Origin of the sequence: Paenibacillus sp. Aloe-11, assembly GCF_000245715.1 — a bacterium.
Lineage (GTDB): Bacteria > Bacillota > Bacilli > Paenibacillales > Paenibacillaceae > Paenibacillus > Paenibacillus kribbensis.
In genome coordinates, this window is sequence record NZ_JH601047.1 from 133,065 (window position 1) to 179,862 (window position 46,798).

Consider the following 46,798-nt stretch of genomic DNA (forward strand, 5'->3'; position numbering starts at 1 on the left):
CCAGCCGTGCCGTCGACTGCGAAGCCGACGACTCCGCAGCAGCCATCGGCATCAGCACCAGCCGCCGCTGCGAGCGTGAAGCCAACGCAGCTGGACAAGCTGAACCACGAGAGTGCCATTCCGCTTGTGCTGGAGGCACAGTCACGTTATCTGTACGCGATCAGCGGTGGCAGCTCGGTGGGCGAGTCGTTCCAACGGAACGGCAAAAGCTACCGTTACCTGTCCGAGGACATCGGGACCAAGACCAAGTTGATCAACTATCTGACGCAGGCTTATACCAAGCAGGCGAGTGAACAATTTGTGGGCAAATTTTTTGTTGAAATCAACGGTAAACTGGTGCAACTGGATGCAGATGGCGGTAATTTGCTAGAGTTTAACCGGGCTACGGCGAAAATGGTAACGATGACTCCAGTGAAGCGCAGCTATCTGCTGACCGTGCCTTATCCGGCGGAAACGAAGAAGGCGAACGAAAAAATCACCGTGAACTTCGAAAAGGTTGGCAGCTACTGGAAAATCAGCTCCGCACCGCACGTTATTTTTTAGATCAGCCATTTTTTAGATTAGCTATTGTATAAATTAGGAATTTTCTAAAATTAAAATTTTGCAAGGCTGTTCACGAATACGGTAAAGTGATGTTAGACTTGTTTCGCAAGCTCTAATTCAACTCAGAGGAGTGCTGTGCAATGATGACACCCATTAAGGTAAAAAACGTTAAGGATATTGAGAAGATCAATCAAATTGTATCCAACTATACCTACGATATCTGGATTCATGGCAAAAGCGGCATGGCAGATGCCAAATCCATTCTGGGCATGTATGTGCTGAAGCTGGATGAGCCGCTAACTCTGGTTGTACCTGATAACGTTAATCCGAAGAAGCTGTTTAAGGAGCTGGAGGAATTTATTCATTTTCCTGCTCAAGAAGCATAAGAGGCAAGATACACCTGTAGACACTGCATACTCTATTTACACGCAAAGAAGCCTGGGAATGAGCTCCCAGGCTTCTTTTTTTAATGCTCTTCCTCGTCCAGAAACGGGAGATTCACCGAGTAGTACATAACCCCCATAAGCAGCACACCGCCGACCAGATTCCCGAGTGTAACCGGAACCAGATTATGAATCACGCCAGCAACGGAGACAGTGCCCGGATGGTCTAGCACGAGCGCAATAGCGAAGGTGCACATATTGGCTATGCTATGTTCATATCCTGAAATGAAAAAGCAGAATACAAACAGCATCATCGCAAACATTTTTGCCCCGTTTTCCTTCATAAACATCGGAACAAAAAAGGCAAGGCAGACCAGCCAATTACACAATATAGCCCGGAAGAACAATTGCATTGCAGGCGCTTCCATCTTGTGCTCAACCACGTTCAGCAAAAAGCTGTTTACGCTGGAGGAGTCAAACAGTCCGGTCAAATAAATAAGGAGCGCAAATACTCCGGCACCCAGCAAATTACCGCCATAGCTGGCAGCCCACAGGCGAAGTACCTGCCCCCAGCGCAGCTTTTTACGGAGTGCCGCATAGGTGTAATAGAAGGTGTTGCCTGTAAACAAATCCCCGCCGCCGTATGCGATCAAAATGATGGCTGCCCCGAACGTGACTGCCGCCATGGGATAAGTGAATGGAGAATGCTCCATGTAAAAAAAGTTGCCCGTCTTGAACGCTACAATAACGCCGAACCCGATGAACATACTCGCCAGCATGGAACGTGCCAAATACCGGAGCAGGCTTTGCTTGTAAATTTTGTACTTCTTCATGGCTAGCTGTTCGACATTGCGTAAGCCTTCCGTCTCCATTCCAAAGACAACCCCCTATTTTCTTAGATGCAAGTCTTAAATATACTCGTTTTTTCAAAAATATGCCTAGTTAGCCAGCAGGCTGTCAGCTTAATAAACCAAGTTTTTGCAGTCCATACAAAATGCCGTCTTCATCTGCGCGTTTGGTCACCATTTTCGCCGCGGCCTTGGCCTCATCACAACCGTTGCCCATCGCTACGCTATTATGTATAGTGGTCAACATTTCTACATCATTCAAACCATCGCCAAAAGCGTATTGATTCTCTTCGGCAATGCCCAGTCTGGATGTAATTTCACGAATGCCCTTCGCCTTGGAGCCGGCGTGAGGAACAACGTCCACAGAACTCGGATGCCAGCGTACAAAATCAAAAGCCTTGAATACCGATTCATAAAACGGTTCCTCTTCTGTCGTACACATCAGCAGCGTCTGATAGATATCTCTTCCATGGAAATAAAGCGGATCGTACCCAACCGAAATCTTGGCCTTAAGCGTTTGGACCGATTTCTGCACAAGCTCATCGTTAGGAATATTGGCTTTCATGTCCATATGATCCATATATACGAGAGCATGATTATGTGTGAGGGCTAGATCCGTCATCGTCTGCAAAGCTTCCCTGTTCAACGGATTGGTAGCAACGACTTCCCCGCGCAGTACCACATATTGCCCATTAAAGCTAACATAGGAATCAATTTCTAACTGCTCGCGAATTTCCTTGAACATGAAAGGCGCACGGCCTGTTGCAATCGCCACCTCATGTCCTTGCTCTTTCAAAGCAAAGACAGCCTTTTCTGCCGTTAGCGGCATTTTCTTGTCATCGTCCAGTAACGTACCGTCGATATCAAAAAAGATAATCTTTTTGTCTGACATGTCCCAACACCTGACTTTCAATAATGTTATTGTCGAAATTGACTCATATGGATTCATTATATCAAAGGAACTGCTTATGAATACACAAATACGCATAAATCCTCATGAATACCTGACTTTTATAGCTTACAATATGAAATAAGGATTATTGTAAAATAGAACGTCTATCTCCTATTTTCATAGATGGGATGTGATCAACATGACAAAAATCCAGGTCTCACCGGAGCAACTGGATAGCGTGGCCTCTCAATTTGCCGATGCCCACGGAACGCTGTATAACCAGCTGAACGGTCTGGATCGCATAATGAACAACCTTCACAGCCAGTGGGATGGTATGGAGAGAAATCGCTTTTATAACGACTATCGGACTGCTAAATATACACTTTCTTCTGCATTAAGCAAGGTTCAATCCATTGAAATTGAGCTAAAAAGCATCGCATCAAAGTTCAGAAATGCGGATGGCGAGCGCACACGTGGCTTCTGGACAGCTTTGGCAGCGGCGATGAGTTCTAGTGCAGCGCCGACGGATAACGAAGAAGATGAAAGTTTCACTGGCGACCCCGCCAAGCGGACAAACCATCCGGACGAATGAAAAGAGGGGCAGCAGCGGATCAATACCATCAATATGAGCATCTGCTTAAAGATGCTGAGGCGATCGGTGATAAGCAGGTAATGCAGAAAATTTACGACAGAGAACACGCTCTAGGTAAAACGGCCCATACCGTCACCGGATATGGTATAGGTCTTATTTTGCCGCGTGGGACAGGCGTTGGTGGCGCAGGATCATATACCATCTACAGTCTTTTTTCTGGTACAGATGAGTGGCAGTTGGAAACTGTAAAGCTCGCTAACCGGAGAAGTCTGTAGATTTTTTTGTTTACCAAATTTTCCTGAAAACCGATATTTAAAATGATAGGATTCTCAAGCGGATTTTTCCAAGTAGATTAGAGCGTCGGCGCTTCAAAGAACTGTTGAAAACCCAGATTGGATCAGAGAGATGGGATTATAACTTTATAGATAAATTGAACAAGTTAAATAGAAACTGAGCATAGGGAGGAATCATATGCATCTTCTATTTTGCAGCGATCCATTTTTCACCATGGATATTGCTCGTATACAAACTTGAAAAAAGCTGTGGTGAACCGCGGATTATGGTAGAAGGCGCAGTGCTTCCGTTGAATTGGAAGGCTGCGCCTTTTTGTATTTTTACATCCTTATTGAGCTTCCCCGTTCAAATAACGATAAAAGGGAGCATCCACCCAGAAGTGGTAGCTTTCCACTTCTACATCTGGCTTGATCTTACGTAAGCCATCCGCAATGGAGGAAGCTCTGTCGATGAGCGAGAAAGACTGGGCGTAATAGCGCCCTGCGCTAACCCGGTTGTTCGCAATCTCCGTGTAGGCTGACCCGGGGGAAGAAAGAGAATAATAGAGTGGTTGCCACCAGGACTGAGTGATCAGGCCGATTTGGTCTTTGCTGTTCTTTTTGGCGTATTGGTTGATGATGGTGTCAAAACGATTTTTTTGCCCGATGGTGTCGAATTCAAGGGCAAGGTCATACTCCTTGGAGTAGGCGATGTAATTACCGTTATTGATTTGTACGACTTTATAGTCTTCGGTTTGGACAGGCTGTCCCCATTCTTTCAAGTATATAAAAGCCGAAGTTTTCGGTTCCAGCTGTACATGGGCTTGAATACCCTCGCTGCGAAGCAGCCCGATCAGCTGAATTGCATGCTTGAGATCACTGTGCCCATAGGTGATGGACAACTTCGGATCAAAATGGGCATCATAGCGGCTGTCCTTGATATTGTAGCCTGTGAACAGATTTTGCTGGAGACCTGCGTCGAACAGGGCTTGGAGCTCCGGGGATTGGACAAGTATCTGTGTATCATAGGCCTGATGGATTTTAGCAAAAATATCGTCGTCCTGTACTTGACCGATGATATTTTTGTATTCGCCGTGGAATGCCAGTACACGGCTTATCACTTTGGCGATGAAGATCGGATCGGCTTGTCTGTCCGGCTGGAAGGTGGACAGCTCGCTTGATGGCAGCAGCCCCGTATCTACAGCGACCGCCAGAGCCTGCGAGGCGGACAGATTGGTATCGGCAGCCCCAGCTAACGTACGAACACCAGATTTAGTCAGCACGGCTTGCATTTTATTCGCAGGGTATGTAGCAGCCAGTTCGGTCAATCCGGCGGCTTTTACGGCTATATGAATCGCGTCGTTTTGTGTCAGGGGGAGCAACGGATTTACATCATTGTTATCCAGTGTACCTTCTGCATACAGCGCCGCAGCTTGAAGATACAACGGGTCATTTGACTTTAAGCCTGTAAAGGCTGTTTTTTTATCTGCAGAAGTTGTACTTGAACTGTTCAGGTTTAGCACGGTAGCAAGGGCAGCGATATATTCTCCTTTTGTGGGGGTCAAAGATAGCTGAATGTTAAAACGGTCTTGCAGATAGGCAAGCTGGTTGTCCGAATCAGCAACAGTGCCTGAAGCGTAGCTGTTTACTTGCTGGACAACCGGGATTGTCTTCTGTGCGGCATAGGAATGAACAGGGCTGGAAAAGGCAGCGATGAGCAGGGCGGCAGATAGGGGGAGCATTTTCCAAGAGGATGGTCTTAGGCTAGCAAAAGGTGTAGTCATGTGAAATTTCCTCCTCAATAGGCTATATCTATTTTATATTATTCCTAGCGAAATACTTTAAATTTGATAGAATGATATCTTGTTCCTCTCAAACTGTCAATCCATCTAGAACAATAGGCTGAATTTTAGCTGCATATCTACTTGACCATACCTGCGCGATCCTTATGAATTTGCAATTGGGATGTCGAGTGGTGGATAATGGAATTGACTCTTTCAGCAAAAAAATAGGACTAATGATAGGGATGATGCCTAAAAAAAGTAGATCAGATTTACCGTATTTCTGTATATTATTGTAGAAAAAGATCGTAATTCAGGTTATAGTGAAGGAAGAATTTAACTAGGATGAATTTTACCCAAATACGTAATTGTGGAGGGAAATATGAGTACATTCAAAAATTGGCTGAATACAACAAAAAAGGGACTTGGAGATCAAGTTAAGAAGTTTAAGAATAAAGATTTTATGGAAGCTGTGGTTGCGGGCTGTGCGTTGGTGGCATTTGCAGACGGTACGATTAGTCCGGAAGAGAAAACAAAAATGGCCGGATACATAAATATCAGTGAGGAATTGAAAGTGTTTGATATGGGAGAGGTCATCAGCCGTTTCAATCACTATGTGGCGAATTTTGAATTTTCGCCTGAAATCGGTAAACAGGAAGCATTAAAAGCGATTGGCAAATTGAAAGGCAAGCCCGAAGTAGGCCGACTCGTCGTTGGTGTGTGTAGCGCTATTGGCGCAGCCGATGGTGACTTTGATGCTAATGAACGACGAATTGTTGCTGAAATTTGCGGAGTACTTGGTTTGAATCCGTCTGAATTTAGTCTGTAAATTTTACGGAAGGAGGTGTGTTAATTAGTGGCTGTAATTAATCTGGTCAAGGGTCAGAAAATTGATTTGACTAAAGGAAATACAGGACTAACCAAGGTTATAGCAGGATTGGGATGGGACCCGGTACAGTCCAAGGGATTTTTTGGCTTTAAGAAGCAACCCAATATTGATTGTGATGCTTCTGCCATTTTGCTGGACGCAAACGGGAAACTGACCCAGTCGGACAACGTAGTGTGTTTCCACAATAAAAAAAGTCCATGCGGCTCTGTCGTGCATTCCGGTGATAATTTGACCGGACAAGGTGACGGCGATGATGAACAAATTGCGATTGACCTGGCACGTATTCCTGCCAATGTCGACAAAGTGCTTGTTGTTGTAAATATATATGATTGCGTCAACCGGAAACAGGATTTTGGCATGATCGAGAAAGCGTATATCCGCATTCTGGACGGTGCGAACTCCAAGGAACTGGTGACGTTCAATTTATCTGATAATTATGAAGGACTGACTGCGCTGGTCTGTGGAGAGCTCTATCGTCATAATAACGAATGGAAGTTTGCTGCAATCGGTGAAGGCACCCATGCCGAACATATTGATGTGCTGGCTCAGCGTTACATGTAATTTTAATTGCTCATACAAAACTAATCAGAAACGGGGTTCTTACTCATGGCAATTAACTTATCTAAAGGTCAAAAAATTGATTTGACGAAAACAAACCCAGGGTTGTCCAAAATTACGGTTGGTCTCGGCTGGGACACCAATAAGTACGATGGCGGTAAAGATTTTGACTTGGACGTATCCGTATTCTTGGCGAATGCGGACGGTAAAGTGGAAACGGAAAAGAACTTCGTCTTCTTTAATAATCCACAAAATGAGAACGGTTCTGTCGTTCATACCGGTGATAACCGTACAGGTGACGGTGACGGAGATGACGAGCAAATTAAAGTTGATCTGAGCAGCGTACCTGCTAACGTAGAAAAGATCGCATTTACGATTACCATCTATGAGGCACAAGAACGCAACCAAAACTTTGGACAAGTGTCACGTGCTTATGCGCGTATCGTAAATGAGGCCAATAATGAAGAATTGGTTCGCTTTGATCTGGGAGAAGATTTCTCGATCGAAACAGGCGTTGTGGTAGGCGAACTGTATCGTCATAGCGGTGAGTGGAAGTTCAATGCCATTGGCAGCGGCTACCAGGATGGTCTTGCAGGGCTGACGCGCGATTACGGTTTGGCTTAAAAAATCTATACGAAGAAGGCAGGTATGCGGTATGACCATTAGTCTTTCCAAAGGACAACGTATTGATCTGACCAAAACAAATCCAGGCTTGACTCGTGTCGTCGTTGGTCTTGGCTGGGATACCAATAAATATAGTGGCGGCGCGGAATTTGACCTGGATGCTTCGGCTTTCCTGCTGTATGAAGACGGTAAAGCGAAGGCAGCTGACGATTTTGTATTCTACAACAACCCGACCGGTGGAGCGGGGGCTGTCACCCATACGGGCGATAACCGTACAGGTGAGGGCGACGGGGATGACGAGCAAATTATTATTGATTTTGCAAAAGTTCCAGCGAACATCCACCGTATCGGGATCACGGTTACGATTTATGATTATGAGGCACGTGCGCAAAACTTTGGTCAAGTATCCAATGCTTTTGTACGGGTGGTAGATGCAGCTACGGATCGTGAAGTACTGCGCTACGATTTGGGTGAGGATTTCTCCACCGAAACGGCCGTGGTTTTCTGTGAATTTTACCGTCACAATGCAGATTGGAAATTCCAGGCGATCGGTAGCGGCTTTGCTGGTGGATTGGGTGCGCTTGCTAAAAACTATGGCTTGGACGCTCAGTAATATCCACTTGGGGTGGTGTCCATTGGGGCGCTACCCTTTCTTTTTAAGCCATTGAATGGCGTGCGCTGACACATGACAAAAGGACAGAAAGGTGACACAATCATGGCTGTTATCGTAGTAAAGGGACAGAAGGCGGATTTGACGAAAACCAATCCGGGTTTGACCCATGTCAACGTAGGAATCGGATGGGAGTCACCAGCCGCTCTGGAGTTGGATACTTCCGCATTTTTGCTGGGTCCCGGAGGAAAAGTATCGGGCGATGAGGATCTGATCTTTTACAATAATCCGACCACACCTTTTATCACATATTCAGATGGACAACAGTTTGGTGACAAGAAACAATTTTCCCTTGATCTAACCAGAATCCCTTCACATATTGAGAAGATTGCGTTTACGCTCACCATTTATGATGCGGATCAAAAACGGCAAAATTTTGGACAGGTTCAAGGCGGATTTATACGTTTTGCTCATCCGGTTAGCGGAGAGGTTTTGCGCTTTAATTTGGACAGTGGATTTACAGTCGAAACGGCCATTGTTATAGGTGAGCTGTACCGCCATAACGGTGAATGGAAATTTAACGCGATTGGCGCGGGTTTTTCCGGTGGATTGGATGCGTTGTGTGGAAATTTCGGAATTGAAGTGGAAAATAATCCGGCGCCAGTTCCTCAGCCAACACCGCCGCCGGCGCCTCCTGCTCCAAAACCAGAGCCACCTGCAACTCCGGTGAATCTGAATTTGCGGAAAATTGAACTGAAGAAAAAGGGCGACACCATTAATCTGAAAAAGAGCTCCAGTGGTGGATTAGGTGAAATCCTGATCAACCTGAACTGGAATCAGGTGCAGCAGAGCAAGGGCTTTTTCAGTCGTGGCTCCAAGGGTGTCGATCTGGATCTGGGCTGCTTGTATGAGATGAAGAACGGAGATAAAGGTGTCGTTCAGGCGCTCGGAGAAGTTTTCGGTTCTCTGAATCGCTTCCCGTACATTGCCCTGGATGGCGATGATCGTACAGGCTCTGTGAAAACAGGGGAAAATCTCCGCATTAATGGCGCTAAAATTTCTGAGATCAAGCGAATTTTGGTATTCACGTTCATTTATGAAGGAGTCACGAACTGGTCTCAAGCGGACGGGGTGGTCACGCTGTACCAGAAGGATGGTCCGGACATTATCGTTCATCTGAATGAACATGACAACCGCAAAGGAATGTGTGCAATTGCCATGATCCAAAATGTGAACGATGAAACGTTCAGTATTGAGAGACTCGTGCAGTTCTATGGCGGCCATCGTGAGTTGGACCGTGCACATAACTGGGGCATGCGCTGGTCGCAGGGTAGTAAATAAACTGAATTATCGGAGGCACTCTTTTCATGTTGAATGATTTATTTCGAAATATCAGCGAGAACTACGGTCACTTCTTTTCATGGAGTGATGTTGTAGCTACACTTACTGACCCGGTGAGCTGGGGGATTATTGGTACGCTCATTTTGCTGGAAGGTCTTTTGTCGGCGGATAATGCCTTGGTTCTCGCGGTTATGGTTAAGCATTTACCGAAGGAGCAACAGAAGAGAGCCTTATTTTACGGGATTTTGGGTGCCTATTTATTTAGGTTCCTGGCCATTGGCCTGGGTACATTCCTTATCAAGTTCACGTTAATCAAGGTGTTGGGTGCGGCCTATCTTCTCTATATTGCTTATAAAGGTTTATTCAAATCCGAAGCAGAAGGAGAAGTGAAAAATAAGCCTACTTCCTTCTGGAAAACGGTATTAATGGTCGAGCTGATGGATATTGCCTTCAGTATTGACAGCGTCATTGCCGCTTTTGGTGTGAGCGAGAAAGTATGGGTTTTGTTCCTGGGTGGTATTCTTGGCGTTCTGATGATGCGTGGTGTTGCACAAGTATTTCTCAAGCTCATTGATAAATTTCCGGAACTGGAACAGACAGCCTTTATATTGATCGCCATTATTGGAGGTAAAATGCTGGCTGCTGCTTTTGGCTTTCATATGCCGCAACTCTTGTTCTTCGGCATTTTGATCGCCGTCTTTGTAGGTACAATGGTTATGAGCTCGGCAAAAAGAAAGAAAAAGGCCGACAAAGAGGCTTAATGTAGTACAAAGTATAGTGAAATCCCTCCTGAACTAAAGGGGGGATTTCTTTTATACCCGAGGCACAGGGCTTCAGTCAGGCAAGAAACAGGAGGAGGAGGAGAAGGCCCTGAAATATTTTAATGATTTGACCTTTGAGGAAATGGAAGCGATCTTTTGTACGCCGCCGTCGGAGTTTCATAACCGATCTCCCAAAAGTATATTAGCATATGCGGTAGGAGCGGCTTTGTATATGCCCGCGACTCGCTCGGAGGTAGCGGAAGAGATCAAAAACGGAAAACACGAAGGATTAACGACGGTCATGCTAGATTTGGAGGATGCTATAGGAGATCAGCAGGTCGGACAGGCGGAACAGTCACTGGCGGAGCAGTTGCTTCAGCTCATGTCGTATGTACGGACAGGTGTGATGAGTGAACAGAGTATGCCGCTGCTGTTTGTACGTGTGCGCTCTGTGGAACAGCTGGAACGGCTGCTGAGCGGGTTAGGAGAATCGTTGACACTGCTGACCGGCTTTGTTTTGCCCAAGTTCTCTTCTGATAATGGACGGGCGTATTTTGCACTTCTTGCTGAATATAACCGGAGTAGGGGGACGGATGCCGACATTCCTGTATTGTATGGTTTACCAATTCTCGAAAGCTCCAAAATCATTTACCGGGAAACGCGCTGGAAAGAGCTACTGGAGATCAAAGAGATTTTGGACGAGTATCAGGAGTATGTACTGAATGTGCGCATTGGGGCAACCGATTTCTCCAGCCTGTTTGGCTTGAGACGTAGTCCGGATATTACAATCTATGAAATTGCCGTCATTCGGGATTGCATTGCGGACATTATTAACCTGTTTGGACGGGTGGGCTCGGATTATGTCATTTCCGGTCCTGTATGGGAATATTTTGCTCATCGGGAACGTGTATTTAAGCCTCAATTAAGAGTGTCGCCTTTCGAAGATGCATTTGGCAAACAGGGACGCAACGTGCGGATGGACTTTATTTCAGATGCGATGGACGGACTGATCCGGGAAGTCATGATGGACAAAGAGAACGGGATTATCGGCAAAACGATCATCCATCCCTCCCATATTAAGCCGGTACAGGCCATGTACGTGGTGACACATGAGGAGTATATGGATGCCCTCGCCATTATGGAGCGTAATGACGGTAGTCTGGGTGTGTTCAAAAGTACCTATGCCAACAAAATGAATGAAATTAAGCCGCATCTGAATTGGGCTCATCGTATTATTAATAGATCAAAAGTATACGGGGTGTTACATGAACAACAACATTTTGTCAGTCTCTTACCCAAACACGAAAACACATCTGCTTCCCATCTTGGAGCAGTTCAGCGTTAAAATTACCGAGACACATAATCCATTCCACCTTCCTGTGGACAAGCTGTTTGCAATGGCGGCGAGGGTGAACAAGAAGCGTGCGTTTTTGTTTGTCAGCAAGGTGCTGGGCAAGCATATTCCAGTGAACCCTTACACCTCTCTGCTCGGCGGTGCGGCGCTGGCGGTCCTGCTGTATAAGGAGCTTGTCCCACAGGCGGGACCACAGATGGATCAGCTCATCGGAGAAGCCGTAAAAGGGCTTCTGAACGTGGAATATGCGGAGGAAGCCTATCGAAAGCTGATGAATGAGCGTTTAACTTTTGCCGAGCCCATCAAGTTTGTTGGTTTTGCCGAGACGGCTACGGCACTGGGACACAGTATGTACCATGTGTTTGCAGACGGTGCTTCGTATATTCATACGACGCGTGAGGATATTCCGGACCTTCAGCCGATCATTCGGTTTGAAGAAGAGCATTCGCATGCTGTTGATCATCGCTGCTATGCGCTGGATGAGCATGCATTTGCCGGAGATGGCCCCATCGTATTAGTAGATGATGAAATGACGACAGGTAAAACAACCCTTAATATCATTCGGGATATTCAGGCACATTTCCCAAGGAAGCAATATGTGATTGCTTCGTTATTGGATTGGCGGACAGACAGCGATGAGCAAACTTTCACCGATCTGGAGACAGAGCTGGGGATTACGATTACGACTTTAAGCTTGCTCAAAGGTGAAATCCAATTACTGGGGGTGCCCATGCTGGATCACGCAGCATACGCTGGGCAGGTCAGACACACCGAACATGCTGCTGCTAGCTTGGTCGAGGATACGGCAGAGGCTTCTGGAATAATTGACCACTGTTTTGAAAAGGATGCTTTCAGTTTTGAGCGAATACTGCACAGCTCCATCTCAACAGACGGTTGCACCAATACAGCGCCTTATTTGAAATATACAGGCCGTTTTGGCCTGCAATCCGCTGATAATGCGGCGTTGAATGCAGAAATTACGCGTGCAGCTGAACATTTGAATAAGCTTCGTTCAGGGCAGCGCACGTTGGTGATGGGTACGGGTGAATTCATGTACATTCCCATGCGGATTGCAGCGGAGTTAGGCCCGAATGTATTTTATCAGTCCACGACACGCAGCCCGGTTTACCCCCATCGAGAAAAAGGGTATGGCGTTGCTTGTGGTGTGACCTATCCCTCGCCTGATGATAGTACAGTACGCAATTTTATTTATAATGTAGATCCCGGTCAGTATGATGAAATATTTGTCTTGCTGGAAAGGGAGTCGAGCCCAGAGCGAATGCAGCCTATGCTGGATGCTTTGATCGGCCTGGGCTGTGATAAAGTACATGTAGTTTATTTTAACCGTTTAACTAGCCAGGAGAGTAAAGGAGCGCGGATATGAAGCAAGCACTTATTGAGCAAATACAGCAGAAGAACATTCATCCGCCCGAACCGTTAGGCAGTTATCCTGCATCGGATGTCACTTTCTTATTGAAGGATTTGAGCCGTGTTGCGTTGGAAAAAGGGACGGAGGATCGTGAAGAGGCGATTCAGTCAGGCGTCCATTATTCCGAAATGCTTCCAGTGGAGTATGAGCCTACAGCAGAGTATATTGCTCTGTTTCACGAAACGCTTGCTCAATCTGCTGCAAAGGTTGCGCTAGCCGCAGCTTCTGTGGCAGAGATGATTGTAAGAAAAAGGGGGCTGAATACGGCAATTGTTTCGCTTGCCCGAGCGGGAACGCCCATCGGTATCTTGATCAAGCGTTATATTGACTGGAAGTATGGCGTTTCCTTGCCGCATTACAGCATTTCCATTATTCGCGGCAAAGGCATTGACCGGAATGCCATTTTGTATATTTTACAGCAGCATGGGCTGGATATTGAGCTTCAATTTGTAGATGGCTGGACGGGAAAAGGAGCAATTCGGCAGGTGCTGATCGAGGCTTGTCGTGAGATGAACGCGGACTACGGATTGCGCCTGAATGATGATCTGGCGGTGCTGGCCGACCCGGGGAGGTGCTCAGATACCTTCGGTACACGGGAGGATTATTTGATCCCGAGTGCTTGTCTGAATTCGACCGTATCGGGTCTGATGAGCCGGACGGTATTGCGCGACGATCTGATAGGCCCGGACGATTTTCATGGGGCCAAATTTTATAAATCCTGGCGGTCGGTGGATCAGTCCATTACGTTTGTAGATACGGTTTCGGGTTACTTTCAAGATGTGGCTGCAACTGCCGCTGCGTATGCGGAACAGATGACCTTGAATCCACCTACGGTGACATGGCAGGGCTTGCGGGATATCGAGTCCATTCAAAAGGCTTTTGGTATCCGGGATATCAATCTGGTCAAGCCCGGTGTGGGGGAGACGACCCGTGTGCTGCTGCGCAGAGTGCCGTGGAAAATCCTGATCAACCGTGAAGACAATCCGAATCTCCGTCATATCATGCTGCTGGCACAGGATCGTGGCGTACCTGTCGAGGTTTTTGAGGGATTGACGTATTCCTGCTGCGGGATTATCAAGCCACTCAAGGGGGGACAAGGATGATTTATGCAAGCGACCTGGATCAGACGCTGATATATTCCAAACGTTCGCTTGGCGTGCCGCTGGAGTCCGCGGGGCTGTTGCCTGCGGAACACATTGACGGCGCAACAGCGGCGTTTATTTCAGCACAGGCTCTCCAACTGCTGAAGACGCTGCCGGAAAATATCATGTTTATGCCTGTGACGACTCGCACGATGGCACAGTATTCGCGGATCACCGTATTTCAAACGGAGCTGGTTCCAGCTTATGCCGTGACGAGCAATGGCGGTAACATCATCGTCGGGGGCGAGGTGGATCGAGAGTGGAATCGGCGTATTCACGAACAAGTACGCCGAGAGGGTGCCCATGCGGAAGAAGCACGTCAAGTGTTCGGACAGGTGCTGCATGAGGACTGGGTTATAAGTGAGAGCTATTGTGACGAGTTATTTTATGCTTTCGTAATTGAACGGGATCGTATGCCGCTGGAGCAGGTGTTGGAGAAGGCACGAATCATGCGTGAAATGGGCTGGGAGGTATCCATTCAGGGACGAAAGGTGTATCTGGTGCCTGCTGCCGTGAATAAGCAGGCAGCCGTGGAGCATATTCGTCACCTTACAGACGGCGGGCCTGTTGTGGCGTCTGGCGATTCTTTGCTGGACTGCTGTCTGCTCGACTATGCCGACTATGCGATTGCTCCGCGCCATGGTGAGCTATACCGGGAACAACTGCGGGATGAGCTGGAGGTCAATTACCGCTTTACGGAGCTGTCGGGTGCTTATGCAGCGGACGAAATCATGGCGTATGTCTATGAAATACACCGGAGTGTGTATGCAGCTCGAGCTTCATTTTCAGAATAGATAGGGGACGAGGCTCTGTGAAGAAGGTAAGGGTGTATTTTAACCGCTGGTTTTCAGTGGCGTATCATTATATGAATGCTATTCGTAACAATGAGGACGGTATTCCGTTCGAAATCTATGCGACCCACTCAGATCCTGAGCATATGGCTCTGCAGGCCAGTGATGTAGCTGAAGTGGAGCCATGCACAAGTGGTGTGGAGTATGCACGTTTTTGCGCCGATTTTTGCAGACGCCACGAAATTGACGTATTTATTCCACGCTGGAATATGCTTGATATTAGCAAGCATATTCATTGGTTCGACGATATTGGAACCAAGGTGATTGTCTGCCGGGATACCGAACTGCTGGAGCAACTGATGGAAAAGGATTTATTTTATGAATCCATTCGTCAAAAAGATATTGTCGCGATCCCGGATTATGCCATTGCCAGCAATGCAGAGCAGTTTAAAGAGGCTTATGAATCGTTAGCGGCACGCGGGCATAAGGTATGCTTCAAGCCATGCAATGCAGAAGGCGGAATGGGCTTTCGTATTATCGACAACGAACGTAACCCGCTGGAAGAGCTGTTCGGCCATGCGCTGAACCATATTTCCTTCGAGGAGGCACATCATGTGTTGTCATCCACCGAATCGTTTCCCAACCTGATGGTGATGGAACTGCTGGAGGGATACGAATACAGTATTGATTGCCTGGCTGACCGGGAGGGGAAGCTGCTGGCAGCAGTTCCGCGCAGGAAGGCAGGGGGGCGATTACGGCTGCTGGAGCAGCATACCGAACTACTGGATGTAGCGCATAAGATCGCTGACGCGTATCACATACCGTACAATTATAACATTCAGGTAAAATATAACGGCGAGCGCCCCAAGCTGCTGGAAATCAATCCACGGATGTCCGGAGGACTCCATGTATCATGCTTGTCCGGCATCAATTTCCCTTATCTGGCAGTGAAATCGGCTTTGGGTAACGAGGTCGGTCCACTTTATCCGCAATACGACATTTTAGCCAGTCATATCGAGCAGCCGATCACCATACGTAAATCCTTACATTGACACATGTAGAGTGTATTTTCTACAATATGGTAAGGGTTTACGTCAGGAGGTACAAGCTATGACGTCAAAAATGTGGGGTACCACCATTGCTGTGGTCAGCTATCTGATTGCGCTTTTATTGAGTTATTGGTTGCCCTTGTTTGTATGTTTGGCAATTCCGGTCATTTCTCTAGGAGGATATAGCGTCATTATGTCTGTCCGCCATCCTCGTCCCAATTTGACCGGTTCCGTGATTCCGATAGTACAGGAGCAGGCCGCTGATCCAGGGCAGCCAGTTCAGGAAGCTTCTGCTCCATTGGAGTCTACAACAGGAAAACCACATATACCAGACCCGATTTCCAGTGAATTTGCTCAGGTGATGGAGTATCTGGAGGTACTGGAGGATATGGTGATTTCCGAGGGACAGAAGGATGCGCTTGATAACGAAATTGTCGAGAAGGCACTGGCTCTGTTTGCACGTTTGCAACGGGTGATTCCGCTTTTACATGAATTAAACAATAGCGAAGTGAACCACACGGTTCGGAGGCTGATTTTAAAGGATCTGAATGGGCTGATTAACCCGTTCCTTCGGCTCAGCGGCGAAGCCAAGCGGACCAACCGGAGGACATTATTAAACGGGTTGCGAGATGTGGATAGCAAAATATCAGTGATTGTATCCACGGTGGAGCATAAGGATCTGATGGAATTACAGAGCAAAGCCGAGCTGATTCACCAGCGGTATAGCGGTTCGGAATTGTAAGCTCATTTTTAGGAAAATAAAAAATCAGCAGCATAGCTGCTCTGAATAACAACGATTAGCCTCGGGTAACAGTTGTATTCAGAATAGGAGGTAGCATGATGGCGACCCCATGGGCTGAATTGAAAAAAGAAGATGAACAAAAGGTGACCGAGGAGGCTTCACAGCTGATTCAGAAGGTATCACGCAGCGATGTCATGAGCCTGGATACCTTAATGGATGACATCGGCAAGCTGGGAGTGAAAACGCAGGAGCGTGCTGGACAGACTCTTCGGATGCTGGATCGTCCGGTGAATGATCTCATGTCCGGTGATCGGGCCGAGGTATCGAACATGATCTTAAAGCTGCGGGACGAATGTGAAGCGCTCCAGCAGAGTAAAAATGTGAGCTTTTTTGGCAAGCTTATACGCAAGAGTCCGCTGAAAAACTACATTTACAAGTATCAGTCTGTTAAGACAAACATTGAGAAAATCATTACTGCCTTAAGAGATGGCAAGGACAATCTGGAAGAAAACATTGTCAGCATGAGGCAGTTGAAAAGGGCTTCCATTGAAGAAATCTACAATTTACAGACGAAGATTGCCTTTGGCAATCGCTTGAAAGAGCTGTTCGAGACGGAGATTGCCAAGCCGGAGAATGAAAACCGTAAGCCTCATCTGGAGCGGGGATTACGTAAGGTGGTTACACGCACGCAGTCGATGACTGAAATGATTTTGTTGTATAATCAGGCGATAGCGGCAACGGATATTATTAATGATAATAATGATAAGCTGATTGACTCTGTAAATAATGCGATTGATAAAACATCGAATCTGATTACCGTATCGGCTATGATCGCGATGGCACTGGCCGATCAGGACAAAATCATTTCAGCCGTCGATGCGACCAATCGCACCATTGAAGACCAATTCAAGGAAAATGCCAAGCTTCTCAAAACGACGACCGAGAGAACGACGGATTTACTTAGCAAGCCTTCGATGTCACTGGAGGCTGTGAATCAGGCGATTGGCGATTTGGTAGCTGCTTTGGATCTGTCGGAAAAATCCAACCGTCGAATTATTGAAAGCTGCCAGGATTATACAAGCAAAATGACGACAATCAACGCTAACCTTAGCCAACGTCTAGGGATCGAAGGGAAAGAACAGTCCACAACACTGAAGGATAACGATTCCTCCGATGGTCTAAGCTCGTTTCTGAACTGATTTTAACCAATTAAAATTATAAACCTAACCTATTGAAAAGACGCCAGGGCGACCCTGAAAGCGTCTTTTTTGGTTTGACAGTGGCCAATAAAGGACATGATGAACATACATAGCATTCTCGTGCATAAACTCTTAAAAAGCGAATTACAAAGGAGAGAACGAGCGTATGATGTCCTTTATTCTGGTGTGTGTGATTGTCTATTTACTCGTGGCTGCCAGCAGCGAAAAAGCCGATTCTATTATGGAATTAAATGATTCTGTGAAATAAAATTTTTTATTGAAAACCATGCATTTTCTGATAGGATAGAGTTAAATATTGGAATCTAAAAGGAGAATGCATGCTGGAATTTTCATTTGAAATCATCGACGAATCGAAAATCAACATTGTGTATCAGTATGGAAGCAGCAGCTTTAATTTCAATTTGTTTTTTAAATACGGTGTGTGGACGCTGCATCCTTTTGACGGAATTCTGCTGCAAAACAAGGAAATGTGCCGTCTGATCGTTGCCGAACTGTTTAAGAACAAGGATTTTCATGTCATGCTGGCGCGGGAAAATATTTTATTGTCGGCCCTGCGTACCTCCATTGATCTCAATCCGGAAACACGAGCAGAGCGATATCAAGAACAGGAGCCTGATGAGCTGTCTGAATTTGCGGAGACGCACAGCTTTGAAGAGGTGCTGCAAATCGAGCAGGATTTCATCCGCGAGCGTATGGATTTTTTCCAAAACATCATTCAAAAAATGTATATGGAAGGATTCGGTCCGGAAGACAGTGATTTTAACAAGGTACAAGCTATCATCCGAATTTACAAAGCTGCACATGACCAGCTCGGAGATTTGAGCGACTTCCCCTTGAGAGGCGACGAACGACGCAGATGGTAAAGTAGAGGAGACAAGGCAATAAAGTGACCCGCGAGAAGGTCACTTTTTTCAAAGTTTCCGTCTTACGGATCACAGTTCAAACCCACAGACTGTCTCTTTTTCGTTATCTTTCTCGTGTAAGCATAGTGAGGCATGGTGATTACTGTCCATTTAGTCATCAATACCCAAAAGATACTGGTATTTTTCTGGTTCATTGCGAATATCGACGGCAAGCTCTTCGTATTGGGTTGAAAGAACGATAGTACGAATACGTTGCGCTTCCGGATCTTTTGGTTCCAGGAAGCCTTCTTCAATCCACCTTTTAATTTTTTCTCTTACCGTCCGTTCACCAGCGTCCAATAGCCTACAAATTTCAGTTATAGAGGAGGTGTTTTGCTTAAATACCAATTGACGGAATAGCGAGCGTTGCTGTATGTCCAGTTTACGGATCAGTTCAGGTTCTACCCTGAGCATCTCGCTATTTTTTTGTCGAACAATTTCTGATGCTTCTGAGTATACTTCGGCTAATCCATTCAAAAAGTATTCTAACCAAAGGGTTATATCTGCATCATTTCGACCGAAATAATAATTATGGGAAAGCTTCATTTGCAATGCACGGTAATAATCATTTAGGTTTCGATCATAGAAATTTTCTAAGACAAACAATCCTTTCAGACCATAACCCCCTCTACGCAAAATGTATGTGGCGATCATACGAGCGGTTCGTCCGTTGCCATCCATGTACGGATGAATAGTTAGAAACTGCCACATTGCTATTCCTGCTTGAATCGGAACAGCTAAATTCACATTGTGTGGTGAATTGACCCATGCAATCAAGTCTTCCATCAGAGTAGGAACATCTTGAGACTCCGGTGGGAGATAAAAGCCTGTCTGATTGCGGTCGCCCACTTTGTTTTGTTCATTACGGTATTCGCTCAGCTTGGGTCTCCGCCCATGTACTACTTTGATGATAGCATGTAGTTTTTTAATCCATTCCTCGGTAATAGGCAGTTCACGCTGCTCCGACTCATCAAGAAATTCAATTGCCTTCATCAAGTTATAAATTTCTTGTTCCTCATCGTTTTTACTGGATTTATAAAGAACCCTACGCTTAGCTTCATTGTCCAGTGTATTACCTTCCATTTTGGTTGAAAGAAGGACAGTAACCTCTTGAGCTTCTTTTTTTAATTCCTCAAGAATCGTTGCCGGAAGCGGAAGCTGTTCTACAACTACGCTGGAGCGTTCTATTTTCAGTAAGTTATTAATCATTGACGACGTAATAGTAAATCTTGGTTTAAACATAATAAACCCTCCTTTTAATTATATTTTAACACATTTACCGCTAAATTACCGCAAATGAAATAATTATTAGTGATTTTAATGAAAAATCAATAAAAAAGAGCCCCACGAATAAACTTCGCAGAACTCTCTCTTTGCGTTATCTGGATTAGGACACACTGTAGCCAAGTGATTTAAACTTGGCCTACCTCTCTTCCCATCTATACACCCACTCTAAAACGTATAGAAGCATTACGGCGGTTGCCAGCGGAGCGGGCAGAATTGTTCTGGAGAAGCGGAGCGTTCGCTTTTGTCCTCGGATTTTAACCTTTACAGGTTTTATACAATAATAAAAATCCGGGGGCGGTGGCGATCGGAAGAACAATCTGCACGCGCAGCGCCTATCAACCGCAAGAAAGCTTCTCATACGCCCTAACTAACTTATTCCCATTAAAATCAGCGAGCACAACATAAGCCCCGCCCCGCACCCCGAGGTATACACCTTGAGGTGGCGAAGCATGGACATTTTCCAGGCCGATAGAGCTTCATCGGAACGTAAGCGTTCGTTTTCCGCCTGTAGTGCCTTGGATTGGCGGATGAACAGCTGTCTGATGTCGGCAAATCCCCGCAGGAAAAGGGTGAGAAAGCCGCTTTGCAGAACGTGGAAGATCGCACCGATCACCAAGCCGAGCAAGCCCAACAGGAATAGCAGGTTGGCAGTAGCCATCGCTTCACGACCATTCATGATCTGGGGTGAGGCGTACATAAAACCCAAGGTGCCGACGATCAGGGCAGTGATCCCAAAACGTAAAATCATTATTTTTCGACCCGTTTCGCAAAGCGCAGATCCGGGTTCGAACGAGCATCGAACACTATGCCTTGAATTTTAGGACTGATTAACGCTGTGTCCGCAGAGAACTGGATCGGAATAATCGGCAGATCCTCCATCAATACGTCTTCCGCCTGATGAAGCTGCTCGAAGCGTTTGGCCGGATCAAGCTCATAGGTTGAGGATTCAATCAGCTTGTCATATTCCGGGTTGCTCCAGTTGGTAAAGTTGTTCGAATTTTTGGAAGTATAGTGTCCCAACACGCCGAGCGGATCAAGGAAGTTTCCTTCCCAGCCCATACGGGCAATCTGGAAGTTCTTTTGCTTAAAGGTGTCAATGTACGTTTTCCATTCCTGATTTTCCAGTGCCACTTCAACGCCCAGGTTTGTTTTCAGCATTTCCTGAATCGCTTCGGCTACTTTTTTGTGCTTGTCCGACGTGTTGTACTTGAAGGTGATCGGTGGCAGCTTGGTTAAACCTTCTTCTTTCAGGCCTTCGGCCAGCAATTGTTTCGCTTTCGCAGCGTCGAATTCATAGTATTTCTTCGGAGCTTCATCACGGAAGTCCTTGCCGGATGGCGTTGTTGTTCCGTATGGAACGTATCCGTAAGCCGGAGTTTCGCCACCCTTGGTGACACTGGTCGCCAGTGCTTCGCGGTCAATCGCATAAGCGATGGCCTGTCTGATTTTTTTATTGTCAAACGGCTTTTGTTTTACGTTAAAAGAATACGTGTACACACTGAAAGACGGATGTGACAGGAATTCCTTATTGCCTTTTTCCTGATCCAAGGTATCCACTGGAAGGCTCAAAATCAGGTCCAGGTCACCTGTTTTGTACATTTGATAATAGGTTGTGGAGTCTTGAACCATTTTAAAGTTGATGGTTGCCATCGTAATGGCGTCTTTGTTCCAATATTGATCGTTTTTCGTCAGCGTAATTTGCTCGTTATGCTTCCATTCCTTAGCTACATACGCGCCGTTGCCGACAATTGTACCCGCTTCTGCTGCCCATTTGTCGCTTTTCTCAACCACGGCTTGGTTGACTGGCAGATAGGCATGACCCACGGCGATGGTTGGGAAGAAGCTCAGCGGTGATTTCAGCTCAACCACCAGGGTTTTGTCATCCTTGGCTGTAACACCTACGTCTTCGATTTTACCTTTGCCTGTGTTGTAGGCTTCGGCTCCTTTGATGTAGTACAGGGCGGAAGGATCGTAGGCAGCTGTTTTTGGATTCAGTACCCGCTTCCAGGAGTATTCAAAGTCCTTGGCCGTCAGCGGGTCACCGTTCGACCATTTGGCACCGTCGCGGATGGTGAAGGTGTATGTTTTGCCGTCAGGAGATACGTCTACTTTGCTGGCAGCACCTTCTACGATTTTGCCGGCTTTGTCGTATGTATACAGCCCTTCGTACAAGTTATCAATAACAAAATAGGACGTTGTATCGGACGCGAAAGCAGGGTCCAGCGTGTAAGGCTCGCCACCTGCCAGATTGGCTGTGATTTCTTGCGGGATATCTGCCTGAGGCGCAGCGGACGGATCGTTGCTGGCTGCTTTGTCCGCAGTACCGGAGCATCCGGCCAAAGCCGTTACGGCCAAAAGTAAGATGATAGTCATCCAATGTATTTTTTTCATCGTGGTTTTCCTCCATTACTATAATTAGTTATGCAAAAGGGGTAGTTATCCAAAAAATAAGATGTATTCTCTTGGGATTCATTCCTCCTCCCTTCCGGCAGGTATGCCGCGTGTGCGCACTTCCATAAAGGCACTGCCGTTTGTTCTGCGCTCAGGTGAGAAACAGCGGATCATGTTACATCCCTCCTTGTCCATTGGTATATCCCTGTTGCTAGTGCTGCGAACGCGGATCAAGCGCATCCTGAAGCCCGTCTCCAAGCGTATTGAACGCCAGCATGGTGAGCGAGATCATCAACCCCGGAAAGAACAGGCGCCACCATTGACCACTTAAAATAACGCCAAGTGAATCGTTAGCCATCGTCCCCCAGCTGGCGGATGGAGACTGAATCCCCAGACCAAGAAAACTTAGGAACGATTCGGCAAAAATAGCCGATGGGATGGTAAACGTCAGATTCACGATAATAATGGCCGCTGCATTCGGCAGCAAATGCCTGAAAATAATGCGCGAATGAGATGTCCCCAAGCTGCGGGCAGCCAGCACATATTCCTGCTGCTTGAGCTGCAAAATTTGTCCGCGAACCACACGCGCCATCCCGACCCATCCGGTAATGGACAAAGCAATAATCATCGTGAGCAGTCCCGGCTTCATAATGACGAGCAGCAAGATGATGATCAGCAGATAAGGGATGCTGTATAAAACTTCAATAATACGCATCAGAATGCTGTCGATCCGGTCGCCCGTTTTACCGTGTCCCGCACAATAGCCGGCAACACAGCCCACGAGAATGCCCAGCACCAAATCAATGGCGGCAGCGGCGAAGCCAATCATGAGTGATATTCTGGCCCCGGCCCATGTCCGTGCCCATACATCTCTGCCCAGATCATCCGTACCAAACCAGTGCTCCCCTGAGGGAGGAAGATTCGTCTTCAACAGGGATTGGTCGCTGGGCGCAAAAGGAACCATGGAAGGGCCGCAAATTGCTAACGCTATGATGATGATCAGCAAGGAAAGTCCCAGCAGGGAAAGCTTATTGTTGAGCAGTCTGCGAAGCCGATTCCGCCAAGGTGATTCTTTGGGTCTGGTCCACGTGGGGACAGGCTTCTGGCTGTGGTCTACGGGACTGAACAGGCTGTCCCTTTCGACGGTAGGTGCTGCTTTCATGTTAATCTCCTTTGCTGACTAATTTGATTCGTGGATCGACAAGACGATAGGATATATCAATTAGAAATAACGTAACGACCAGAATCACACTGTAGAAAATGGTCGTACCCATAATGACCGGGTAATCGCGGTTAAAGATGCTGTCTACAAAATATTTGCCGATGCCGGGAATGGCGAATATTTTTTCAACGACAAAGGTTCCTGTAATAACGGAAGCAAATAGCGGTCCGATAAAGGACAGCACCGGGATCAACGCATTGCGCAATCCGTGACGAATGACGATAACCCAAGAGGAAAGCCCTTTCGCTTTGGCGGTACGTATGTACTCCTGATGCATGACTTCCAGCATGCTCGTCCGCATAAAGCGGGCGATAACGGCAAGCGGTGAAACGGAGAGAGCCAGCGACGGAAGCACGGTATGCTGCCAGGTGCCCCATGAGGCGACCGGAAGCAGGTGCCATTTGACGGCGACATATTTGATTAACAGCGGCGCCAAAATGAAGCTGGGCACGGAAATACCGATAATCGCGATAAACATCGAGATATAATCCAGTGGTCGATTATGATGCAAGGCAGCCAGCGTTCCGAGCGAAATGCCCGCAATAATCGCAACCACGATGGATTGAATACCGAGGAGTGCAGAAGGTGGAAAACCTCTGGCAATGAGCATATTGACGTCCGTCGTTTTCGACTGAATAGACGGGCCCATATCCAGCACCAGCAGATTTTTGAGATACAGCACATACTGCACTGCGAGCGGCTTGTCCAGATTGTACCTGGCGCGCATATTTTGCAGCACTGCTTCCGGAATGGTTTTGGAATCGTTCGAGAACGGATCACCCGGAATGATGTGCATGATGATGAACGTTAAAGTGACGATAATCCACAACGTAACAAGCATCGTAAAAAGACGTTTTAAAATGTACATGGGGCTTTATTTCTCCTGTCTTTCTTGCTGATTTCCTTACTGAATTTTTTTATTGCGGATGCAGTATTTCGAAATAAACAAATGTATATAAGAATACTAGGAAATGATAAAACGGATAAGGTGACATGTCAAGGTAAGGTTTTACATTATAGAACATTGGTCAAATTTTCGTCACAAGTTTTCCATTTTTATAAGGCTAACATTCCGCTTATTCCTCTCGACGAGTATCCTGCGGTATGTTATGATGATACTCTGATAACGTGTTAACGAACTAAAGCGTTTGCCGCCTGTTTTTGGATACGGGGGTCACCATTGTTGGAGGGGAAAAAGATGAGAAAAGCAGCCATGTTTACGATGATGATTGGATTGATTATGATCGTGCTGGCCGGATGTTCCGGCGGTAAGGATAGCAGCAAGTTGATTATTGGAATTGACGATAAATTTGCGCCGATGGGCTTTAGAGATGAAAATAACGAATTGACCGGCTTTGATATAGACTACGCGAAGGCGGCTGGGGAACAGATGGGCAAACAGGTGGAATTTCAGCCGATTGACTGGTCTTCCAAAGAATCTGAGCTGAACAGCGGACGTATTGATCTGATCTGGAATGGATACACCATTACCGATGAGCGCAAGCAAAAAGTGCTGTTCACGAAGCCCTATCTGAAAAATAGTCAGGTCATTGTCGTTCCGGCTGCTTCCAGTATTACCAAACTAGCCGATCTGGCGGGCAAAACCGTAGGTCTTCAAACCTTGTCCTCGGCAGCCGATGCTCTGGACGCGAATCCGATCAAAAGCAAATTGAAGCAAGTATCCGAGTTCCCGGATAATGTTCTCGCTTTGACGGACTTGAAGACAGGACGTCTGGATGCGGTTGTCATTGATGAGGTTGTTGCCAAGTATTATATGTCCAAGGAACAAGGGACGTATAAGCTGCTGGATGAATCGCTGGCTCCTGAGGAGTACGGCATCGGTGTGAAAAAAGGGAATGAAGAGCTGTTGACGCAGCTGCAATCCGCTTTGGATGAGCTGCACAAGAACGGAAAAGCGGCTGAAATTTCGAAAAAATGGTTCGGTGAAGATAAAGTATTGAACTAATACGTCATGTATTGAACTAAGGGTTTAGGAGTCGAAGGTTATGAGTATGGAATATATTTTACGAATTATGAAGCCTATGCTTGAAGGGGCGCAGATGACGGTTATTTTATTTTTCATCACGCTCGTTCTGTCCATTCCGCTGGGTTTTATCGTTACATTGCTGGCAAAAAGCCGGATTAAGCCTATTGCCTGGCTGATGCATACGTACATTTATGTTATACGCGGCACGCCACTGTTGCTGCAGTTGTTGTTCTTTTGTTTTGGTCTGCCCATGCTGCCTGTCATCGGGGAATATCTGGTCCTGGATCGGACAACGGCTGCGGTGCTGGCATTTGTGTTGAATTATGCGGCTTATTTTGCCGAAATTTTCCGAGGCGGGATGCTGTCGATTGATAAAGGACAATATGAAGCTTCGCAGGTGCTGGGCCTGAGCAAGTCACAGACGTTGATCAGAGTCATTGTACCGCAAATGGTACGGATTGCTTTGCCTGCGGTCACCAATGAGGCGACAACGCTGGTGAAAGATACGGCGCTGCTGTATGCGGTGGCGGTACCGGAACTGCTGCATTTTGCCAATACGGCTGTGAACCGTGATTTTACGATTGTACCTTATGTTGTAGCGGCGGTTATTTATTTGTTGATGGCTTTGGTGCTGACGCTATTCTTCAGGGCACTGGAAAAACGCTTTAAATTCGAGTAAAAGGAATGTCGGGATATGAACACTAACGCAATTGAAGTAACCGATTTAAAAAAATCGTTCGGCAAGCTCGATGTTCTGAAAAGAGTGAGCTTTAACGTTAAGGCGGGTGAGGTTGTAGCCGTCATCGGTCCATCAGGTTCAGGCAAAAGTACCATGCTGCGCAGCCTGGTGCATCTGGAGGATGTGACGGGCGGGACGATCCGTATTCATGATAAAGCACTGGTGGAAAATGGTCAGTACGCCCCGGCAGGCGATATTAAGAGCATTACCACCGGGATGGGCATGGTGTTCCAGCATTTTAATCTGTTTCCTCATTTGACAGTGCAGGATAATCTGGAGCTCGCTCCGAAGCTGGTCAAAAAGATAAGCAAGGCCGAGCTGCGCCGCCAAAGCGCTGAACTGTTGGCTAAAGTCGGCTTGGCGGATAAAGCCGATGCGTATCCGTCACGATTGTCGGGGGGGCAGAAGCAACGGGTGGCAATTGCCCGGGCAATGATGATGAATCCCGACATTTTGCTGTTCGACGAGCCGACCTCGGCTCTTGATCCCGAGCTGACAGGCGAGGTGCTGCGGGTCATCAAAAAGCTGGCTGAGGAGCATATGACGATGGTCATCGTGACCCACGAGATGAATTTTGCGCGAGATGTGGCGGATCGCGTCATTTTTATGGACAACGGAGAAATTGCAGAATCTGGTACACCGGAGCAGATTTTTGGCAATCCGCAGCTGGAGCGGACAAAGATATTTTTGAATCGAGTGGAGGCTTAAAAACATAGTTGTTTGTTTGAGTGTGTGTCGGGGAGGCGCTACGCGTGCGGATTGTTCTTCCGATCGCTCCGCCCTTCCTACCATCCAGTTTCCCCAGCCGCGCTCAGGATGAAGACACGGTGAAGCTACCCAAGAGGGGTGACACTGTTGTCAGCAGAAAATAAAGTATTTTCTTAGTGCTTAGATTAAGATAGGCTTCCTTTTTAAGCATTACATGCTACATGCGTACGTTCTTTAATTTGTAATTGGAAATGGAATATAATGAGGAGGACGTAACCCAAGCGAAGGCTTGGGAGCGTCCTTTTGTTGAACTAACGGGGAGGTTAGTTTAATGAAGCTACTACAATTTAAGTGTGGAATGACAACAAACAACACTTCCAATATTATAACTATATTCAGGATGAATGTTTTCTCTTGAAAGTATAATTATTGAGGAATGGAATTCTATAAAACGTTGTTTCCTTTGAGTGATGCCCACTAAAAAAGAATGTCGTAGCCATTTTTTTAGGCTACGACTTATTCATATGATTACTAAAGTGGGCTCAGTTACTACAAAAAGGACCTTTTTATTAACTCAGAAGAAGAAAGCAAATTTACTTCTTTCCGCGAAGGACCGACAGAACAATACCTAACACATTGACTGCAAACAACACCATAAAAGCGATACGATAGCTATTTGCAATTTGGCTAAGGTCCTGTGTTGATAAACCGGTTGAAGAACCAACATATATTACATCTTTAAGTCGGTCAGGCAGAGATACCTTAACAATCATCAGACCAACAGCAGTACTGAGTACTTGTCCCATGCTGTTCAGCATCGATCGTAATCCGTTAGCAATGCCACGACGATTTTCCGGTACGCTAGCCATGATCGAAGCCGTATTCGGTGTCATAAACAAGCCACAACCAAGACCAGCTAGAAACATGCCAATACCCAAGACAGAATATGGAACGTCGGGGGATATAGCGATGGTTAGCACAAGAAGACCGATTGCGGATGTAATTAGCCCTGCCGTTGCTAAAAGGCGAGCTTCGATTCTTCTTATCATTGCACCGGCTATAGGTGAAATGATTAACATACCAATGGTAACAGGTAAAACTTTCAATCCTGCCTGAGTTGCAGTTTCTTGAAAGGTTGCTTGATAGTATAACGCAATGAGCAGCGTGAGAGCGGTAATGGAGAAAAAGTTAATGAGAGTAGCTGCATTAGCTAATGTATACTGTCGATTTCGAAACAAGGTTAAGTCAATCAAAGGTGACGAAACGTGTTTTTCGATAATGACAAATATGGGTGTCAGCACGATAAACAGTAGGAACCCAAGTAAAACGAGCCAATTTCCCCAACCCAACGTACTTCCTTCAGATAAAGCAATAATTAACCCACCAAGCGATAAGAAGACAATGGCTCCTCCCAACACATCCGGCTTCCCATTTGAATTTCTGCCTTTGGTTGAACGAAGTGTAAATATTCCCCAAATGAGACCGATAATTCCGAAAGGTACGTTAAACCAAAATACCCATCTCCAACCCAATGTAGAGGCCATCAATCCGCCTAAAACAGGACCGAAAAGTTGAGCTACTGCGGCAACCAAAACATTAATGCCGAGTCCTTTTCCTAATGAATGTTCAGGAAAGGAATCTGTAATCAATGCCGTTGTATTGGTGATAACTAAAGCTCCACCAGCAGCCTGAATACAACGAAAGATAATTAGGACCCAGACATTAGGTGAAAATCCAATGATGAGGCTAGCAATCGTGAACGTAGCCATACCAATCAAATACAGCTTTTTACGTCCATAAATATCTGATAGTTGTCCAAATACCAGTATCAGGATCGTATTCACAAGTAAATATGATAAAACGATCCAGTCTGCAAAATTTGCACCGACATTAAAATGCTGGCTTACTACAGGAAGTGCTACGTTGAGCGTCCCCACATTTAGAAGCACTAAGAGAACACCAAGGCTCGTTACGGAGAGAACGAACCAAGGATACAAATGGTTTGATTTTTGAGAAGGACGCATAAACCATCACTCCTTTCAAATCATTTTTCGGTTAAAGCTAATAGTTCATCGGTTGTGCGAATTCTACCAATTTTAGGGAAGATAAATGTTTTAACGTACTCATGCTCTTCTTCCGTAAAGCCAGCCATTGCGTCAATCGCGAAAATTTGATGGTAACCGTGTTGAAAAGCTTCTCGTGCAGTTGTATCAACACCATATGCCGTGGACACTCCGCACAAAATAAGTGTGTTAATCCCCCGTCGTCTAAGTTGCGCATCCAAATCTGTTCCGTAGAACGCTCCCCATTGCCGCTTTTGCACGATATGATGGCTATCGTACTTCTGAATTTCAGGGACGATTTCATCCCAATCTAAAGGGAAATCAGCAGGGGATGCACCATCAGAATCATCTAAAACAGGATTTAGGCTGCTGTCATCAGGCCGAGGAACGTGAACCACTGCGACGAATGATCCTTCTTTCTGAAATGCTTCCATAAGTTTTGCTGAATTTTCTACAACGGCCTGTGCGGAGTGTGGTACACATGGCATTGCAAGAACTCCCTTTTGTAGATCAATAACAATCAATGCGGTTTTTTTAAAATCTACGTTCATTAAAAATCTCTCCAATACAATATATTTTTTGAACCTTTGTGACTATTGAGTTCATTATTTAAACTCATTAGGTCAAGTCTCGGATTCTTATTATACTCCCAGTAAATCATTTGTCAAGCGAGCACAGTATTGACTAATGGGACGCGGAATGCCAATATGTTTCATGCAGACTTATCGTGTTTTGATTTCTAGCCACTAGACTATAATAAGTTCTTAAGGAAATTAATCAGCCGAATGAAGCTTTATGAAGAGGAGAAACTTTTAATGAATATAAAAGAACACATTATGAAAATAACGTTGGACCTCTTTTCTAAAAACGGATATAACGCTACCTCTATGCAAGAAATCGCTGATCAAAGTGGTATTGCAAAAGGGAGTCTTTATAAGTTATTTGTGTCAAAAGAGGATTTATTTATAGAGATATTTGATATGTGTCATCAGGAATTGTTTAACAAGGCGGAAGATTTCAACAGATATGATATCCTGTCACCAAATGAAAAGTTCATCCATATTGTGGAGTTTCAGATTCAGTATTTTATTGAGAATGAATTCGTCATGATGGACTTCTCAGAGAGAGAATTACCTATACAGAGGAGTGAAAAATTCGAGGCTGTTAGGAATAGAAATCGGATTCAGAAGATGAATTGGCATAAAGATATGCTTATTGCTGCATATGGCACGGAAATTGAGCGTTATTTATGGGATTTAATCGTGATTTTTCGGGGGTTTCTTAGACAGTATTTGTATTATATTATCTATGAAAAGAGATCGCTTTCAACCCAAAAAGTCTCCATCTTTATCGTCGAGCGTCTGAATGCCATTGTACATGATTTACTCCATTCTAAAGCTGACCCACTTTTAAATAATTCTATATTACATGCTCCTGACGATCTTTCTACAAAACCAGAGAACAATGAACAGTTTATACGAGAGACATTAAATGGGATCTCACTCTCGATAAAAGGACTTCAAACCTCAGAAAGCAATCGGCATGAACTTAATGAAACATTGAGTTTATTAAGTAATGAGATTTGGAGTAACGAACCTAGAGATTTCTTAATTCGTGCACTAATGGGACACTTAGAACGAAACAGTGAAATAGTAGGATATATCAAGCAATTAAAGTTACTTCTCGCTTAATCTGTTTGTTTTGCCATATTCACTTGATTGTTTCGAATAAGACCTTTTTTTGTTGTTTAATGATCTCACATGTCACATTAAGCTTTTAACTGAAATTCATTGCACTAACGGGAAACGATAGCTCAATAAAACCAAGGAGGCAGCCGATCAATGTGATTGGCTGTCTTAGTTCACCTATACCAGCTAATAGCTTGTCAAGATTACCAGTAAAGTGATTCTAAATCATGTGGTATATTAAAATGAGCATGCCAAATAACCCTCCAATTTCCGTTGTGTATTGGAAGCTTATGCCAATAATAATCTTTTAAATTGGACGAAATTCCTTTTTGTTTTTCAAGATTGCATAGAGCCAATGGACGAGCTTATTTGCACATGCGATTAGAGCTACTTTATGTGGTTTTCCTTCGGCTCTCTTGCGATCATAGAACGCTTTGATTCGTATATTTCGGGAGCGAATAAGCCCACACTGTACAGCCATCACCAGCGCGTAACGCAGCTGCCTGGAACCCCGTTTTGTGATTCGGTTTCGAGTTGCTGTAAACTTTCCGGAAGCAAAGACACTCGGGTCAATGCCTGCAAAGGCGACTAACTTTTTAGGATGGTCAAATCGGTCGATTTCACCAACTTCGGATAAAATTGTTGCAGCAATTTTATTCCCAATCCCGGGAATCGACTGCATTAATTCATACTCTTCAATTTCTTCAGCCAGAGCATCTATGTTCTGTTCCAGTTCAGCAAGATGCTCTTGGTATTGAAGAATAAGAGTAATAAGAACTTTCAAATTGATTAAGTGGCTTGCATACATAGTTTGCTGAAAAGGATTTTGTTTTGCCGCATCTACCAGTCGTTGAATCCGTAGGTTAATCCAGTCCTCTGAACGCCCCCGTTTCGAAGAAAGCAGTTCTTTCATTTTTGCTCTGAGCGATCTTCATCCGTCTGCAGAACTGAATATGAAGTTGGGAATTCGCTTAAAAACCGCAGTGAAACACCGGAATACATGGCTCCAATCACACCTTTATAACCCGGGAAACCTGATCTAAAACAGCTTGAAATTGCAGTTTAGTCTGTACACACATCTTTGAAAGAGACTCATATTGCCTTGTAAGATAGCGCAGATTGAGAAGTTGCACACCTCTTTTTTTAAAAGGCTCAAACTCTTCCCTGTAGTACAACTCACCCAATAGGAAAGCGTCAGCAGCATCTGTCTTTACTTTACGAAGCTGAGACTTTCTAAGCCGGTTAGGGATTAGTGGGTTAATGACAATGTAAATATAGTGATGCTCCTCTAGGGATTGAACAACAGAGCTCTGGTAATGTCCTGTTGCTTCTAGAATAAGCAAAGGACGTTGTTTGGATACCGATTCAATGTCCTTTAAAACTTGATGTAGATTTGCTAAGCCATCTCGAGTGTGCTCGAAGTGGAATGTCCCTTTAAAGGGCTTTCCGCACGCTAAAAAGGCTTGTCCATGGCTTTCTGCTTTTGAAATATCTAGACAGACAACTGAATTCATCTCATCTCTCCCTGTAAGTTTAAATTCACCGGTATCCCTATGGTTCTTCTTGTCGCTCCATAGCATCGCTTGTTATACGGGATCTTATGTCCCAACCAGCCTCAATCATGGTCATGACAAGTAGGGTGAACACTATAGCACTCGGGATCAAGTCCCACGGGCAGGTACGTTCGACCAGGCTACCTTAATCCTCTATGCAAATGAAAAAAGGATCAACCAGAAAGAACTGGTTGATCTCATAATACGATTGGGCAGGTTAACGTGGTGACGATACAGAATTCTGATCGTAGATGACCAGCGGCTCATGAGAGAGGGATTAGCCGCCTCATCGGGCTTGTACCGTCGGTTCGACCTTCGTCTTTACCGGAGAAGGGAGCATCAATGGGTAGACTCGCTTCGGCAAGACACCTTATGGTGTAGACTTATGGTGTAGACTTAGAGGAGGCTAGGCTGCCGCTGTTTTATTGAACTTACGTGCTCCGTTAGCACGGATTCATTCTGATGCTCTATACTGCAGTCACGATAATTGGCTGATTCTTTGTAATGATAATGGTGTGCTCATGTTGTGCCACAAAGCTATTGTCGGGTACACATAAAGTCCATCCGTCCGTTTGCTCAACGACATACCCTGCACCTGTAGATAAAAAGGGCTCAATTGTAATGACCAAACCCTCTTTCAGTACCCGTTTATCGTGCTTGTTATAAACCGGTAGAATATCTTGTGGGGTCTCGTGCAGAGATTTTCCAATACCGTGGCTACACAGATTCTTAATAACATTATAGCCGCCTTTTTTAGCCTCGATTTCAATAATCCTTCCAATTTCGTTCAATTTTACTCCATGCTTAAGTGAAGAGATTACTTTCATCATTGTATTGTGTGTATATTGACACAGACGCATTAATGATGGCTCGTATGGAGGTATCAGAAAAGAATGTCCCGCATCCGCATAATAGCCTCCTAATTCTGCCGAAACATCGATGTTTACTAAATCGCCTGGTTGAATGATTCGATTTCCCGGTATTCCGTGGGCAACGTCGTGGTTAACACTAATACAAGTGTTGCCAGGGAAATTGTAAGTTGTCTTAGGTGCTGGCACAGCCCCATGCCTTTTCAAAAACTGTCCACCAATATCATCCAATTCCTTTGTCGTAATTCCGACACGTGCGTGACGTTTCATTTCACTAATCGTCAATGCAACGATTTTGCCAATTTCCTTCAGACCATCAATATCGTTTTGTGATCCTATTGTCATAAAGGCTCCTCCATATTTCTAGATTGATTTATTATAACACAATATTGGATATTCCATTATTCTGCCCGTAGCAGCTCTTTGTGGAATCTAATCTATTGGGAAAGAACAAATAAGAATCATTAGTTAAATTTCTCCATCATCTTTCTTATGGTTTATTACCAGCAACCCATTCTTTTTCCCCGCTAAATACTTCAATTATCGTCATTACCCCCGTTCGGTACCCGTGGATGAACGCTGCTGCGGAATGCAAGGAAGTTGACTCGCTTAATAAATCAAACATGACTTCAATTTGCTCAAAGTCGGCTGCTGGTAATTTATTTTTCAGCATCTCCATATATTCGTTAATTTTTTGATTCACTTTTTGAGATTCAGGGTCGGTTGACTTTATTTGTTCACTGGGACGCCAATTCCCATAATACAGATCCTCCAAAATCATTTTTATCAAGCCCCCTATGAATACTGATTATTTATATAAGTTTGAGCTAAAGATGTACATACGGCGCCACTCCGCGGTCGGATGGTGCTTCCCATCGCTGTTGTGTCCAGATTTCTTAATCAAGCTAAGAAGGTTGAAATCCGGACACAAAGGCGAACGCTATCGCTTGTACAGCACCATTCCGCCCACTTCGTTCTTATTCTACTTGTTGTACTCTTTAAATAAATTTTATGCGAAAAACGCATAAAAATCAATATGCAGTTTTCGCATATCGTAAACTTTACTTGGGTGATAAGTAATGTATAAGAGAATTCGCGATCTACGTGAGGACAAAGACTTAACTCAACAGACCATGGCCGACTTCTTAAATATCTCACAAACGACCTACTCTCGATATGAAAATGGGAGCTTGGACATTCCAAGTGCTGTCTTAATCAAGTTAGCAGATTTCCACAAGGTGAGTATCGACTTTATTCTAGGTCAGACAGATAATTCTGAACGTTGCACAGGTAAAAAGAATAGCATGCAAAATAAAGCTCTTTGATGACTACAGGAGCTTTATTTCATATTTGTTATACGCTTTGTTGGAAAATATTTAACTTTAATAAAATGAATTTAGGAGAATCTGTCTGTTCCAATTGAGAGTTTTTGCATATGAATTGATTTATTGGGTGAATCAATCTTCCTGCACTCCGCAACAACGTTCGCCAACGGGTATTTGGGATTCCATTTAACATATTACATATTTTTCATCACGCTTCTCTATGGAAACTGATTTGTTTATATGAGTTAAAGACAAATAAATAATTTTATGCGAAAAACGCATAAAAATCAATATGCAGTTTTCGCATGTTGTAAACTTTGTTTGGGTGATGAGTAGTGTATAAGAGAATTCGTAGTTTACGTGAGGACAAAGACTTAACACAACAAAGTATGGCGGACTTCTTACAAATCTCACAAACAACCTATTCCCGATATGAAAATGGGAACCTGGACGTGCCAAGCGTTGTTTTGATCAAATTGGCGGATTTCCACAAGGTGAGTATCGACTTTATTCTTGGTCAGACAGATAATCCTAAACGTTACAGGTAAAAAAGCCATAACGTACACAATAAAGCTCCCGTGATGATTCACAGGAGCTTTATTGCTGGAATTATTCATAATACGAACAGGCAGATTAGCTTAACAAATGATATGCTTTAAAAAAGCAAACCATTCGACCAAGAGGAGAGGTACATTAATGCGGTTCCATGAATTTTATATCGGACAACTATTCAAAACCAAGTCTTTAACATTAACAAAAGAGGATATTACCAGATTTGCAACGGACTTTGACCCACAATATATGCATTTGGATGAAGATAAAGCAACGCAGGGAAGATTTAATGGAATCATAGCATCAGGAATTCAAACGCTGGCAGTTTCATTCAAGCTTTGGGTTGAAACGGGTAGTTATGGTGATGATGTCATTGCTGGAACTGCTATGAACAATATTAGATTTATAAAACCCGTGTATCCGGGAGATGAATTACATACAATGGTGGAGGTAACTGCACTTAGAGAGAAACTGAACGAAACAGGAATCGTTACAGTTATGCTGACGACTTTCAATGACAAGGATGAGAAAGTATTTGAAGGTGAATTGTCCGTTTTAGTTCATAAATAAGGTGTTTTCGGACAGTGAATATAGAATCTGCAGAAAGGAGCCTCCTAATATTAAGTTGATTAGAGAACACTTGTTCTTTATAATGGTTTTAAGGTGAGGACTACCTGCTGGCGGTAAACTAAATGTTTGATCTATAGTTCCACTCACGATGTGCTTTGAGCGCTAAAGGTTGCTTTTGAAAATGGATTTATGGAGGAAGTTAGATGACTAAAGAGGAAATAATTAATTATTGTCTCACTTATCCCGACGTTTATAAAGACTATCCCTTTGACGAAAAATGGACTGTAATACGCCATAAAGATAATAAAAAAATATTTGCGATGATTTACAAGCATGATGGCCACCTTTGCATCAACCTCAAATGTGAGCCGAACCGAGCCGATTTCCTGCGCAGCATATTTGAAGAAGTTAAGCCGGGATATCATATGAATAAAGTGCATTGGAATACCGTTATTTTAGATGGTAACATGCAAGAGGATGATCTTTTTGATATGGTGCAACATAGCTTTCAACTGACGAAACCGAAGAAGAAGAAAGAAAGGACATAATTCCCCCATTTTCTTATCGTATATGTGTGAAAAACTACGTGTTTCAATACCATAATTACCCAATGTTATCCTTAATTAGTTGATGTAAGTACGCTCTACAAATGTTCAAACATCTTTTAAACCCCCTCAAAATGGCCATAAATTTCTCGGTTTCACAGCGTCCGTTTGTATGATCTGTTCGAACCCCGATGTATCTATTGCCGCCCACTGCTCTCTATCTAAATTTTCTGTCTCCATCAATCTGAATCTTAATTCAGATCAATCTGCCGCATCTTTGTTGATTGCCGATCAACCCCCGTAAAGGAAAACCATCTTATCGCCTTATCATTAATTTGACAGTTTAGTTGGATCAACCCCTAGAGGGAATGTTTCTTCAAAGCGATTCTTTCTTTCGTAAAAGTCATACCAAACTTCTACAATGTGATCAGGATTACCTGCAGTACCCGGCTGTATAAAGGTTTTATGTACCGATTTATGCCAATATCATCCTTGAGGCTGGTTACTTATGGGCTTCTGGGAAAGTATCATTTGACAAAGAGACAATAGCCAAGAAAGTCTCATTATTAGTATTAGGAGGACAACAGCCTTCCGAGAAATTAGTTTCGCTAACGAGGAACGATAGTTAAATATAAAGGATTCAATATATTAGTCATGACTAATATGTTGAACCCTTTATTTTATCAGACTTTCCTGAATTTAGGTATTGGTAATCTAGTGAAATAAAGTATAAAGTTGGCAAGATGTTTATCCCATGTTTTTCGATATGACGATTTTTCCCCGTTTCGGAAGCTCTTCGCTTTTGCGGTACGCCTGAAACAGGCCTTGAGCAGTAAAGGGATAGGTCTTATCAATGTGGATATTCAGCTTGTTCTTTTGTATTTGGCGAACAATGGCTTCAAAATCGGTACGGTTGGGTTTTGCCTGAAAGAAACGTGCGTCAATGCCCCGGACCTTTGGATATTGATTGATCGCAAATGCTACTACTGAAATATAGGTGCCGGCATCCTTGATAACCGAGTAGTTTTTCTCTCCGATATCTCCCGGTAGCCCGGTACCGAAGGTGGATGGGTCCATAGCGGAATCCAATACGATACCGACAGGCTCGGTTATTTTGGCGGCAAAGTCGACTTTCGTGTAGTCGAGCACCTCGTCCGCGCCGAGTCCTTTGACGAAATCATGATTATAGTCCCTCGCAGTTGCGATAACATATGCTCCATGTTGCTTGGCCAACTGGATCGCCGCATGTCCCACGCCTCCGGCCCCGGCATGAATCAGAATGTGCTCTCCCGGTTGCAGACGGCCATGCTCGAACAGCGCTTGCCAAGCTGTCAGGGCAACTGTAGGCACGGCGCCTGCCTCTTCGAAGGAAAGACTCTCCGAAATAACGGCAAGATGATCTTCCTCCACCGCAACATAGTCCATGTAGGAACCCATCGGAACCATACCCATGACACGATCCCCCGGCTTGAAATGACGCACTTTTTCACCAACCTCTTTTACGATGCCAGCTACATCAATACCAAGAACAAGCGGCAATTGAGCCGGAAATTTATCGGCCATCGGGCTCTGAAGAATCGCACCGCTGCGCAATTGAATATCTGCGGGATTGATGGAAGAGGCGCGCATTTCGATGAGAACCTGTGTGTCGGTGAGTGCAGGAACTGGTATCTCCAGTTCCTCCAGCGCTTCGGGGACTCCAAAGCTTGTCAAAGCAATAGCTTTCATGATTCTGCCTCCTTGTAAATTGAACATACGTTGAATTTTCGACATATGTTTTATATAGTGAATGTATCAGGCTGGCAGATGGTGTTCAATGGTTAAAACAAGCTCGGTTGTTGATTTTTCAACAGAGGGGCTCGATATGTTCATTTTGTATGGGATAAAGGAGAGAACGATATGGACAGGCGTATTCAAAAATCGAGGCAAGCAATTATGAATGCTTTTATGACGCTGATGTTGGAAAAGGACTTCGAGAGCATAACGATCAACCAAATTGCGGAGGAAGCGAATGTCAATCGAGGAACAGTGTATTTGCATTTCGCTGACAAGTACGATCTGCGCGATCAATGCATGGAAGCTCAAATAAACCAGTTGCTGCGCAGTTGTATGTCTGAAGAGGGCTTGGTTCATCTCACTTCCAAAACCGCGTTGCAGCGCACGTTTGAATATTTGGAGCAGCATGCTTCTTTCTATTCTAAAATGCTGACGAGCAAGGGAAGCGCGGTTTTCCGAACCCAAATGGAGACAATGTTGCGGCAAAGTCTGAGCGAGCATCTGGATTCGATCAATCTCGATCGGGAGTTGAACAGGGACATTACGGTGCAATTTTTAATTTCAGCGGGTGTGGGTTTATTGGAATGGTGGATTACCCGTTCGATGCCGTATCCGGTATCGGTCATGGTTGAACAATTTTGGAATTTGCTAAATCGAATTCAATTGCAATTGTTCGAAGAAAATAGCGTTTTAAAATTAGAAAAATAAAGTAATAGACAGTGGAAACTAAAGCTCTAAATTGGTAACGCCATTAAGCTATGGTTCAGTCTAACACCATATTTTCTCAAGACAGATGGGGCTGTCCCAAAAGTCAATTTGGGATTTAAGCTGGCCTACTTCATCTTTGAATTTGGTTACAAATAAGGACCTCTTTTTCCTCTTGATTGTGGAATTTGAGGTTCTTTTGCTGATATTTTGGGTTGTTCCTATATCATAAGAACACTTTTGGAACAGCCCCATCCCAATTGTTTTAAGTTTACCGCCCCAATTCCCTAAAAAGGGGTGATGACTTTACGGCGGTTGGTCAGCGCAGCGCTCACTACCTCCGCCGTAACTCATCCCACGATTAGGTTGAAATCCTATATAAATCGGTTGAAAATGTTGATTTTACCAATGGACAAGGCTTTGTACAATAGAGTTGTAGCGCTTACATTTCCAAGGAGGTTGCGGCGAAATGAAGAGACTTCAGGTGATTGGCAAGCAAATGAGAACTCCAAAATCCAAAAGGAGGCCGTGTTGATGAAGCTTAAGGGAATATTAGCTGCATTTTTGTTTTTAACCGTAGCGTCTGTGCTATTGGGGGCGCATAAGGCAGAGGCCTATGAGCTATCCAATGACAAGCTGACGATTCAGACAGGCGAGCATGGGGAAATTTCATCCATTCGTATCAAAGGAGATGCTTTCCCGACTGAATATGTCATGAATGCAACGGTAACACCTGAGCAGAACACCGCAGATCATCAATGGCTGGGTGAACTGATGTTCACGTACCGACTGGACAATGGCAGCTGGACAAAGGCTTGGACGAACAAGTCGGCAGATGCACGCAAGATCACGACCAGTGGCAATCGTGTTACCGTCACGTACGAGAATTCCAGCAACGCTGAGGGTATACGCAATTTTAAAGTCATCGAAACATATTCAGCGGAAGCGAACGGTTCGGTGTTGTGGAATATACAGGTCCAGAATACGAGTGGCAAAAAATTGGAGATTGGCGATTTCGGTTTGCCTTTGCCTTTTAATGAGCAGTGGACCAACGGTGATGCGATTTACGAAACCAGAGTCGTGACGCATTCCTTTGTTGGCAATAACAGCTCCTATATTACAGCTGGACGTCCCAGCGGCATTGGTTCTTCCCTGCTGTTGATCCCTGATTCCTCAACAGGTGCAGGCTTCGAGTATCAGGACCGTTGGCGGGATGAGGAGCATCCGGGCAGCAAATGGGCGTGGAATCCGGCAAATGAAGGAAAATGGGTGGAAGGACTGAATGTATTTTATATTCATTCCAATGTCATCAAGTCCACTAACCGTGGATATTTGCCTAACACAAGCCTGGTCCTGAATCCTGGCCAAAGCAAAAGCTATGGCTTCAAGTTTCTGGCGGTGAAGGACGAGCATGATGTAAAGGATACGTTGTATCAAGAAAACCTGGTGGACACTACGGTCGTACCGGGCATGATCGTGCCTACGAATCAAAAGGCGAAGGTGGATCTGCGCACCAAGCAAACGATCAACAAGGTGACCTATCCAGACGGAACCGTTATTCCGCAGACGGATAGCAAGGCCGGAGGACACCACATTTATGAACTGAAATTGACCAAGCTGGGCCCGAACTTTATAACCGTGGAATATGGAAATGGCAGCAAAACGGTTTTACAGTTCTATGCCATCGAGCCGATTGATCAGGCGTTGCAACGGCACGCTACCTTTATGGTGGACAAAACTCAGTGGAATGTGCCGGGAGATCTGCGTGACAAGGTGTTTGACGATTGGATGATGCATACCAAATCCAAGCGCAATATTTTTAACGGCTATTGGGGCTGGGGGGATGATTGGGGTCTGACCCACGGACAGTTCCTGGCTGAGAAAAATGCACTGTCTCCAGTCGCCAAAGAGGTGCGGGCCGTAGACGATTATTTGGAAACGGCGATCTGGACGAATCTGATGAACGGACATCATGAGGATTATTTAATTCATGATTTCTTGATGCCGGAGCCGAACGATACACCGACCTATCGGGGCTATGCGTACCCGCACGTATACAACACCTATTTCAGCATGTACAAGATTGCCAAGGAATACCCGGATCTTGTCACTTACAAGCATCCCAAGGAAACCTATTTGCTGCGGGCTTATAACATTTTCAAAGCATTATATGAAGGACCAGTCGCGTACAACTGGGAAACAGGCTTGATGGGCGAGCTGACCACACCGGATATTATTCAGGCACTTCAAGATGAAGGCTATGATGATGAAGCGAACGATCTCAAGGATAAAATGGCTCGCAAATATAACAATTTTAAAAATACAAAGTATCCTTACGGCTCCGAATACAGCTATGACAATACCGGAGAAGAGGCTGTATATACGTTAGCCAAACAGAATATAGATACAGAAGGCGAGCAAAGCAAAGCCCTGGAAATGATGAGTAAAATCAACGCCAAAACGCGCGCGGCACGCGGTCATATGCCGGTATGGTACTACTACACCGATCCGGTGACGATTACCGGGGAGAACTGGTTCAACTTCCAGTACACGACCTCGCTCGCAGGCTATGCGATGGATGACTGGATTCGGTATCATGAGGACAATCAGCGTGAGGAGCAACAACGGCTGTCCTATGCGGCTAAAATTGCCAATGTCGGAGCGATTAATTCCGGGCAAATCAGCTCGGACCCTGAGAACATCGGGGCGGTAGCATGGACGTATCAAGCGGAAAAAGGCAATAACGGAACGAACGGCACTGGCGGCGGTAAAAATGTTCCGCTCCTGAACGGCTGGCGCGGCATGAGCGGCGAGGCTGACCTCGGATTATTCGGTGCGCTCAAAACGTTAAGCGCCGATATTGCGATGGACCCGATTTTCGGATTGACGGGTTATGGTGCAGAGGTGAGCAAAAGCGGCAACGTGTATACGATCAAGCCGCTGGACGGTTTGTTCAAGCGGATCAATCTGATTACGGAAAAGCTGTATATCGAGCTGGATAAGGACCAATATACAGAAGCCAAGCTGGCCACATCCAAGGATTATGTATGGTTCCAACTGAAAAACCAAACGCCGGGCCAAGCCCATTCCACATACGTTACATTTGACGGTTTGAAGAAAGGAACGTATCTGGTTAAAGTGGGCGGTCAATCGCAAGGCAAATTTAATGCGTACGCGCCTTCCAACAAGCTTAAACTGGAAATTGGCACAGCATCCTCCTATACGGTGGAGCTGACACCAACCACACCTGACCCGAACAAGGCTCCTGTCGTCGATGCTGGCAAAGCTTCCAAGGTGAAGCTGCCGGATCAGATCATTTTGAAAGGCACAGCTACAGATGATGGGCTTCCGCAAGGAAAGGTGACAAGCGAGTGGAGCCTGGTCGAAGGACCACAGAACGCCAAGGTCACATTCAGCAGCAAAACATCGCTGCGTACGAAGGTGGACGTTTCCGAGCCGGGAACGTATATATTCAAGCTGACAGCGAGTGATTCCCAGTTGTCGGCGGAGGCTAAAGTCACTGTGGTGGCTGAACCGGCGGCTCCACTGCTTGAACAGCTTGCGGTATACAAGTTTGACGAAACCAGCGGGTCTCTGGCAAAGGATTCATCAGACAGCGGCAATGATGCTACCGTAAAAGGTACCGTGGCATGGGCAGCGGGTAAAACAGGCAATGCCGTCAGCCTCAATGGCAAGGACAGCTATGTACAGCTTCCAGCGGGCATTGTGAGCCGGACACAGCAACTGACCGTATCCGGCTGGGTCAAAGCGAACAGCCTGAGCGATTATGTACGGATTTTTGACTTCGGCTCCGGGACGAATGAATACATGTTCCTGACCCCTAAAGCCGGGGACCGGATGCTATTTGCCATTACGAACCAGGGTAACGGGCAAGGACAGGAGCAGACGATTGATGCCCCTGTACTGCCGACAGGTGTATGGAAGCACGTTGCGGTCACGCTTTCGGGCTCCACAGGTATTTTGTATGTGGATGGGAAAGAAGTGGGACGCAACACCAGCCTGACCTTGAATCCGACCAGCCTGGGTCAGACCAAAAATAATTTTATCGGCAAGTCCCAGTACCCTGATCCGTATTTCAACGGTTTGGTGGATGAATTCCGTATCTACAGCCGCGCTTTGAATGCAACCGAGGTGGCAGGTCTGGCCTCTGGTACAGCACAGAGTCTGACAGCAGCCGAGAAGATCACCGCGCTTAAAGAAGTAAGTGTAACGACTCACGCGGGTGAAAAACCTGAACTGCCAAGCGTAGTGGAAGCTACGTATGGAGAAGGCTCGACCCAATGGGTGGCTGTGGAATGGGAGGATATAGATCCTGCACAATATGCTGCTCTGGGTTCATTTGAATTACAGGGCAAAGTAGAAGGGACAGAGCTGAAGGCGATTGCGAAGGTAACCGTCATCGAGGCAGGGAGCGCGGCACCATCGGCAACTCCGGTTAACCCGGGGGCTCCAGCAGTCTCAGCAACTCCAGCAACCCCAGCAACCCCGCCAACTACGACACCCCCAGTCACATCTGCCGTACCGGCTCGGTCTGTTAGCTTCGCTAAATCAGTAGGGGGATTCTGATTGGGAGGCAACAACGCATAGTCATGGCTAACCTTTCCCACCGTCACCTTCTTCCGCAAAGAGGGTGGCGGTGGGTATCCTTACATTTGGAGTGCGCAGTTGCGAATACAATGTGAATGGAGGAACGGGCATGAGCAAGATTGCATTTTTGGGTGCAGGCAGTACGGTATTTGCGAAAAATGTGCTTGGCGATTGTATGCTGACACCTGCCTTGCAGGGCTTCGAGCTGGCATTGTTCGATATTGATCCCGAAAGGCTGAAGGATTCGGAAAATATTTTATTGAATTTGAAAAAAACGACAGGGAGCACCTGTGTGATCCGCTCTTACACCGACCGCAAGGAAGCGTTGCGTGGAGCTGCCTATGTGGTAAATGCCATTCAGGTGGGTGGCTATGATCCGTGTACGATTACGGATTTTGAAATCCCCAAAAAATACGGTCTGCGCCAAACGATTGCCGATACGGTTGGTATTGGCGGTATTTTTCGCAATTTGCGGACGATTCCGGTGATGCTCGACTTTGCAGCAGATGTGCGTGAGGTATGCCCGGATGCATGGTTTCTCAATTACACGAATCCGATGGCTGTGCTGACGAATGTGATGAACGTATACGGCGGTGTCCGTACGGTAGGGCTGTGTCATAGCGTACAGGCATGTATACCGGAGCTGTTCAAAAGCCTCGGGCTGGAGCAGGAAGGTGTAAAGGCCAAAATTGCAGGCATCAATCATATGGCGTGGCTGCTCGAAGTGAGCAAGGACGGGGTAGATTTATATCCCGAAATTAAAAAACGGGCCGCCGCCAAGCAGCAGGAAAAGCATCATGATATGGTGCGTTTTGAAATGATGCTGAAATTCGGCTATTACATTACAGAATCGTCTGAGCATAATGCGGAATATCATCCGTATTTTATCAAACGGGCGTACCCTGAGCTGATCGAGCGCTTCAATATTCCTTTGGATGAATATCCACGCCGCTGTGTGAGCCAGATTGAACGATGGCAAACGATGCGCGAAGAGCTTTTAGGCAATCAGGATCTGCGTCATGAACGGTCGAACGAATATGCTTCGTATATTTTGGAGGCCATCGAAACGGATCGGCCTTTTGCCATTGGCGGGAACGTGATGAATACAGGCTTAATTACAAATCTGCCGAAGGAAGCATGTGTGGAGGTGCCTTGTCTGGTCAATCGGGGCGGGGTTACGCCGACCTTTGTCGGAGATTTGCCGCCCCAATGCGCTGCGCTGAACCGGACGAATATTAATACACAGCTGTTGACGATTGAAGCAGCGATCACCGGAAAAAAAGAGCATATTTATCATGCTGCCATGCTGGACCCGCACACATCAGCCGAGCTGTCCATGGATGATATTGTTTCTCTGTGCGATGACCTGATTGCGGCACATGGAAAATGGCTTCCAGCCTATGTGTAAGGGAGGCGGCTGAATGGGAGGCCGGGGTCGTCAAAAGTTCGCAGGAATTCCTACGATCCGTGGGAAATTCATTGTACTGACGCTGGTGCTCACCGTCTTTCCGATGGTGGTGCAGACCTTTACCTTTTACCGGATCGCGGCCCACTCCCTTGGTGAAAAGTCAGAAGCACTGGCTATGCAGTCCCGGCAAATGAGTGAAAATTACGTCAACGCTACGCTCTCCGATTTGAACGATCTGACCAATGCCATTCTCAGCAATCCCGATGTGCAGGCCACGCTGGAGACCAAGCCGGGAGACGATTATGAATACCTACGGAACGATGAAACACTCAGCATGGTCGTTCGAACGCAAACCCAGACCAAGCCGTATATCATGTCCTCTTTCATATATGCCGCCAATGGCGGGCTCAAGCATTCTCTCTATCAGGGGAATGCTTCGGTCCGCTTTGGCGGCCTTCCTACATTAGAGGAAGCACGTGTGTACTATCGCCGCCTGCTCACCGAGCGGCCCATGATGTGGATGGTTCATTCGCCGTTTGCATCAGCACACGGGATGGCGGAGGATCGCATATATGTCGGGAAGCTGCTGCGAAAAACGACTGGGGATTATGCGCCGCTTGGATTTTTGCTGCTGGAAATTGACAAGGCCAGTCTGTTCAGGGGACTTGCTTTCCATGAAACAGACGGCAATACCCAGATGTGGGTGCTGGATCAGGAGGGCGAGCCTGTGTACCGATTGCCGGAAGAGGGCGTTGCGGACCCCTCGCTGCTACGGCAGATTGCCAAATCTGCTATAGACAGACCCGTGCTTACGAAGGACTGGAGAGCATGGAACGGGCGACAGACGATGATCTCCTATGGCCCGTTAAATGAAGGGCAATGGACGCTGCTGCAAAAAGTCGATCAATCCGTGCTGTTCGAGGATGCGCGCAATATTGGAGCCTGGACCATCTGGACTTTTTTGATTGCACTGGTGCTGGGCTGGATGCTGTCTTATCGGCTGAGTGATACGATTCGTCGTCCGCTGCTTCAGTTGAGCCGATTAATGGCGGTGGATGGGAGTGTGGAAGAAACAGGATCAGCCAATGGTCCGGAAGCTCCTGCCCCCGTTGTGTTTAACCCCAAGGATGAGGTGGGACAGATCGGCGAGCGTTTTCTTCATATGATGCAAAAAAATCATGAGCTGTATGGGCAGGTGTACGAAGCATTGCTATCGCGCAAGCAGGCGGAGTTTCGCGCGCTTCAGGCGCAGATTAATCCGCATTTTTTGTACAACACGCTGGAGTCGCTCAAGGGAATGGCACTGGCGAATGGACAACGGGATATGGCAGAGGTGATTGGGGCGTTTGGCAAATGTTTTCGCATCTCGCTAAGTTACGGTCGGGAGCAAATAAGCCTGGGACAGGAGGTCGAGCATGTAAGCGCCTATGTGAAGGTGCAGCAATTCAGGTTTCGGAATTCGTTCGAGTGGATTTGCGAGGTGGAGGAGGATATTTGCGAATTTTACGTACCCAAGCTTATCCTCCAGCCCCTTGTTGAAAATGCCATTTACCACGGGTTAAAAGGTCGTACCGACCGTGGATATATCATGTTATCCGGTACACGGGAAGGCAATATGCTGCGCTTGACGGTGAGTGATGACGGGGACGGTATCGGAGCCGAGCGGCTGGACGATATTCGGAAATCGCTGGAGGCCGAGCGCGGGAGTGCGATTGGCTTTGGGCTGCGCAATGTACATAAGCGTCTTCGGCATTATGGTCCGGAATATGGGCTGTCCGTGGCAAGCGAGCCGGGACGTTACACCTCGGTTACTTTGCTGGCACCGATTCGAACCGAATAAGGAAGGGGGGAAATGCATGTACCGGCTGCTGATTGTGGACGACGAATACCATATTCGGGAAGGACTCCAGCTGATGGTGGCAGAAAGCGGCCTGTCTGTGGAAGTCAGTGATGTGGCAAGTGACGGCGAGACGGCATTGCGTTTGTATGCGGAGCGGCGACCGGACATGATTTTACTGGATATTAATTTGCCAGACATGAGCGGGCTGGACATAGCCAAAACCATTCGGGAAAAGGATC

44 protein-coding genes and 1 pseudogene are annotated in these 46,798 nt (G+C 45.8%); 31 read left to right on the forward strand and 14 right to left on the reverse strand.

The window, feature by feature from the left end:
- Positions 1 to 543, forward strand: a 543-nt coding sequence (locus tag WG8_RS27980) for a DL-endopeptidase inhibitor IseA family protein (protein ID WP_007428971.1), incomplete at its 5' end; no start/stop codon positions are given.
- A 140-nt stretch (positions 544 to 683) separates the two neighbouring features.
- The gene (locus WG8_RS04790) at positions 684 to 929 is read left to right on the forward strand and encodes an HPr family phosphocarrier protein (protein WP_007428972.1); all 246 of its coding nucleotides are present in this window, start codon (positions 684 to 686) and stop codon (positions 927 to 929) included.
- Between the two features lie 80 nt (positions 930 to 1,009).
- Here the strand turns inward: WG8_RS04790 and WG8_RS04795 are convergent, their stop codons facing one another.
- Together WG8_RS04795 and WG8_RS04800 are read right to left on the reverse strand one after the other, a co-directional pair.
- Positions 1,010 to 1,798, reverse strand: coding sequence for a formate/nitrite transporter family protein (locus tag WG8_RS04795; RefSeq protein ID WP_007428973.1), 789 nt, complete (start codon positions 1,796 to 1,798; stop codon positions 1,010 to 1,012).
- A gap of 85 nt (positions 1,799 to 1,883) precedes the next feature.
- Positions 1,884 to 2,666 carry a Cof-type HAD-IIB family hydrolase gene (locus WG8_RS04800; protein WP_007428974.1) on the reverse strand — a complete coding sequence of 261 codons (783 nt, stop codon included), beginning with the start codon at positions 2,664 to 2,666 and terminating at the stop codon, positions 1,884 to 1,886.
- A gap of 199 nt (positions 2,667 to 2,865) precedes the next feature.
- Between WG8_RS04800 and WG8_RS27985 the strand changes: the two genes are divergently transcribed.
- A complete protein-coding gene (locus WG8_RS27985; RefSeq protein WP_007428975.1) occupies positions 2,866 to 3,258 on the forward strand; it encodes a WXG100 family type VII secretion target in 393 nt (130 codons plus the stop codon).
- Positions 3,255 to 3,533, forward strand: coding sequence for a hypothetical protein (locus tag WG8_RS27990; RefSeq protein ID WP_007428976.1), 279 nt, complete (start codon positions 3,255 to 3,257; stop codon positions 3,531 to 3,533). The genes WG8_RS27985 and WG8_RS27990 overlap by 4 nt, the downstream gene beginning before the upstream one ends.
- Positions 3,534 to 3,880: 347 nt before the next feature.
- On the opposite strand, the gene WG8_RS04810 is transcribed toward WG8_RS27990, so the two are convergent.
- Positions 3,881 to 5,314: a hypothetical protein gene (locus tag WG8_RS04810; RefSeq protein ID WP_007428977.1), complete on the reverse strand. Its 1,434-nt coding sequence runs from the start codon at positions 5,312 to 5,314 to the stop codon at positions 3,881 to 3,883.
- Between the two features lie 379 nt (positions 5,315 to 5,693).
- Between WG8_RS04810 and WG8_RS04815 the strand changes: the two genes are divergently transcribed.
- From WG8_RS04815 to WG8_RS04880, 14 genes are all read left to right on the forward strand, one after another.
- Positions 5,694 to 6,140, forward strand: coding sequence for a tellurite resistance TerB family protein (locus WG8_RS04815; protein WP_007428978.1), 447 nt, complete (start codon positions 5,694 to 5,696; stop codon positions 6,138 to 6,140).
- Positions 6,141 to 6,167: 27 nt separating this feature from the next.
- A complete protein-coding gene (locus WG8_RS04820; protein ID WP_007428979.1) occupies positions 6,168 to 6,761 on the forward strand; it encodes a TerD family protein in 594 nt (197 codons plus the stop codon).
- A 45-nt stretch (positions 6,762 to 6,806) separates the two neighbouring features.
- Positions 6,807 to 7,382: a TerD family protein gene (locus WG8_RS04825; RefSeq protein ID WP_007428980.1), complete on the forward strand. Its 576-nt coding sequence runs from the start codon at positions 6,807 to 6,809 to the stop codon at positions 7,380 to 7,382.
- Positions 7,383 to 7,413: 31 nt separating this feature from the next.
- A complete protein-coding gene (locus WG8_RS04830; RefSeq protein ID WP_007428981.1) occupies positions 7,414 to 7,995 on the forward strand; it encodes a TerD family protein in 582 nt (193 codons plus the stop codon).
- Between the two features lie 102 nt (positions 7,996 to 8,097).
- The gene (locus WG8_RS04835; RefSeq protein WP_007428982.1) at positions 8,098 to 9,333 is read left to right on the forward strand and encodes a TerD family protein; all 1,236 of its coding nucleotides are present in this window, start codon (positions 8,098 to 8,100) and stop codon (positions 9,331 to 9,333) included.
- A gap of 26 nt (positions 9,334 to 9,359) precedes the next feature.
- Positions 9,360 to 10,094, forward strand: a complete 735-nt coding sequence (locus tag WG8_RS04840; RefSeq protein ID WP_007428983.1) for a TerC family protein — start codon at positions 9,360 to 9,362, stop codon at positions 10,092 to 10,094.
- Between the two features lie 142 nt (positions 10,095 to 10,236).
- Positions 10,237 to 11,439, forward strand: coding sequence for an HpcH/HpaI aldolase/citrate lyase family protein (locus tag WG8_RS04845; RefSeq protein ID WP_083837544.1), 1,203 nt, complete (start codon positions 10,237 to 10,239; stop codon positions 11,437 to 11,439).
- A 52-nt stretch (positions 11,440 to 11,491) separates the two neighbouring features.
- Positions 11,492 to 12,832: a phosphoribosyltransferase family protein gene (locus WG8_RS04850; RefSeq protein WP_007428985.1), complete on the forward strand. Its 1,341-nt coding sequence runs from the start codon at positions 11,492 to 11,494 to the stop codon at positions 12,830 to 12,832.
- On the forward strand, positions 12,829 to 13,980 hold the full coding sequence (locus WG8_RS04855; RefSeq protein WP_007428986.1) for a cysteine protease StiP family protein: 1,152 nt from the start codon (positions 12,829 to 12,831) through the stop codon (positions 13,978 to 13,980). Before WG8_RS04850 ends, WG8_RS04855 begins: the two co-directional genes overlap by 4 nt.
- Positions 13,977 to 14,813 (forward strand): HAD family hydrolase, encoded by an 837-nt coding sequence (locus WG8_RS04860; RefSeq protein WP_007428987.1) that lies wholly within the window; start codon positions 13,977 to 13,979, stop codon positions 14,811 to 14,813. The genes WG8_RS04855 and WG8_RS04860 overlap by 4 nt, the downstream gene beginning before the upstream one ends.
- A 17-nt stretch (positions 14,814 to 14,830) precedes the next feature.
- A complete protein-coding gene (locus WG8_RS04865) occupies positions 14,831 to 15,862 on the forward strand; it encodes an ATP-grasp domain-containing protein (RefSeq protein WP_007428988.1) in 1,032 nt (343 codons plus the stop codon).
- A gap of 58 nt (positions 15,863 to 15,920) precedes the next feature.
- On the forward strand, positions 15,921 to 16,601 hold the full coding sequence (locus tag WG8_RS04870) for a hypothetical protein (RefSeq protein WP_007428989.1): 681 nt from the start codon (positions 15,921 to 15,923) through the stop codon (positions 16,599 to 16,601).
- Between the two features lie 98 nt (positions 16,602 to 16,699).
- Positions 16,700 to 17,800, forward strand: coding sequence for a toxic anion resistance protein (locus WG8_RS04875; protein WP_007428990.1), 1,101 nt, complete (start codon positions 16,700 to 16,702; stop codon positions 17,798 to 17,800).
- Positions 17,801 to 18,138: 338 nt separating this feature from the next.
- On the forward strand, positions 18,139 to 18,684 hold the full coding sequence (locus tag WG8_RS04880; protein WP_007428992.1) for a hypothetical protein: 546 nt from the start codon (positions 18,139 to 18,141) through the stop codon (positions 18,682 to 18,684).
- 150 nt (positions 18,685 to 18,834) lie between these two features.
- Here WG8_RS04880 and WG8_RS04885 read toward each other — a convergent pair whose 3' ends face one another.
- The 5 genes from WG8_RS04885 to WG8_RS04905 all read right to left on the reverse strand — a co-directional run bounded on the left by WG8_RS04885 (position 18,835) and on the right by WG8_RS04905 (position 24,491).
- Positions 18,835 to 19,965 (reverse strand): Fic family protein, encoded by a 1,131-nt coding sequence (locus WG8_RS04885; protein ID WP_007428993.1) that lies wholly within the window; start codon positions 19,963 to 19,965, stop codon positions 18,835 to 18,837.
- Positions 19,966 to 20,377: 412 nt separating this feature from the next.
- Entirely contained in the window at positions 20,378 to 20,758 is a 381-nt protein-coding gene (locus WG8_RS04890; protein WP_007428994.1) for a DUF3899 domain-containing protein, read from the reverse strand.
- The gene (locus WG8_RS04895; RefSeq protein WP_007428995.1) at positions 20,758 to 22,401 is read right to left on the reverse strand and encodes a peptide ABC transporter substrate-binding protein; all 1,644 of its coding nucleotides are present in this window, start codon (positions 22,399 to 22,401) and stop codon (positions 20,758 to 20,760) included. Before WG8_RS04895 ends, WG8_RS04890 begins: the two co-directional genes overlap by 1 nt.
- Positions 22,402 to 22,612: 211 nt before the next feature.
- A complete protein-coding gene (locus tag WG8_RS04900; protein ID WP_007428997.1) occupies positions 22,613 to 23,563 on the reverse strand; it encodes an ABC transporter permease in 951 nt (316 codons plus the stop codon).
- A 1-nt stretch (position 23,564) separates the two neighbouring features.
- The gene (locus WG8_RS04905; protein WP_007428998.1) at positions 23,565 to 24,491 is read right to left on the reverse strand and encodes an ABC transporter permease; all 927 of its coding nucleotides are present in this window, start codon (positions 24,489 to 24,491) and stop codon (positions 23,565 to 23,567) included.
- A 330-nt stretch (positions 24,492 to 24,821) separates the two neighbouring features.
- Between WG8_RS04905 and WG8_RS04910 the strand changes: the two genes are divergently transcribed.
- Genes WG8_RS04910 through WG8_RS04920 form a run of 3 tightly spaced genes read left to right on the forward strand, consistent with a single transcriptional unit; the run spans position 24,822 to position 27,057 of the window.
- A complete protein-coding gene (locus tag WG8_RS04910) occupies positions 24,822 to 25,589 on the forward strand; it encodes an amino acid ABC transporter substrate-binding protein (protein ID WP_007428999.1) in 768 nt (255 codons plus the stop codon).
- A 40-nt stretch (positions 25,590 to 25,629) separates the two neighbouring features.
- Entirely contained in the window at positions 25,630 to 26,289 is a 660-nt protein-coding gene (locus WG8_RS04915; RefSeq protein ID WP_007429000.1) for an amino acid ABC transporter permease, read from the forward strand.
- 15 nt (positions 26,290 to 26,304) lie between these two features.
- A complete protein-coding gene (locus tag WG8_RS04920; protein WP_007429001.1) occupies positions 26,305 to 27,057 on the forward strand; it encodes an amino acid ABC transporter ATP-binding protein in 753 nt (250 codons plus the stop codon).
- A 593-nt stretch (positions 27,058 to 27,650) separates the two neighbouring features.
- Here WG8_RS04920 and WG8_RS04925 read toward each other — a convergent pair.
- Complete coding sequence (locus WG8_RS04925; RefSeq protein ID WP_007429002.1) at positions 27,651 to 29,081, reverse strand: MFS transporter; 1,431 nt, start codon at positions 29,079 to 29,081, stop codon at positions 27,651 to 27,653.
- 20 nt (positions 29,082 to 29,101) lie between these two features.
- A complete protein-coding gene (locus tag WG8_RS04930; protein ID WP_007429003.1) occupies positions 29,102 to 29,671 on the reverse strand; it encodes an isochorismatase family protein in 570 nt (189 codons plus the stop codon).
- 264 nt (positions 29,672 to 29,935) lie between these two features.
- On the opposite strand from WG8_RS04930, the gene WG8_RS04935 reads away from it, so the two are divergent.
- Entirely contained in the window at positions 29,936 to 30,811 is an 876-nt protein-coding gene (locus WG8_RS04935; RefSeq protein WP_043890791.1) for a TetR/AcrR family transcriptional regulator, read from the forward strand.
- A 304-nt stretch (positions 30,812 to 31,115) separates the two neighbouring features.
- On the opposite strand, the pseudogene WG8_RS04940 reads toward WG8_RS04935, so the two are convergent.
- The 3 genes and pseudogenes from WG8_RS04940 to WG8_RS04950 form a co-directional block, all read right to left on the reverse strand.
- Positions 31,116 to 32,322, reverse strand: a pseudogene (locus WG8_RS04940) (IS110 family transposase).
- A gap of 506 nt (positions 32,323 to 32,828) precedes the next feature.
- Entirely contained in the window at positions 32,829 to 33,575 is a 747-nt protein-coding gene (gene map / locus WG8_RS04945; RefSeq protein WP_007429005.1) for a type I methionyl aminopeptidase, read from the reverse strand.
- 145 nt (positions 33,576 to 33,720) lie between these two features.
- Positions 33,721 to 34,011 carry a DUF6809 family protein gene (locus WG8_RS04950; protein ID WP_007429006.1) on the reverse strand — a complete coding sequence of 97 codons (291 nt, stop codon included), beginning with the start codon at positions 34,009 to 34,011 and terminating at the stop codon, positions 33,721 to 33,723.
- A 298-nt stretch (positions 34,012 to 34,309) separates the two neighbouring features.
- Between WG8_RS04950 and WG8_RS04955 the strand changes: the two genes are divergently transcribed.
- The 4 genes from WG8_RS04955 to WG8_RS04970 all read left to right on the forward strand — a co-directional run bounded on the left by WG8_RS04955 (position 34,310) and on the right by WG8_RS04970 (position 36,225).
- On the forward strand, positions 34,310 to 34,555 hold the full coding sequence (locus tag WG8_RS04955) for a helix-turn-helix domain-containing protein (protein ID WP_043890792.1): 246 nt from the start codon (positions 34,310 to 34,312) through the stop codon (positions 34,553 to 34,555).
- 335 nt (positions 34,556 to 34,890) lie between these two features.
- The gene (locus WG8_RS26260; RefSeq protein ID WP_014280031.1) at positions 34,891 to 35,103 is read left to right on the forward strand and encodes a helix-turn-helix domain-containing protein; all 213 of its coding nucleotides are present in this window, start codon (positions 34,891 to 34,893) and stop codon (positions 35,101 to 35,103) included.
- A gap of 148 nt (positions 35,104 to 35,251) precedes the next feature.
- The gene (locus WG8_RS04965; RefSeq protein ID WP_007429007.1) at positions 35,252 to 35,677 is read left to right on the forward strand and encodes a MaoC family dehydratase; all 426 of its coding nucleotides are present in this window, start codon (positions 35,252 to 35,254) and stop codon (positions 35,675 to 35,677) included.
- 203 nt (positions 35,678 to 35,880) lie between these two features.
- Positions 35,881 to 36,225, forward strand: a complete 345-nt coding sequence (locus WG8_RS04970) for an MmcQ/YjbR family DNA-binding protein (protein ID WP_007429008.1) — start codon at positions 35,881 to 35,883, stop codon at positions 36,223 to 36,225.
- Between the two features lie 744 nt (positions 36,226 to 36,969).
- On the opposite strand, the gene WG8_RS04975 is transcribed toward WG8_RS04970, so the two are convergent.
- Positions 36,970 to 37,950 carry an NADP-dependent oxidoreductase gene (locus WG8_RS04975; protein WP_007429009.1) on the reverse strand — a complete coding sequence of 327 codons (981 nt, stop codon included), beginning with the start codon at positions 37,948 to 37,950 and terminating at the stop codon, positions 36,970 to 36,972.
- A gap of 171 nt (positions 37,951 to 38,121) precedes the next feature.
- Here WG8_RS04975 and WG8_RS04980 point away from each other — a divergent pair, with 171 nt between their 5' ends.
- From WG8_RS04980 to WG8_RS05000, 5 genes are all read left to right on the forward strand, one after another.
- Positions 38,122 to 38,706 carry a TetR/AcrR family transcriptional regulator gene (locus WG8_RS04980; RefSeq protein WP_007429010.1) on the forward strand — a complete coding sequence of 195 codons (585 nt, stop codon included), beginning with the start codon at positions 38,122 to 38,124 and terminating at the stop codon, positions 38,704 to 38,706.
- A gap of 531 nt (positions 38,707 to 39,237) precedes the next feature.
- A complete protein-coding gene (locus tag WG8_RS04985; protein ID WP_007429011.1) occupies positions 39,238 to 43,290 on the forward strand; it encodes a DUF5695 domain-containing protein in 4,053 nt (1,350 codons plus the stop codon).
- A gap of 130 nt (positions 43,291 to 43,420) precedes the next feature.
- A complete protein-coding gene (locus tag WG8_RS04990) occupies positions 43,421 to 44,719 on the forward strand; it encodes an alpha-glucosidase/alpha-galactosidase (protein WP_007429012.1) in 1,299 nt (432 codons plus the stop codon).
- Between the two features lie 13 nt (positions 44,720 to 44,732).
- A complete protein-coding gene (locus tag WG8_RS04995; RefSeq protein ID WP_007429013.1) occupies positions 44,733 to 46,559 on the forward strand; it encodes a cache domain-containing sensor histidine kinase in 1,827 nt (608 codons plus the stop codon).
- Between the two features lie 16 nt (positions 46,560 to 46,575).
- Positions 46,576 to 46,798 (forward strand): response regulator (locus WG8_RS05000; RefSeq protein ID WP_007429014.1); only part of this gene is annotated, 223 nt, incomplete at its 3' end.

Coding starts and splice junctions, on each gene's coding strand:
- WG8_RS04790 (WP_007428972.1), top strand. CDS start 684: ATGATGACACCCATTAAGGTAAAAAACGTTAAGGATATTGAGAAGATC.
- WG8_RS04795 (WP_007428973.1), bottom strand. CDS start 1,798: ATGGAGACGGAAGGCTTACGCAATGTCGAACAGCTAGCCATGAAGAAG.
- WG8_RS04800 (WP_007428974.1), bottom strand. CDS start 2,666: ATGTCAGACAAAAAGATTATCTTTTTTGATATCGACGGTACGTTACTG.
- WG8_RS27985 (WP_007428975.1), top strand. CDS start 2,866: ATGACAAAAATCCAGGTCTCACCGGAGCAACTGGATAGCGTGGCCTCT.
- WG8_RS27990 (WP_007428976.1), top strand. CDS start 3,255: ATGAAAAGAGGGGCAGCAGCGGATCAATACCATCAATATGAGCATCTG.
- WG8_RS04810 (WP_007428977.1), bottom strand. CDS start 5,314: ATGACTACACCTTTTGCTAGCCTAAGACCATCCTCTTGGAAAATGCTC.
- WG8_RS04815 (WP_007428978.1), top strand. CDS start 5,694: ATGAGTACATTCAAAAATTGGCTGAATACAACAAAAAAGGGACTTGGA.
- WG8_RS04825 (WP_007428980.1), top strand. CDS start 6,807: ATGGCAATTAACTTATCTAAAGGTCAAAAAATTGATTTGACGAAAACA.
- WG8_RS04830 (WP_007428981.1), top strand. CDS start 7,414: ATGACCATTAGTCTTTCCAAAGGACAACGTATTGATCTGACCAAAACA.
- WG8_RS04835 (WP_007428982.1), top strand. CDS start 8,098: ATGGCTGTTATCGTAGTAAAGGGACAGAAGGCGGATTTGACGAAAACC.
- WG8_RS04840 (WP_007428983.1), top strand. CDS start 9,360: ATGTTGAATGATTTATTTCGAAATATCAGCGAGAACTACGGTCACTTC.
- WG8_RS04845 (WP_083837544.1), top strand. CDS start 10,237: ATGGAAGCGATCTTTTGTACGCCGCCGTCGGAGTTTCATAACCGATCT.
- WG8_RS04850 (WP_007428985.1), top strand. CDS start 11,492: ATGGCGGCGAGGGTGAACAAGAAGCGTGCGTTTTTGTTTGTCAGCAAG.
- WG8_RS04855 (WP_007428986.1), top strand. CDS start 12,829: ATGAAGCAAGCACTTATTGAGCAAATACAGCAGAAGAACATTCATCCG.
- WG8_RS04860 (WP_007428987.1), top strand. CDS start 13,977: ATGATTTATGCAAGCGACCTGGATCAGACGCTGATATATTCCAAACGT.
- WG8_RS04870 (WP_007428989.1), top strand. CDS start 15,921: ATGACGTCAAAAATGTGGGGTACCACCATTGCTGTGGTCAGCTATCTG.
- WG8_RS04875 (WP_007428990.1), top strand. CDS start 16,700: ATGGCGACCCCATGGGCTGAATTGAAAAAAGAAGATGAACAAAAGGTG.
- WG8_RS04880 (WP_007428992.1), top strand. CDS start 18,139: ATGCTGGAATTTTCATTTGAAATCATCGACGAATCGAAAATCAACATT.
- WG8_RS04885 (WP_007428993.1), bottom strand. CDS start 19,965: ATGTTTAAACCAAGATTTACTATTACGTCGTCAATGATTAATAACTTA.
- WG8_RS04890 (WP_007428994.1), bottom strand. CDS start 20,758: ATGATTTTACGTTTTGGGATCACTGCCCTGATCGTCGGCACCTTGGGT.
- WG8_RS04895 (WP_007428995.1), bottom strand. CDS start 22,401: ATGAAAAAAATACATTGGATGACTATCATCTTACTTTTGGCCGTAACG.
- WG8_RS04900 (WP_007428997.1), bottom strand. CDS start 23,563: ATGAAAGCAGCACCTACCGTCGAAAGGGACAGCCTGTTCAGTCCCGTA.
- WG8_RS04905 (WP_007428998.1), bottom strand. CDS start 24,491: ATGTACATTTTAAAACGTCTTTTTACGATGCTTGTTACGTTGTGGATT.
- WG8_RS04910 (WP_007428999.1), top strand. CDS start 24,822: ATGAGAAAAGCAGCCATGTTTACGATGATGATTGGATTGATTATGATC.
- WG8_RS04915 (WP_007429000.1), top strand. CDS start 25,630: ATGAGTATGGAATATATTTTACGAATTATGAAGCCTATGCTTGAAGGG.
- WG8_RS04920 (WP_007429001.1), top strand. CDS start 26,305: ATGAACACTAACGCAATTGAAGTAACCGATTTAAAAAAATCGTTCGGC.
- WG8_RS04925 (WP_007429002.1), bottom strand. CDS start 29,081: ATGCGTCCTTCTCAAAAATCAAACCATTTGTATCCTTGGTTCGTTCTC.
- WG8_RS04930 (WP_007429003.1), bottom strand. CDS start 29,671: ATGAACGTAGATTTTAAAAAAACCGCATTGATTGTTATTGATCTACAA.
- WG8_RS04935 (WP_043890791.1), top strand. CDS start 29,936: ATGAATATAAAAGAACACATTATGAAAATAACGTTGGACCTCTTTTCT.
- map (WP_007429005.1), bottom strand. CDS start 33,575: ATGACAATAGGATCACAAAACGATATTGATGGTCTGAAGGAAATTGGC.
- WG8_RS04950 (WP_007429006.1), bottom strand. CDS start 34,011: ATGATTTTGGAGGATCTGTATTATGGGAATTGGCGTCCCAGTGAACAA.
- WG8_RS04955 (WP_043890792.1), top strand. CDS start 34,310: ATGTATAAGAGAATTCGCGATCTACGTGAGGACAAAGACTTAACTCAA.
- WG8_RS04965 (WP_007429007.1), top strand. CDS start 35,252: ATGCGGTTCCATGAATTTTATATCGGACAACTATTCAAAACCAAGTCT.
- WG8_RS04970 (WP_007429008.1), top strand. CDS start 35,881: ATGACTAAAGAGGAAATAATTAATTATTGTCTCACTTATCCCGACGTT.
- WG8_RS04975 (WP_007429009.1), bottom strand. CDS start 37,950: ATGAAAGCTATTGCTTTGACAAGCTTTGGAGTCCCCGAAGCGCTGGAG.
- WG8_RS04980 (WP_007429010.1), top strand. CDS start 38,122: ATGGACAGGCGTATTCAAAAATCGAGGCAAGCAATTATGAATGCTTTT.
- WG8_RS04985 (WP_007429011.1), top strand. CDS start 39,238: ATGAAGCTTAAGGGAATATTAGCTGCATTTTTGTTTTTAACCGTAGCG.
- WG8_RS04990 (WP_007429012.1), top strand. CDS start 43,421: ATGAGCAAGATTGCATTTTTGGGTGCAGGCAGTACGGTATTTGCGAAA.
- WG8_RS04995 (WP_007429013.1), top strand. CDS start 44,733: ATGGGAGGCCGGGGTCGTCAAAAGTTCGCAGGAATTCCTACGATCCGT.